At 68.4% G+C, this 57,528-nt stretch carries 46 protein-coding genes, 7 pseudogenes and 1 riboswitch (1 of these 54 running past the window's edge); of the genes and pseudogenes, 32 read left to right on the top strand and 21 right to left on the bottom strand.

The genetic code is table 11. The features are described from left to right. Together GR130_RS30605 and GR130_RS30600 are read left to right on the top strand one after the other, a co-directional pair. Positions 1-77: the final stretch of an RNA polymerase sigma factor gene (locus tag GR130_RS30605; RefSeq protein WP_268977944.1), read on the top strand. It extends 1,474 nt beyond the left edge of the window; 77 of the gene's 1,551 nt are visible here — the last part of the coding sequence; its start codon lies beyond the left edge, outside the window; the stop codon is at positions 75-77. Between the two features lie 139 nt (positions 78-216). Continuing rightward, entirely contained in the window at positions 217-1,026 is an 810-nt protein-coding gene (locus GR130_RS30600) for a serine protease (RefSeq protein ID WP_159507695.1), read from the top strand. Positions 1,027-1,149: 123 nt separating this feature from the next. On the opposite strand, the gene GR130_RS30595 is transcribed toward GR130_RS30600, so the two are convergent. Beyond that, positions 1,150-1,380 (bottom strand): DUF7455 domain-containing protein, encoded by a 231-nt coding sequence (locus tag GR130_RS30595; RefSeq protein ID WP_003981845.1) that lies wholly within the window; start codon positions 1,378-1,380, stop codon positions 1,150-1,152. Between the two features lie 446 nt (positions 1,381-1,826). On the opposite strand from GR130_RS30595, the gene GR130_RS30590 reads away from it, so the two are divergent. From GR130_RS30590 to GR130_RS30575, 4 genes are all read left to right on the top strand, one after another. Further along, positions 1,827-3,947 (top strand): DNA gyrase/topoisomerase IV subunit B, encoded by a 2,121-nt coding sequence (locus GR130_RS30590; RefSeq protein WP_159507694.1) that lies wholly within the window; start codon positions 1,827-1,829, stop codon positions 3,945-3,947. Positions 3,948-4,105: 158 nt separating this feature from the next. Continuing rightward, positions 4,106-4,594, top strand: a complete 489-nt coding sequence (locus GR130_RS30585) for a DUF1453 family protein (RefSeq protein ID WP_159507693.1) — start codon at positions 4,106-4,108, stop codon at positions 4,592-4,594. A 31-nt stretch (positions 4,595-4,625) separates the two neighbouring features. After that, a complete protein-coding gene (locus GR130_RS30580; protein WP_159507692.1) occupies positions 4,626-5,792 on the top strand; it encodes a sensor histidine kinase in 1,167 nt (388 codons plus the stop codon). Further along, positions 5,789-6,475, top strand: a complete 687-nt coding sequence (locus GR130_RS30575) for a response regulator transcription factor (RefSeq protein WP_159507691.1) — start codon at positions 5,789-5,791, stop codon at positions 6,473-6,475. The genes GR130_RS30580 and GR130_RS30575 overlap by 4 nt, the downstream gene beginning before the upstream one ends. An 819-nt stretch (positions 6,476-7,294) precedes the next feature. On the opposite strand, the gene GR130_RS30570 is transcribed toward GR130_RS30575, so the two are convergent. Beyond that, a complete protein-coding gene (locus GR130_RS30570) occupies positions 7,295-8,305 on the bottom strand; it encodes a sucrase ferredoxin (protein ID WP_159507690.1) in 1,011 nt (336 codons plus the stop codon). Positions 8,306-8,992: 687 nt separating this feature from the next. On the opposite strand from GR130_RS30570, the gene GR130_RS30565 reads away from it, so the two are divergent. Beyond that, on the top strand, positions 8,993-10,129 hold the full coding sequence (locus GR130_RS30565) for a CobW family GTP-binding protein (protein ID WP_159507689.1): 1,137 nt from the start codon (positions 8,993-8,995) through the stop codon (positions 10,127-10,129). A gap of 401 nt (positions 10,130-10,530) precedes the next feature. Here the strand turns inward: GR130_RS30565 and GR130_RS30560 are convergent, their stop codons facing one another. After that, positions 10,531-12,978, bottom strand: coding sequence for a DNA gyrase/topoisomerase IV subunit A (locus tag GR130_RS30560; RefSeq protein ID WP_159507688.1), 2,448 nt, complete (start codon positions 12,976-12,978; stop codon positions 10,531-10,533). 291 nt (positions 12,979-13,269) lie between these two features. Between GR130_RS30560 and GR130_RS30555 the strand changes: the two genes are divergently transcribed. From GR130_RS30555 to GR130_RS30540, 4 genes are all read left to right on the top strand, one after another. Next, positions 13,270-14,610 (top strand): M16 family metallopeptidase, encoded by a 1,341-nt coding sequence (locus GR130_RS30555; protein WP_159510323.1) that lies wholly within the window; start codon positions 13,270-13,272, stop codon positions 14,608-14,610. Positions 14,611-14,648: 38 nt separating this feature from the next. Further along, positions 14,649-16,031 (top strand): M16 family metallopeptidase, encoded by a 1,383-nt coding sequence (locus GR130_RS30550; RefSeq protein ID WP_159510322.1) that lies wholly within the window; start codon positions 14,649-14,651, stop codon positions 16,029-16,031. A gap of 357 nt (positions 16,032-16,388) precedes the next feature. Continuing rightward, a riboswitch (cyclic di-AMP (ydaO/yuaA leader) is annotated at positions 16,389-16,545 on the top strand. A 12-nt stretch (positions 16,546-16,557) separates the two neighbouring features. After that, the gene (locus GR130_RS30545; protein ID WP_159507687.1) at positions 16,558-17,337 is read left to right on the top strand and encodes a M23 family metallopeptidase; all 780 of its coding nucleotides are present in this window, start codon (positions 16,558-16,560) and stop codon (positions 17,335-17,337) included. Between the two features lie 276 nt (positions 17,338-17,613). After that, positions 17,614-18,303: a GntR family transcriptional regulator gene (locus GR130_RS30540; protein WP_159507686.1), complete on the top strand. Its 690-nt coding sequence runs from the start codon at positions 17,614-17,616 to the stop codon at positions 18,301-18,303. A 413-nt stretch (positions 18,304-18,716) separates the two neighbouring features. On the opposite strand, the gene GR130_RS30535 is transcribed toward GR130_RS30540, so the two are convergent. After that, positions 18,717-18,998, bottom strand: a complete 282-nt coding sequence (locus GR130_RS30535; protein ID WP_159507685.1) for an HPr family phosphocarrier protein — start codon at positions 18,996-18,998, stop codon at positions 18,717-18,719. Positions 18,999-19,196: 198 nt separating this feature from the next. On the opposite strand from GR130_RS30535, the gene GR130_RS30530 reads away from it, so the two are divergent. From GR130_RS30530 to GR130_RS30515, 4 genes are all read left to right on the top strand, one after another. Further along, a complete protein-coding gene (locus GR130_RS30530; RefSeq protein WP_159507684.1) occupies positions 19,197-22,199 on the top strand; it encodes a bifunctional acetate--CoA ligase family protein/GNAT family N-acetyltransferase in 3,003 nt (1,000 codons plus the stop codon). A gap of 38 nt (positions 22,200-22,237) precedes the next feature. After that, on the top strand, positions 22,238-22,831 hold the full coding sequence (locus tag GR130_RS30525; protein WP_016571516.1) for a DUF5998 family protein: 594 nt from the start codon (positions 22,238-22,240) through the stop codon (positions 22,829-22,831). Next, positions 22,831-24,021: an alkaline phosphatase family protein gene (locus tag GR130_RS30520; protein ID WP_159507683.1), complete on the top strand. Its 1,191-nt coding sequence runs from the start codon at positions 22,831-22,833 to the stop codon at positions 24,019-24,021. The genes GR130_RS30525 and GR130_RS30520 overlap by 1 nt, the downstream gene beginning before the upstream one ends. Positions 24,022-24,289: 268 nt before the next feature. Continuing rightward, on the top strand, positions 24,290-24,940 hold the full coding sequence (locus tag GR130_RS30515) for a thymidine kinase (RefSeq protein WP_159507682.1): 651 nt from the start codon (positions 24,290-24,292) through the stop codon (positions 24,938-24,940). Here GR130_RS30515 and GR130_RS30510 read toward each other — a convergent pair. Together GR130_RS30510 and GR130_RS30505 are read right to left on the bottom strand one after the other, a co-directional pair. Further along, positions 24,927-25,601: a transposase gene (locus GR130_RS30510; RefSeq protein WP_159507681.1), complete on the bottom strand. Its 675-nt coding sequence runs from the start codon at positions 25,599-25,601 to the stop codon at positions 24,927-24,929. The genes GR130_RS30515 and GR130_RS30510 overlap by 14 nt on opposite strands. Positions 25,602-25,710: 109 nt before the next feature. Beyond that, complete coding sequence (locus GR130_RS30505; protein WP_159507680.1) at positions 25,711-26,991, bottom strand: YncE family protein; 1,281 nt, start codon at positions 26,989-26,991, stop codon at positions 25,711-25,713. Positions 26,992-27,112: 121 nt separating this feature from the next. Here GR130_RS30505 and GR130_RS30500 point away from each other — a divergent pair. Continuing rightward, positions 27,113-27,253 (top strand): annotated as a pseudogene (locus GR130_RS30500) (IS5/IS1182 family transposase); the annotation flags it as partial. A 62-nt stretch (positions 27,254-27,315) separates the two neighbouring features. Next, a complete protein-coding gene (locus GR130_RS30495; protein WP_159507679.1) occupies positions 27,316-27,696 on the top strand; it encodes a transposase in 381 nt (126 codons plus the stop codon). Between the two features lie 50 nt (positions 27,697-27,746). Here GR130_RS30495 and GR130_RS41685 read toward each other — a convergent pair whose 3' ends face one another. Continuing rightward, a complete protein-coding gene (locus tag GR130_RS41685; RefSeq protein WP_328707573.1) occupies positions 27,747-28,499 on the bottom strand; it encodes a MarR family winged helix-turn-helix transcriptional regulator in 753 nt (250 codons plus the stop codon). 29 nt (positions 28,500-28,528) lie between these two features. Here GR130_RS41685 and GR130_RS30485 point away from each other — a divergent pair, with 29 nt between their 5' ends. After that, positions 28,529-29,989, top strand: coding sequence for an MFS transporter (locus tag GR130_RS30485; protein ID WP_236573682.1), 1,461 nt, complete (start codon positions 28,529-28,531; stop codon positions 29,987-29,989). A 146-nt stretch (positions 29,990-30,135) separates the two neighbouring features. Here the strand turns inward: GR130_RS30485 and GR130_RS30480 are convergent. Next, positions 30,136-30,962 (bottom strand): IS5 family transposase gene (locus GR130_RS30480; protein ID WP_443043697.1). Its coding sequence is split into 2 segments (ribosomal slippage): positions 30,136-30,624 and positions 30,627-30,962, totalling 825 coding nucleotides; the frame shifts between segments, so codons are not numbered across the junction. Positions 30,963-31,351: 389 nt separating this feature from the next. Continuing rightward, positions 31,352-31,705: a hypothetical protein gene (locus GR130_RS30475; protein WP_159507678.1), complete on the bottom strand. Its 354-nt coding sequence runs from the start codon at positions 31,703-31,705 to the stop codon at positions 31,352-31,354. Positions 31,706-32,244: 539 nt separating this feature from the next. Here GR130_RS30475 and GR130_RS30470 point away from each other — a divergent pair. Then, a complete protein-coding gene (locus tag GR130_RS30470; protein ID WP_159507677.1) occupies positions 32,245-32,556 on the top strand; it encodes a hypothetical protein in 312 nt (103 codons plus the stop codon). Between the two features lie 125 nt (positions 32,557-32,681). Here GR130_RS30470 and GR130_RS30465 read toward each other — a convergent pair whose 3' ends face one another. Next, the gene (locus tag GR130_RS30465; RefSeq protein ID WP_159507676.1) at positions 32,682-33,053 is read right to left on the bottom strand and encodes a cupin domain-containing protein; all 372 of its coding nucleotides are present in this window, start codon (positions 33,051-33,053) and stop codon (positions 32,682-32,684) included. Positions 33,054-33,160: 107 nt separating this feature from the next. Here GR130_RS30465 and GR130_RS30460 point away from each other — a divergent pair, with 107 nt between their 5' ends. Next, entirely contained in the window at positions 33,161-34,018 is an 858-nt protein-coding gene (locus tag GR130_RS30460; RefSeq protein ID WP_159507675.1) for a helix-turn-helix domain-containing protein, read from the top strand. Between the two features lie 96 nt (positions 34,019-34,114). Continuing rightward, a pseudogene (locus tag GR130_RS41070) lies at positions 34,115-34,282 on the top strand (aminoglycoside phosphotransferase); the annotation flags it as partial. A 74-nt stretch (positions 34,283-34,356) separates the two neighbouring features. On the opposite strand, the gene GR130_RS30455 reads toward GR130_RS41070, so the two are convergent. Further along, on the bottom strand, positions 34,357-34,923 hold the full coding sequence (locus GR130_RS30455) for a hypothetical protein (protein ID WP_159507674.1): 567 nt from the start codon (positions 34,921-34,923) through the stop codon (positions 34,357-34,359). Positions 34,924-35,173: 250 nt separating this feature from the next. On the opposite strand from GR130_RS30455, the gene GR130_RS30450 reads away from it, so the two are divergent. Beyond that, positions 35,174-36,400 carry a PP2C family protein-serine/threonine phosphatase gene (locus GR130_RS30450; RefSeq protein WP_159507673.1) on the top strand — a complete coding sequence of 409 codons (1,227 nt, stop codon included), beginning with the start codon at positions 35,174-35,176 and terminating at the stop codon, positions 36,398-36,400. Positions 36,401-36,836: 436 nt separating this feature from the next. Here GR130_RS30450 and GR130_RS30445 read toward each other — a convergent pair whose 3' ends face one another. Continuing rightward, on the bottom strand, positions 36,837-37,682 hold the full coding sequence (locus GR130_RS30445) for an IS5 family transposase (protein ID WP_159507672.1): 846 nt from the start codon (positions 37,680-37,682) through the stop codon (positions 36,837-36,839). A gap of 464 nt (positions 37,683-38,146) precedes the next feature. On the opposite strand from GR130_RS30445, the pseudogene GR130_RS30440 reads away from it, so the two are divergent. Continuing rightward, positions 38,147-39,015, top strand: a pseudogene (locus GR130_RS30440) (IS5 family transposase). A 100-nt stretch (positions 39,016-39,115) separates the two neighbouring features. Here the strand turns inward: GR130_RS30440 and GR130_RS30435 are convergent. Further along, positions 39,116-39,718 (bottom strand): peptidoglycan-binding protein, encoded by a 603-nt coding sequence (locus GR130_RS30435; protein ID WP_159507671.1) that lies wholly within the window; start codon positions 39,716-39,718, stop codon positions 39,116-39,118. A 431-nt stretch (positions 39,719-40,149) separates the two neighbouring features. On the opposite strand from GR130_RS30435, the pseudogene GR130_RS30430 reads away from it, so the two are divergent. Together GR130_RS30430 and GR130_RS30425 are read left to right on the top strand one after the other, a co-directional pair. Further along, positions 40,150-41,100, top strand: a pseudogene (locus GR130_RS30430) (IS481 family transposase); the annotation flags it as partial. Between the two features lie 1,012 nt (positions 41,101-42,112). Further along, positions 42,113-42,895 carry a peptidoglycan-binding protein gene (locus GR130_RS30425; RefSeq protein ID WP_236573678.1) on the top strand — a complete coding sequence of 261 codons (783 nt, stop codon included), beginning with the start codon at positions 42,113-42,115 and terminating at the stop codon, positions 42,893-42,895. A 661-nt stretch (positions 42,896-43,556) separates the two neighbouring features. Here GR130_RS30425 and GR130_RS42120 read toward each other — a convergent pair. Next, a pseudogene (locus GR130_RS42120) lies at positions 43,557-43,766 on the bottom strand (transposase); the annotation flags it as partial. A 97-nt stretch (positions 43,767-43,863) separates the two neighbouring features. Further along, on the bottom strand, positions 43,864-45,213 hold the full coding sequence (locus GR130_RS30415; RefSeq protein WP_159507669.1) for an alkaline phosphatase family protein: 1,350 nt from the start codon (positions 45,211-45,213) through the stop codon (positions 43,864-43,866). A gap of 211 nt (positions 45,214-45,424) precedes the next feature. Here GR130_RS30415 and GR130_RS30410 point away from each other — a divergent pair, with 211 nt between their 5' ends. Both GR130_RS30410 and GR130_RS30405 read left to right on the top strand, forming a co-directional pair. Next, positions 45,425-46,477: a M4 family metallopeptidase gene (locus GR130_RS30410; protein WP_159507668.1), complete on the top strand. Its 1,053-nt coding sequence runs from the start codon at positions 45,425-45,427 to the stop codon at positions 46,475-46,477. Between the two features lie 25 nt (positions 46,478-46,502). Further along, the gene (locus GR130_RS30405; RefSeq protein WP_159507667.1) at positions 46,503-46,769 is read left to right on the top strand and encodes a protealysin inhibitor emfourin; all 267 of its coding nucleotides are present in this window, start codon (positions 46,503-46,505) and stop codon (positions 46,767-46,769) included. On the opposite strand, the pseudogene GR130_RS42115 reads toward GR130_RS30405, so the two are convergent. The 3 genes and pseudogenes from GR130_RS42115 to GR130_RS30395 all read right to left on the bottom strand — a co-directional run. After that, a pseudogene (locus GR130_RS42115) lies at positions 46,675-46,919 on the bottom strand (hypothetical protein); the annotation flags it as partial. The gene GR130_RS30405 and the pseudogene GR130_RS42115 overlap by 95 nt on opposite strands. A 103-nt stretch (positions 46,920-47,022) precedes the next feature. After that, positions 47,023-47,367: pseudogene (locus GR130_RS41065) on the bottom strand (thiamine pyrophosphate-dependent enzyme); the annotation flags it as partial. Positions 47,368-47,452: 85 nt separating this feature from the next. Then, positions 47,453-48,076 (bottom strand): helix-turn-helix domain-containing protein, encoded by a 624-nt coding sequence (locus GR130_RS30395; RefSeq protein WP_236573677.1) that lies wholly within the window; start codon positions 48,074-48,076, stop codon positions 47,453-47,455. A gap of 1 nt (position 48,077) precedes the next feature. Here GR130_RS30395 and GR130_RS30390 point away from each other — a divergent pair, with 1 nt between their 5' ends. Both GR130_RS30390 and GR130_RS30385 read left to right on the top strand, forming a co-directional pair. Then, positions 48,078-48,977 carry an ornithine cyclodeaminase family protein gene (locus tag GR130_RS30390; protein ID WP_159507665.1) on the top strand — a complete coding sequence of 300 codons (900 nt, stop codon included), beginning with the start codon at positions 48,078-48,080 and terminating at the stop codon, positions 48,975-48,977. Between the two features lie 56 nt (positions 48,978-49,033). Beyond that, complete coding sequence (locus GR130_RS30385; protein WP_159507664.1) at positions 49,034-50,152, top strand: aminotransferase class I/II-fold pyridoxal phosphate-dependent enzyme; 1,119 nt, start codon at positions 49,034-49,036, stop codon at positions 50,150-50,152. 154 nt (positions 50,153-50,306) lie between these two features. Here GR130_RS30385 and GR130_RS30380 read toward each other — a convergent pair whose 3' ends face one another. The 3 genes from GR130_RS30380 to GR130_RS30370 all read right to left on the bottom strand — a co-directional run bounded on the left by GR130_RS30380 (position 50,307) and on the right by GR130_RS30370 (position 53,381). Beyond that, positions 50,307-50,963: a response regulator gene (locus GR130_RS30380; RefSeq protein WP_159507663.1), complete on the bottom strand. Its 657-nt coding sequence runs from the start codon at positions 50,961-50,963 to the stop codon at positions 50,307-50,309. Further along, positions 50,960-52,174 carry a sensor histidine kinase gene (locus tag GR130_RS30375; protein ID WP_443043695.1) on the bottom strand — a complete coding sequence of 405 codons (1,215 nt, stop codon included), beginning with the start codon at positions 52,172-52,174 and terminating at the stop codon, positions 50,960-50,962. Before GR130_RS30375 ends, GR130_RS30380 begins: the two co-directional genes overlap by 4 nt. A 226-nt stretch (positions 52,175-52,400) precedes the next feature. Beyond that, entirely contained in the window at positions 52,401-53,381 is a 981-nt protein-coding gene (locus tag GR130_RS30370; RefSeq protein WP_159507661.1) for a hypothetical protein, read from the bottom strand. A 281-nt stretch (positions 53,382-53,662) separates the two neighbouring features. On the opposite strand from GR130_RS30370, the gene GR130_RS30365 reads away from it, so the two are divergent. The 3 genes from GR130_RS30365 to GR130_RS30355 all read left to right on the top strand — a co-directional run bounded on the left by GR130_RS30365 (position 53,663) and on the right by GR130_RS30355 (position 57,108). Beyond that, a complete protein-coding gene (locus GR130_RS30365) occupies positions 53,663-54,094 on the top strand; it encodes a hypothetical protein (protein WP_236573675.1) in 432 nt (143 codons plus the stop codon). A gap of 53 nt (positions 54,095-54,147) precedes the next feature. Continuing rightward, a complete protein-coding gene (locus GR130_RS30360) occupies positions 54,148-56,190 on the top strand; it encodes a beta-N-acetylhexosaminidase family protein (RefSeq protein WP_236573673.1) in 2,043 nt (680 codons plus the stop codon). Between the two features lie 249 nt (positions 56,191-56,439). Continuing rightward, the gene (locus GR130_RS30355; RefSeq protein ID WP_159507660.1) at positions 56,440-57,108 is read left to right on the top strand and encodes a thymidine kinase; all 669 of its coding nucleotides are present in this window, start codon (positions 56,440-56,442) and stop codon (positions 57,106-57,108) included. Positions 57,109-57,528: the final 420 nt, after the last annotated feature.

Genomic DNA, 57,528 nt, shown 5'->3' with positions numbered 1-57,528 from the left:
GTCAGATCGAGTCCAAGACGATGTCGAAGCTGCGTCACCCGTCGCGTTCCCAGGTGTTGCGCGACTACCTCGACTAACCGAACCGGCCCCGTTCGCGCCGCGAGCCCGGCCCTCCCACCTCGGTGGACGGGCCGGGCTCGCGGCCGTCCGGGTGCGGGGCGCGGCCGTTTGGGTCACTCTGGGTGGGCGACCACTGTCCCAGAGTCAGGAGTCCGTATGCGTCCCTCCGTACCCGCCGCCTTCGGAGCCCTCGCGCTGATACTCGCCGTGCCGACCTCGGCCGCTGCGGACGGGGTGGTGATAGGCGGCAAGCCCGTACGGCCTTCCAGCAGCCCGTGGGCGGTGGCCCTGGCGTCACATAAGCGGTTCGGGACCCAGCGCTCCGGGCAGTTCTGTGGCGGCGTGCTGGTCGGGCACGCGACGGTGGTGACGGCCGCGCACTGTCTGGGCAAGGAGGTACTGGGACTCCCCTGGAAAGAGGTGCGCGATCTACGAGTCGTTGTCGGACGCGACAACCTCACTGACGGCGGTGGTCAGGAGGTCCAGGTCGCCAATGTGTGGGTCAATCCGCGCTACAACAGCTGGACCAACGAGGGCGACATGGCGGTCCTGACGCTGCAGGAGCGGGTCCGGAACCGCCCGATTCGAATAGCCGGCGAGGACGACGGCGCCTACCGGCCGGGCAGCGCGGCGACGGTCTACGGATGGGGCGATACGACCGGAGAGGGCAGCTATGCGTCGCAGCTGCGGTCGGCCCGCGTGAACGTGCTGCGTGACTCGGTCTGTGCGAAGGCCTACCCGGGGAGCGCGGACGGGACGTACAAGGCCGCGTCGATGATGTGCGCGGGGGCGCCGAAGGGCGGGCGGGACGCCTGCCAGGGGGACAGCGGGGGGCCGCTGGTGGTGCACGGGCGCCTGGTGGGGCTGGTGTCGTGGGGGACCGGCTGCGGGCAGGCGGGCAGCCCCGGTGTCTACACGCGCGCTTCCGCGCTCCTCCCGGCGGTGCGTGAGCACGGGGCGGGTTGAGCGCCGCCGAGGATCATCAGAGATACCGCGGCCCACGAGTGCGGGCGGCCTCCCCGGTGATGCCGGGAAAACCGCCCGCCGCACGGCCCTGGGCCGCTACTCGCTCGTCGTGGATGCGATGTGTCAGCGTTCCTCGTCGGACGCGGACGCCGGAGAAGCGGTCAGCCGCTCCGTCTCGTCCTGTATTTCCGCGGCGATCTTCTTGAGTTCTGGCTCGAACTTGCGACCGTGGTGGGCGCAGAAGAGCAGTTCTCCGCCGGACATCAGGACGACGCGCAGGTATGCCTGGGCGCCGCAGCGGTCGCAGCGGTCAGCGGCCGTCAGCGGGCTCGCGGGTGTCAGAACAGTAGTCACGTCGCCTCTTCTCTAGCTCGACGAGCTGTCGTACCAGGGTCAACATCCAACCAGGCCGAAAACGTTCCCGCTCGTGCCTTTTCCTCGAAAAAATATTTCCGAGGTGGCCGGGTGCTGCCGGGTGGCGGCGAATGAGCCGTATTGCGTGGTGGTCTGATTCACGTTGGTTACTGGAGGTCTGCCCTCCCGGCTGGCTTGCCGGTTGTTGATGAGGACGTGCCCGGAGCCTAAATGGTTCATGCCTCGAAGGGAACGTGATGTGCACGTCACTCGGACGTCACCCCATCGAGCGATCGAACGCGTGAGCGAAATTCTACTACCATGGTCATGCTCACGGGTGGCGTCACATCGGCTCTACTGGGCCTCGGTACCCTCTCACCGGCGACACCGCCACAACCGAGTCCGCGGAATGCGGACTGTCAGAAATTCAGCGAGGAGCGAACCGCGTGACCGCCGAGATGTCCGTGCCGTCCACCGCAGTGCTGACCGGGGCAGACCGGGACGGTTCCAACTACACCGCGCGGCATCTGCTCGTCCTTGAGGGCCTGGAAGCCGTCCGCAAGCGCCCCGGTATGTACATCGGTTCCACGGACAGCCGTGGCCTGATGCACTGCCTCTGGGAGATCATCGACAACTCCGTTGACGAGGCGCTGGGCGGCTACTGCGACCACATCGAGGTGGTCCTCCACGACGACGGGTCGGTGGAGGTCCAGGACAACGGCCGCGGCATCCCTGTGGACGTCGAGCCCAAGACGGGGCTCAGCGGCGTCGAGGTCGTGATGACCAAGCTGCACGCCGGCGGAAAGTTCGGCGGCGGCTCGTACGCCGCCTCCGGCGGCCTGCACGGCGTCGGCGCCTCGGTCGTCAACGCGCTCTCCGCGCGGCTGGACGTCGAGGTGGACCGCAGCAGCAAGACGCACTCCATCAGCTTCCGGCGCGGCGTCCCCGGCATCTTCACGGAATCCGGGCCGGACGCCCCGTTCGACCCCGGCAACGGTCTCATCAAGGGCAAGCGGGTCCCCAAGACGAAGACCGGCACCCGGGTGCGCTACTGGGCCGACCGGCAGATCTTCCTCAAGGACGCCAAGCTCTCCCTGGAGACGCTTTACGCCCGCGCCCGGCAGACCGCTTTCCTCGTACCGGGGTTGACCATCGTCGTCCGTGACGAGCGCGGTATCGACGGCGCCGGCAAGTCGGAGGAGACGTTCCGCTACGACGGCGGCATCAGCGAGTTCTGCGAGTACCTGGCGCAGGACAAGGCCGTGTGCGACGTCCTGCGGCTGACCGGCCAGGGCACCTTCAAGGAGACGGTGCCGGTCCTTGACGAGCGCGGTCACATGACACCTACCGAAGTCACCCGCGAACTGGGCGTCGACATCGCCCTCCGGTGGGGGACCGGCTACGACTCGACGATCAAGTCCTTCGTCAACATCATCGCCACCCCCAAGGGCGGCACCCATGTCTCGGGCTTCGAGCGCGCGGTGACCAAGACCGTCAATGAGGTGCTGCGGTCCGCCAAGCTGCTGCGCGTCGCCGAGGACGACGTCGTCAAGGACGACGCGATGGAGGGCCTCACCGCGGTCGTCACGGTGCGGCTCGCGGAGCCGCAGTTCGAAGGGCAGACCAAGGAGGTGCTGGGTACCTCCGCCGCGTCCCGGATCGTCGCCCAGGTGGTCAGCAGGGAACTCAAGGCGTTCCTGACGTCCACGAAGCGTGATGCCAAGCAGCAGGCGCGTTCCGTACTGGACAAGGTCGTCGCCGCGGCCCGTACGCGCATCGCCGCCCGCCAGCACAAGGAGGCCCAGCGGCGGAAGACGGCGCTGGAGTCCTCCTCCCTGCCGGCCAAGCTGGCGGACTGTCGCAGCGACGACGTCGACCGCAGCGAACTGTTCATCGTCGAGGGCGACTCGGCGCTGGGTACGGCGAAGCTGGCACGGAATTCGGAGTTCCAGGCGCTGCTGCCGATCCGCGGCAAGATCCTGAACGTCCAGAAGTCGTCGGTCTCGGACATGCTCAAGAACGCCGAGTGCGGCGCCATCATCCAGGTCATAGGGGCCGGATCCGGCCGCACCTTCGACATCGACACCGCCCGCTACGGCAAGGTCATCTTCCTCGCCGACGCCGATGTCGACGGTGCCCATATCCGCTGCCTGCTGCTGACGCTCTTCCAGCGCTACATGCGGCCGATGGTCGAGCAGGGCCGGGTCTTCTCCGCCGTCCCGCCGCTGCACCGCGTCGAGCTCATCACCCCCAAGAAGGGCCAGGAGAAGTACATCTACACCTACTCGGACAACGAACTCCGTCAGACGCTGCTGGAGCTCCAGCGCAAGAAGGTCCGCTACAAGGACAGCATTCAGCGCTACAAGGGGCTGGGTGAGATGGACGCCGACCAACTCGCCGAGACCACCATGGATCCGCGGTACCGCACCCTGCGCCGGATCAACATCAGTGATCTCGAAGCGGCGGAGAAGGCATTCGACCTCCTCATGGGCAACGAAGTCGCTCCTCGCAAGGAGTTCATCACCAACTCCGCGTCCACTCTGGACCGTTCGCGCATCGACACCTGAGCCGACCGCGGCTCCGCACGGGCGCCTCTCCACCCACGGGTGGACGGGCGCCCGCCGCCTTTTCCACCCGCGCCCCACCCTGGCTCCGATCCGGGCGGTGGGGTGCTCTCCGTAGCGTCGGGAACGTCGAAATTCCCCGTCCACGGAGGCTTCAGGACATGAGCGGCTGGCTCAACATCGTTGTGATGATCGCGGTTGTCGTCATCGTGTTCGCCCGGCAGTTCACGGCGCAGCGCATCACCTCGGAAGGCAAGAAGTGGTGGCTGATGCCCGTCATCCTGTGCGTCATGGCGCTGCGGCAACCCGGCCTCCTGGACCCCGCGCACCATGCAGCGTCCGCCGTCCTGCTGGCGGTGACCCTTCTGCTCGGGGTGGCCAGCGGTGCGGCATGGGCCTGGACCACGCGTATCTGGACCGACGCGGACGGTGCGGTCTGGACCAAGGGGACCTGGGCGGCGGCCGGTGTGTGGCTGTGCGGTATGGCACTGCGCTTCGGCCTCATGGGCATCGCTGCGGTCCTGGGCGTCCACCAGGGGAGCCAGGCCACACTGCTGTCCGTAGCAGCCATGCTGCTCGCCCGTGCCGGCGTCACCACCTGGCGCGCCCAGGCCGTGCAGCAGACGTACCGTGTCCCTGTCGCGGGCTGACACTCCGCGCCGCGCACCGAAAGGACCGTACGTGCCGCCGAAGCCCTGGACCAGTTGGCCCCTGCGGGAGGCGCTCTCCCGTGAGGGCCTCAGCGAGGCGCGGTTGTGGATCGGCCGCTCCGTGCGCGTCCTGGTGGTGGCGGGCCTGCTGTGGACCACCCTGGTAGGAGGGACCTTCAGCGGCTGGGGCCTGGTTGCGGCGTGTGCCGCCATCGCCATGACCTTCGTCATGTTCTGGTACTTCCTCCGAATGACGCGCGTGCGTCGGCTGTGGCCCTCTATCGGGCTGTTCGCAGTGCTGGAGGCCGCGGCATTCGGCTTCTACCTGGCCGATGCCCGGATGCCGGCGATCGTCCTGTGGTGCGCCTGCGCCATCACGGCCATGGAGCGCCTGCCGCTGAGCGTCGCCGTGCCGTGCTCATCCGTCGCACTGGGTGCGTTCGCGGTGGTCAACGCGGGCGACTGGCTGACGACTGCTGTGACCACAGGAGGGTTGGGTCTCGCCGGCTACGTCGTGCGGCTGGACGCCGAGGCCCGCGGCAATGCCCAGCGTCTGCTGGCGCAGGAACGGGCGGCCCGTAAGGCCGAGGCCGAAACAGCGGCGCTTGCCGAACGGGGGCGGATCGCGCGTGAGATCCATGACGTCCTCGCCCACAGCCTCAGCGCCCAGCTGGTGCACCTGGAGGCGGCTCGGCTGATGATCCAGCGCAGCACCGACCTGGAATCGGACCGCGAGCAACTCCTGGAGCGGGTGGTGGCATGCCGAGGGATGGCGCGAGAAGGGCTGGACGGCACCCGTGAGGCTCTTTCCGCGCTGCGCGGCGAGATGGTCTCGGTCGAAGACTTCCTGAGCCGTCTGACGGCCGCTGAGGGCGCGCAGTTGGACGTCTTGGGCGAACAGCGCACGCTACCGGCGGAGGCGGGGCTCGCGGTCCGCAGGGTCGCGCAGGAAGCGCTCACGAACGTGCGCAAGCACGCACCAGGTGCCAGGGTGACTGTGCAACTGGAGTACGCCGAGAGCCACGTAGGACTGGTGGTGCGCAATTCGGGAGGGCGCGGTAAGCCCGGTGAGCTCGCGAGGAGCGGTTCCGGGTACGGTCTTCTCGGGATGGGGGAGCGCGCTGAACTCCTCGGTGGAACGCTGGAGTCCGGCCCCGATGAGGAGGGTTTCGTGGTGCGGTTGTGGGTGCCCGCATGACGGCACGCACGGTGGCGCGCGTCGTCGTGGCCGATGACCAGACAGTGGTACGCGAGGGAATCGTGATGCTGCTGGGGCTGTTGCCCGGTGTTGAGGTCGTCGGATCGGCCGCGGACGGTGAGGAGGCCGTCCGTATGGTCGCCGAACTCGCCCCCGACGTCGTGCTGATGGACTTGCGGATGCCGCGTTGCGACGGTGTCGAGGCGACCCGCAGGATCCGTATGGACCATCCCGGCACCCAGGTCGTGGTGCTCACCACGTACGCCGACGACGACTCGCTCTTCCCCGCCTTGCAGGCCGGCGCCCGTGGCTACCTCACCAAGGACGCCGACGGCGATGAGATCGTCCGCGCCATCGAAGACGTGCTGTCGGGCGAGGCCGGCCTGTCACCGAAGATCCAGCGCCGCCTCCTGGAGCGCTTCGCCGAGCCCGTGCGCAGTCTGCCGGCGCCGCCGGACGAGTCCCCGGACGGACTGACTGCCAGGGAGGTGGAGGTGCTACGGCTCGTGGCCGAGGGACAATCAAACCCAGAGATCGCGCGCACGTTGCATGTCTCCACTGCGACGGTGAAGACGCATATCAACAACCTCTTCGCAAAGGCGGGTCTACGGGACCGCGCCCAAGCGATCCACTATGCGTACCGGCATGGTCTCGCGGAGCCGCCAGGGTCGGCTGCAACCTGATGACGCGGCGAGGGCCCCTGATCGAAGAGTCTCGGGCCATTCCTTTCGTTCTGCCCATGTGAACGATCCGCTGTTACCCGGATGGCCAACGGGACAGTGGATCTGGAGAGTTGGGTGTGTGGAGAGGCTCTCGATCAACGAATCAGCTGAGTTGCCACACCACTAATCCGGGGCGGGTAGCGCGGTCGGCTATCGCGGACTCGCTTTCCCGTACCGGATGGCGGCAGTGGGATGCGGGGCAGGCTACGGCGGCCTTTCGGCGCGCGTGTGGTGGGTACCGGCCGCCGACCGGGGCGTACGCGTACGACGGGCAGTTGCGGAGCGTCGGTAGGAATTCAGGCGTGGTGTGGAGTTATCCACAGGTTCGGCGGTTGCGGATTGTGTGCGCGTAGCCTCGCAAAGTGAAGTTCGGGGCTGGACGGCCCGCCTCATTCCGGCTGGCGGGTGTGGCTGAGCGGCGCTCCGGCAGGGTGCGGCGAACTCGGTGACGAGTGCGCGAGTGCCACGCGGCAGGTGGCTGGGTCAGGTGTCTGAGGCCCGAGAAGCTGGGGAAGCGCGCGGTGAGGCGCGCGGAGGGGAGTCGGTATGTGGGTGACGGGGGGTGGCGCCGGTGCCTGGCGCGCGGCAGCGGGGGACGGTAGGCGTCGGACTGCTGTACTGCCTGCTGTGAGACCGATGCTCGGCTGGAGGCTTGCCGCGACGTTGGGTCTGGCGGCAGGCGCAGTGCTGGCTCGGGCTGTGGCAGGCGAAAAGCAGCCAGATAGGAAACAGCGCTGCAGGTGCACGAGCGAACTCGGGGAGCAGAGGACGCGTCCGGCTTCAGGAGAGCGGTGGGCCGGGCGAGAAGGGGCGTCCAGGGGTACAGGCGTCCGGGGTGGCGGTGATGGACGTGACCGCCATCCGCGTCGGTGGGCCGAGAGGCGCACCACAGCTGGCGGGCGCCGGAGCACCGTCGGTCCGCTGATCGACGACAACGTGCCAGGTGCGGCCGTCGGAATGCGTGACGGTGACAATCCAGGAGGGGGAAGCCACCGGAACCGCCCCGTCACCCGACGCCGACCCATCGCGCCACCGCGCTTCGGGCCGCACCGCGTCGGTCCGTACGACGTCGAGTGCGTCCGCCCGCTGCTCCCGGATCAGCTCGCGGACCGCAAGGTCAGCGGCCTGAGCCGGCCGGTCCCACGTCGAGCGGCCGCGGCAGTGGTCGAGCCCGACTCGGCCGTGACGCGCCGCTTCCACGACGTCCTTGACCAACTGAGCCGAGGCTCGTCCGTAGGCGTAGCCGTAGGGCAGGACGAAAAGCGTGGGGCTGAAGCGATGTCCGCCGATGTGGGTGACTTCCCAGGTCGCAGAACTACTGGCGGCGAGCTCGGTGGCCAACGGGCGGCCGAGGATGGCGCAGCAGCGATCCCTCTTGCCGTTCGTGCATACAAGAACCACAGGATCTCCGGTGTACGGCTCCCAGAGGCCACCATGCTCGCCCGCGCCCAAGGAGGCGAAGTCCAGCCCAAGAGCCGTCCGCGGGTCGGAGACGGTGGTGGTGCGGATCCAGGAACGGCCCGGAGCGGTGTGTGCGAGGAACAGCCGACGCCGGGGGACACCGTGGCAGTCGGCGTGCCGTCCCGGCCGGCGGATCAGGGCGACGCGTACGCCTGTCCCCTCTGCCGCGGCGTCCAGGGCCCGGCCGACGTGCGGGTCGAGGTGGCTGTCCGTCAGCGCCTTGGCTCCCCACGGTCCGGTCTGCTCGATGAGCAGCCAGGTGAGGGCTGTGGCTGCCGTCCCGGCGACGGGTTCGGCCGATTCACGGGAAGCGGTAGCGCAGGTGCTCACAAAGGTGAGCCTAACTCGGAGTGTCTGACCTCGGATCCTGGGAGGGTGAGGGAGGAGGCCACCACGAGTGGCGGCGGTTGGTCATGCTTGCGGTACGGCGGTGTCGGGCAGGGAAGTCGCGCGCTGCGGCGACGTTCCGGGACGTCACGGCGACGAAGGCCGGCTCCGACGAGGTCACGGACGGGTCGTCGGAACGTGTGACTGAGCGCTGCGCGGGCCGTCAGACCGGGCACAGCGCCGTGGTAAGTCCGGTGAGTGTTTCCCGGAACCGTACGAGCAATGTGGGTGTGCGGCCCGGCGTGAGGGCGTTGGGGCGACGTTCTGGTGAGCGCTGCGTGTGTACGCGGCGTGGAGCTGCGTGGCCCGAGTGGTGAGCTTTGCCGCAGCGTAGCGCGAGACGTTCCGCAGCCGCCGCATGAGACGGCACACGGCTCAGCGTCTCGGATCTGGGTCCGGTGTGGGATTGCCGTGGCATGGCATGGCGACTTCATTTGCCGATACCGGGGAGGGCCCGCCTGGCGACGGCGGCATGCGAATGCCTGCGGTGGTACGGGGCCCGCTGAGGTCATAGGCGCTGCTCGTTGGCAGACGCGGCTCGGGGGCTGTCCCGTAGGCAGTCCGTTACGATCGACAGCTCGTTCGCCGCCGGTTCGGGCGGCACGCCACCCGCACTATGGAGGCACCCCCTTGGCCACGCAGCAGATCCCGGTCGTCGTGCTCGCGGGGTTTCTGGGGTCGGGTAAGACGACGCTCCTCAACCACCTGCTCCGCGCCGGCGACGGCACCCGTATCGGTGCGATCGTCAATGACTTCGGCAGCATCGAGATCGATGCGATGACCGTCGCAGGGCAGGTGGATTCGATGGTGTCGCTCGGCAACGGCTGTCTGTGCTGTGCCGTCGACACCAGCGAGCTGGACACCTATCTGGAGCGGCTGGCCCGCCCTGCCGCCCGTATCGACGTGATCGTCATCGAAGCCAGTGGCCTGGCCGAGCCGCAGGAACTCATCCGGATGATCCTGGCCAGTGACAACGACCGGATCGTTTATGGCGGACTGATCGAGGTCGTCGACGCCGCCGAGTTCGCGGAGACCCGGGTCCGGCATCCCGAACTGGACCGACACGTGGGCATCGCGGATCTCGTGGTGCTCAACAAGGCCGACCGGATCGGGGATGCGGCGCGTCAGGAGCTCCTGGACACGCTGGCGGATCTTGCTCCCGGACGTCCAGTGCTCTGCACGGCGTACGGGCGGATCGATCCGGAGCTGTTCTTCGACAGGGGAGCAGGGGAGGACCGTGACGCAGTCGTACGGCAGCTGACCTTCGAGGATGTGTTGCGCGAAGCCGCCGCTAATGGGGAGCCGGGGTACGGAACCGAGGACGGCGTCGAGTACGGGCCACACGAGGGGCATGAGCACGGCCATCAGGGCTGTCACAACGACTGCCATGAGCATGTGGGGCATCTTCATGCCGCGTACCAGAGCGTGGAGTTCACCTCGGACGAGCCGATGCATCCGCGGCGACTGATGGATTTCCTCGACAGTCGCCCTGCCGGCCTGTACCGCATCAAAGGCTTCGTGTACTTCGATGTCCCGGAGAACCGTCAGAAGTTCACGCTGCACGCGGTCGGTGACTTCCTGCGCTTCTATCCCTCGCCGTGGCCGAAGGGCGAGGAGCCGTGCACCCAACTGGTGATGATCGGGAGTGGCATCGATGCTCACGCGTTGCGCAAGGAACTGGAGAACTGCCGGCAGGCCGCCCCTTCGGATGCTGACGTGAACAGCATGTGGGGCGTGTTGCGGTTCGTGGCTTCGCAGGAGGAGTGAGCGCCGAGGCAAGCCCCTTGACGCGATGAGCGGCCCACGGGGAGGGGTTCCTTCCTGTGTCGTGGATTGACGTCGTGGGAGGGGGCGGGGCGAACGCCGGCAACAGCCATCACGAATCAACGGTGGCCACCGCTGCAATGGCGACCAGCTGCCCCAACCCCAGCCACCTCACGGCTCGGCACCCGCTTACGCTGCGCCGGCGCACCCGCCGCCGAGCCGTCGGCGACCGGCTCCTCCCCAGGGGCTGCCCCGGAACATGCACGAGTGACTTCCCCAGCACGGGCAAAGGTGACTCCCTCGGCACACGCAAGGGTGACTTCCCCGGAGCGCAACTGACGCCGCCGAGCCCGTTCTTCACGGGTCCGGCGGCGTCAGTCGTCAGAGCTTGCGGGAACGCGCGGTTACACCGGTCCGGCCAGTGCCGCCACCGGCTTCGCCAGCGGCATTCCGGAGCCGTCCCTGCGGGAGTCCGGCTCCGGCAGGGGGACCGGGGCGCCCTTCGCGTCCGCGGCCCGCACCGGAGCGGTGCCGGCCCAGGCCATCGTCAGGCAGTCCTCGCCCTTCAGGAACCGCTGGCAGCGCACACCGCCGGTCGCCCGGCCCTTGCGCGGATACTGGTCGAACGGCGTGAGCTTGGCCGTCGCCACCGAGTCGTCCAGGGTGCCGTGCGACCCGGCGACCGTGAACACCATGGCATCGGCGGCCGGATCGACCGCCGAGAAGGCGATCACCCGCGCGCCCTCGCCCAGCTTGATGCCCGCCATACCGCCCGCCGGACGGCCCTGCGGCCGTACCTGCGACGCCGGATAGCGCAGCAGCTGCGCCTCGTTGGTGATGAAGACCAGGTCCTCCTCACCCGTGCGCAGCTCGGCCGCGCCCACGATGCGGTCGCCCTCCTTGAGGGCGATGACCTCCAACTCGTCCTTGTTGGACGGGTAGTCGGGCACCACGCGCTTCACAACGCCCTGTTCGGTGCCGAGTGCGAGGCCCGGCGAGGACTCGTCCAGCGTCGTGAGGCAGATCAGGTCCTCGCCCTCCTGGAGGGTCAGGAACTCCGAGACCTGCGCGCCACCGGAGAGGTTGGGGGCCGCCGCGGTCTCCGGGAGCTGTGGCAGATCGACCACGGAGAGCCTCAGCAGCCGCCCGAGCGATGTCACCGCGCCGACCTCGCCACGAGTGGTGGCCGGCACCGCCGAGAAGATCACATCGTGCTTGACGCGCTTGGCATCGGCGTCGAACGGCGTCTCGCTCGTGGCGGTGCGCGCCAGCAGACCGGTGGAGGACAGCAGCACCCGGCAGGGGGCGTCGGCCACCTCCAGCGGGACCGCCGTGACGGGCGCACCCGCCGACTCCAGCAGGACGGTCCGGCGCGGCGTGGCGAACTTCTTGGCGACCGTGGCCAGCTCGTTGGAGACCAGCTTCCGGAGTTCCGCGTCCGACTCCAGGATCCGGGTCAGCTCCTCGATCTCGGACCGCAGCCGGTCGCGCTCCGATTCCAGCTCGATCCGGTCGAACTTGGTCAGCCGGCGCAGCGGGGTGTCGAGGATGTACTGGGTCTGGATGTCGCTCAGCGAGAAGCGCTCCATCAGGCGCTCCTTGGCCTGCGCGCTGTTCTCACTGGAGCGGATCAGGCGGATGACCTCGTCGATGTCGACCAGGGCGGTCAGCAGGCCTTCGACCAGGTGGAGCCGGTCGCGCCGCTTGGTGCGGCGGAACTCGCTGCGCCGGCGCACCACGTCGAAGCGGTGGTCGACATAGACCTCCAGGAGCTCCTTGAGGCCCAGCGTCAGCGGCTGGCCGTCCACCAGGGCGACGTTGTTGATGCCGAAGGACTCTTCCATCGGCGTGAGCTTGTAGAGCTGCTCCAGGACGGCCTCGGGGTTGAAGCCGTTCTTGACCTCGATCACCAGGCGCAGGCCGTGTTCGCGGTCTGTGAGGTCCTTGACGTCCGCGATGCCCTGGAGCTTCTTCGACCCGACCAGGTCCTTGATCTTGGAGATGACCTTCTCCGGGCCCACCGTGAAGGGGAGTTCGGTGACGACCAGGCCCTTCCGGCGGGCGGTCACGTTCTCCACCGTGGCCGTCGCCCGGATCTTGAACGTGCCGCGACCCTTCTCGTACGCGTCCCGTACCCCGCCCAGGCCGACGATCCGGCCGCCCGTCGGCAGGTCCGGACCCGGCACGAAGCGCATCAGGGTGTCCAGATCGGCGTTCGGGTGCTTGATCAGATGGCGGGCGGCGGCGATCACCTCGCCCAGGTTGTGCGGCGGCATGTTCGTCGCCATGCCGACCGCGATACCGGACGTCCCGTTGACGAGGAGGTTCGGATACGCGGCGGGGAGGGCGACCGGCTCCTGTTCCTGGCCGTCGTAGTTCGGCGCGAAGTCGACGGTGTCCTCGTCGATGGACTCCGTCATCAGGGACGTCGCCGACGCCATCCGGCACTCCGTGTACCGCATCGCGGCGGGCGGGTCGTCATTGCCCAGCGAGCCGAAGTTGCCGTGCCCGTCCACCAGGGGCAGCCGCATCGAGAACGGCTGCGCCATGCGCACCAGGGCGTCGTAGATCGACGCGTCGCCGTGCGGGTGGAGCTTACCCATCACCTCGCCGACCACCCGGGCGCACTTCACGTAGCCGCGGTCGGGGCGCAGGCCCATCTCGTTCATCTGGTAGAGGATGCGGCGGTGTACGGGCTTGAGCCCGTCGCGGGCGTCCGGCAGGGCGCGGGAGTAGATGACCGAATACGCGTACTCAAGGAAGGAACCCTGCATCTCGTCGACGACGTCGATGTCGAGGATCCTCTCCTCGAAGTCGTCCGGCGGCGGGGTCTTCGTGCTGCGGCGGGCCATCGCGGCTGCGGCTCCTTCTGCTGCGTCTACTGCCGATGTTGGATCAACGCTCTGGATCAACGCTGTGGTCGACCGGCCGGGGATCGGCCGGTGAGTCTGCCTGAGTCTGACGCGGACCATTGTGGACCGCCCCACTGACAACGCCGACCGCGACTCCCCCCTTCCCCCTCCGCGGGGGCTCGGCACGGCGCACGTTCGGGGCCTTCCTCACGGGAACTTCGCCAGATGCCGACGCGGTTGCATACAGTGACAGAACTTCCTCGCAAGCGGATCGAAGGGACGTACATGCCCATGGGTCACACGGCCACAGAACAAGCCGGCTCCGGCGGCCTGACAGCGACCGAGCACCGGCTGGCCAACGGCCTGCGCGTGGTGCTCTCCGAAGACCACCTGACGCCGGTGGCGGCGGTCTGCCTGTGGTACGACGTCGGCTCGCGCCATGAGGTCAAGGGCCGTACCGGCCTGGCTCACCTCTTCGAGCACCTGATGTTCCAGGGTTCCGCACAGGTCAAGGGCAACGGCCACTTCGAGCTCGTCCAGGGCGCCGGCGGCTCGCTCAACGGGACCACGAGCTTCGAGCGGACCAACTACTTCGAGACCATGCCCGCCCACGAGCTGGAGCTCGCCCTCTGGCTGGAGGCGGACCGCATGGGCTCGCTGCTCACGGCCCTCGACGAGGAGTCCCTGGAGAACCAGCGCGACGTCGTCAAGAACGAGCGCCGCCAGCGCTACGACAACGTTCCTTACGGCACGGCGTTCGAGAAGCTGACGGCCATGGCGTACCCGGAGGGTCACCCGTACCACCACACCCCCATCGGGTCGATGGCCGATCTCGACGCGGCCTCTCTGGAGGACGCGCGGGCCTTCTTCCGCACGTACTACGCGCCCAACAACGCCGTCCTCTCGATCGTCGGCGACATCGACTCCGAGCAGACGCTGGCCTGGGTCGAGAAGTACTTCGGTTCGATCCCGTCGCACGACGGCAAGCAGCCGCCGCGCGACGGCAGCCTGCCCGAGACCATCGGCAGCCAGCTGCGCACCGTCGTCGAGGAGGACGTCCCCTCCCGCGCCCTGATGGCGGCCTACCGCCTTCCGCACGACGGCACCCGTGAGGCGGACGCCGCCGACCTCGCGCTCACCGTCCTGGGCGGCGGCGAGTCCTCCCGCCTGTACAACCGCCTGGTGCGCCGCGACCGCAGCGCCGTCGCCGCGGGCTTCGGCCTGCTGCGGCTGTCGGGCGCGCCCTCGCTGGGCTGGCTGGACGTGAAGACGTCCGGCGGTGTGGAGGTCGCCGCCATCGAGGCCGCGGTCGACGAGGAGCTGGCCCGCTTCGCCGACGAGGGGCCGACCCCGGAAGAAATGGAGCGGGCCCAGGCCCAGCTGGAGCGCGAATGGCTGGACCGCCTCGCGACGGTCAGTGGCCGTGCGGACGAACTGTGCCGCTTCGCCGTCCTGTTCGGCGATCCGCAGCTCGCGCTGACCGCCGTGCAGCGCGTCCTGGAGATCTCCCCGCTGGAGGTGCAGGCGGTCGCCAAGGCCCGGCTGCGCCCCGACAACCGCGCCGTGCTCGTCTACGAGCCCACCGAGCAGACCGACGCCGCCGATACCGAGGAAGAGGAGGCGGCGCAGTGAACGACGCCACCACCCGCGACGACGCCCCTGTGAGCACCATGGACTTCCACCCGCAGCCCCAGGGGGGCGCGCCCAAGCCGTGGGCGTTCCCGGCCCCCGAGCGCAGCCAACTGCCCAACGGCCTCACCCTCCTGACCAGCCACCGCCCCGGCCAGCAGGTCGTCGCCGTCGAGATCAACCTCGTCGCCCCCCTGGACGCCGAGCCCGAGGGCCTGGACGGCGTCGCCACGATCATGGCGCGCGCCCTGTCGGAGGGCACCGACAAGCACACCGCCGAGGAGTTCGCGGCCGAGCTGGAGCGCTGCGGCGCCACTTTGGACGCGCACGCCGACCACCCCGGCGTTCGGGTCTCCCTGGAGGTTCCGGCCTCCCGGCTGCCGCGTGCGCTCGCCCTGCTCGCCGACGCGCTGCGCGCCCCCGCCTTCCCGGACAGCGAGATCGAGCGGCTCGTCCGCAACCGCCTCGACGAGATCCCGCACGAGCTCGCCAACCCGGCGCGGCGCGCCGCGATGGCGCTGTCCAAGGAGCTGTTCCCGGCCACCGCCCGGATGTCCCGGCCCCGCCAGGGCACCGAGGAGACCGTGGCGCGCGTCGACGCCGGGGCCGTCCGAGCCTTCTACGACGCGCATGTGCGGCCCGCCACGAGCACCGCCGTCATCGTCGGCGACTTCACCGGCGTCGACCTGGACGCGGCCCTCGCCGACACCCTGGGCGCCTGGACCGGATCCACCGCCGAGCCGCTGAAGCCCGCGCCGATCGTCGCCGACGACAGCGGCCGGGTGGTGATCGTGGACCGACCCGGCGCCGTTCAGACGCAGCTGCTCATCGGCCGGACCGGACCCGACCGGCACGACCGGGTGTGGCCCGCGCAGGTGCTCGGCACGTACTGCCTGGGCGGCACGCTCACCTCCCGACTGGACCGTGTGCTGCGGGAGGAGAAGGGCTACACCTACGGGGTGCGCGCCTTCGGGCAGGTGCTGCGGTCCTCCGCACCCTCGTCCCCCGAGGGCGCCACGGGTGCCTCGCTGCTGGCCATCAGCGGCTCGGTGGACACCGCCTCCACGGGACCGGCCCTTGAGGACCTGTGGACGGTGCTGCGCACCCTCGCGGCAGAGGGGCTGACCGACGCCGAACGCGATGTCGCGGTGCAGAACCTCGTCGGCGTCGCGCCGCTGAAGTACGAGACCGCGGCGGCCGTCGCCGGCACGCTCGCCGACCAGGTGGAGCAGCACCTCCCGGACGACTTCCAGGCGCAGTTGTACGTCCGCCTCGCGGAGACCGGCACGGTCGAGGCGACCGCGGCGGCCGTCAGCGCGTTCCCGGTGGACCGCCTGGTGACGGTTCTGGTGGGCGACGCGGAGCAGATCGTGGAGCCCGTCAAGGCGCTGGGGATCGGCGAGGTGACGGTCGTCGGCGGCTAGCGTCCGCGGCATGACTGCCCGTCGTGCGACGGCTGGTCACGTGGCGTCAGAGCGGCTCCCGTGGTGGTCACCCGCCACGGGAGCCGTCGCATGTCCGCCGCCGGCCGCAGCGAGCCCGCAGCCCGTTTCCACGTGTCACTGTGCTCTTGCCGGACGGGTACGCCGCGTGTCGCGTCCGTACCGCCGGCCCGCTTCCGCGTTGCGGGTCCGTGCCGCCGATGTCCCGTCCCGCGCTGCTGGTTGCCCTTCCGAGGTGTGGCGTCTCGCACAAACAGCCGATTCTGTTTGCCGATTGAAAGTTGTCCCGTTTAGCGTCGGTCCGGCTGTTCGTCACAAGACCGCCACAACAGTGGCACCGGACAGCCATCGCCGAGTCCCCGTACGGCGCGAGCCAGGGGAGCCGGGGACCCACATGTCCCTTGGGGTGAATCGGGCCTCTCTCCGGAGGAGCCCGTAGGAGACCTTCCTGCTCCGAACCCGTCAGCTAACCCGGTAGGCGAGAGGGAAGGAAAGGACCAGCCAGTACATGGCGTTCACCCGTGCCACCGGGAAGCACCGCCGTGCGAGCCGCACCGCTCGTACGACCCGCAACATCGCCGGCATAGCCACCTTCGCGGTCTCCGGTGTCGTCGCCTCCATGGCGTCGCCCGCGCTGGCCGCCACCGGCGAGGCGGCGCACCACGACACCGGACTCCAGCAGGCCGTCGTCGTGGGTGACGAGCTCGCCGGCCGGATCGAGGCCCAGGCCGACGCGCAGCAGGCGGCAGCCGAGGCCGCCGCCGCGAAGGCGAAGGCCGAGGCCGAGGCCAAGCGGCGCGCCGAGGAGGCCAAGAAGAGGGCCGAGGCGGAGCGGGCGGCCAAGGAGCGCGCCGCCCGCGAGGCCGAGCGCAAGCGCCTCAACACCTTCGTCGCCCCCGTGGACGGCTCCTACGTCTCCACCCCGTACAAGGCGTCGAGCGGCTTGTGGTCCTCGGGCAGTCACACCGGTATCGACTTCCACGCCGCCTACGGGACGTCCGTCCACGCCGTGGGCTCGGGCACCGTCGTGGAGGCCGGCTGGGGCGGTGCGTACGGCAACAACATCGTGATCAAGATGAACGACGGTACGTACACCCAATACGGTCACCTGTCGTCCATCGGCGTCTCCGTCGGCCAGACCGTCACCCCCGGCCAGCAGATCGCCCTCTCCGGCAACACCGGCAACACCACCGGTCCGCACCTCCACTTCGAGGCCCGCACCGGCCCCGAGTACGGCTCGGATATCGACCCCGTCGCCTACCTCCGCTCGCACGGCGTCAACGTCTGACCTTCCCGCCGCATCGCGCGTCCCCCAGGAGCTCCGGCCCGCCCCCCATACGGGCCGGGGCTCCGCGGTATCCGCCGCATCCGGTCGTATTCGCCCTCGCCGTCTCCGCAGGGCCGGGTGTCCGGCCGGTCCACCGGCCACTGGACCTCCGCCGCATCGGCCAAAAAATATCGATAAATTCACGGCATCCGCAGGAAACCTCGTCCTGGTCGAATAGAGTCAGGGAAAGGCGCCGATCGGCGGCGTTTCGAGGGGAATACGGCGGAGGCACGGACGATGCGAGGCCACATTTCCGCGCATGCGGTGTGCACAGCGATTCGCGACGATATCGTCTCCGGCGTGCTCGCGCCGGGAAGCCGGTTGATCGAGGACATTCTCGCCGCGCGTTACGGAGTCTCCAGAGTCCCGGTGCGTGAAGCGCTGCGCACCCTCCAGTCCGAGGGCTTCGTCACCACCCGCCACCACGCGGGCGCCTGCGTCGCCGAACCCACCGAGCAGGAGGCAGCCGACCTCCTGGACATCCGCGCCCTCCTGGAGCCGATGGGCGCCGCCCGCGCGGCCGTCCGCCGCAGCCCCGCCCACCTCAAGGTGCTCCGCGGCCTGGTGCGGCTCGGCCGGGAGCGCGCCCGGCACGGTCACCCCGCGGATCTGCGCCAACTGGACGGCTGGTTCCATGAAACGCTCGCCCAGGCGGCCGGCAGCTCCAGCCTCACGGCGCTGCTCACCCAACTGCGGCGCAAGATCGAGTGGATGTACGTCGTGGAGCCGACGGCCCGGGTCGCCGACGCCTGGGACGAACACGGCGCCGTACTGGACGCGGTGGCGCGGAGCGACGCCGAACGGGCCCGTGCCCTGATGGCGGCCCACATCGAGCGCTCCCTTCCGGTGCACCGGCTGCGGCGCCCCGCCGCGGCGGCCGTGAGCGATTCGAAACGGCCCGTCAACACGGCGCGTGTGCGGAATTAACACGCGGGCCGTATACAAAGAGGTACGGAAAGGCTCTTGCGCGGGCCGCGATGACTCCTGTGCGGGCCGGAATGCGTTTCTGTATTTCCGCGGGGCGTGTCGGGGGATGGGTAGGCGCGTCCGGTATTCCGTCGTTTTTCGCCCGAGATGGTCGCTGATTCTCGCGGGATGTCATTTCCCGTGAGCTGAATTTCCGCGTCGTTCGGTCCGGATATCCGCTTCCCGTATTCGCCGGCGGTTCCGTGATGCGCCAGAGGTCCCGTCATGCCGGCCCTGTGTGCCGAGTGCCGGACCGAGGACAGCGAAACGGCCCCGTCGCGCGACCGTTTCCGGTCGTCGCGGCGGGGCCGCATCGGTGGAAGTCCCGGCGGGCCGGCGGGTGAGAGCGGGTCCGCGGAAGTCTTCGAGTGGCTTCAGACGGTCTCGGGGAGCTCTTCCAGGCCCTCCGTGACCAGCTTGGCCAGGCGGTCGAGCGCGGCCTCGGCGCCCTCGGCGTCAGAGGCGAGCACGATCTCCTCGCCACCCTGGGCGCCCAGGCCGAGCACGGCGAGCATGGAGGCCGCGTTGACGGGGTTGCCATCGGCCTTGGCGATCGTCATGGGGACACCGGACGCGGTGGCCGCACGGACGAAGATCGACGCGGGGCGGGCGTGCAGGCCCTCGGCCCAACCGACATTGACGCGGCGCTCAGCCATGGTGTTGCCCTTCAAGTCGTGACTGTTGTCTAGACCAGTCTCTCACGCTGTGGGGGGTGCTCCCACAGCCCTTCGTCCTGACCTCCAGGTCCGGCTTCCCGGCCGTTTCTCCCGGCCGTTCGACCCGCCGGAGACGTCCCTGCGACCGAGCGTACGCACGCCGAGCCGGCTGTCAGTGCCCGGCCGTACGCTGTCGGCATGCAGACGCCGCCTGATCATGCGTACCCGACCCACTGGGAAGCCGATGTGGTGCTGCGCGACGGCGGGACGGCGCGCATCCGCCCCATCACGCCCGACGACGCCGAGCGGCTGGTCTCCTTCTACGAGCAGGTCTCGGACGAGTCGAAGTACTACCGCTTCTTCGCGCCCTATCCGCGTCTGTCCGACCGCGACGTCCACCGTTTCACCCACCACGACTACGTGGACCGCGTCGGCCTGGCCGCCACCGTGGGCGGCGAGTTCATCGCCACCGTCCGCTACGACCGGATCGACGACCGGGGCCTGCCCGCCAAGAGCCCCGACGACGACCAGGCCGAGGTCGCCTTCCTGGTCCAGGACGCCCACCAGGGCCGCGGTGTCGCCTCCGCCCTCCTGGAGCACATCGCGGCGGTCGCCAGGGAGCGCGGCATCCGCCGGTTCGCCGCCGAGGTGCTGCCCGCCAACTCCAAGATGATCAAGGTGTTCACGGACGCCGGCTACACCCAGAAGCGCACCTTCGAGGACGGCGTGGTCCGCCTGGAGTTCGACCTCGAACCGACCGAGCAGTCCATGGCCGTGATGCGCGGCCGGGAGCAGCGCGCCGAAGCACGCTCCGTCCAGCGGCTGCTCGCCCCCGGTTCGGTCGCCGTCCTCGGCACCGGCCGCGCCCCCGGCGGCGTCGGCCGCACCGCGCTGCGCCACGTCCTCGACTCCGGCTTCACCGGCCGCCTGTACGCCGTCAACCACGCCTTCCCCGAAGACCTGCGGCTCCTGGAGCCCGAGGGAGTCCCCGCCGCCCGTACGCTGCGCGAGATCACCGAGCCGGTCGACCTGGCCGTCATCGCCGTCCCCGCGGCCGGCGTCCCCGACGTGGTCCGCGACTGCGGCGAACACGGCGTCCAGGGGCTGCTGATCCTGTCCTCCGGTTACGCCGAGGCCGGCCCCGAGGGCCGTGAGAGGCAGCGCGCGCTGCTCCGTCAGGCCCGCTCCTACGGCATGCGCCTCATCGGGCCCAACGCCTTCGGCCTGATCAACACCGCCCCCGATGCCCGGCTGAACGCCTCCCTCGCTCCCCGGATGCCCGGCGCCGGCCGGATCGGCCTGTTCACCCAGTCCGGCGCCATCGGCATCGCCCTCCTCAGCGGACTGCACGCGCGCGGCCCCGGTGACGGCGGTATCGCGGGCATCTCCGCCTTCGTCTCGGCCGGCAACCGCGCCGACGTCTCCGGCAACGACCTCCTCCAGTACTGGTACGACGACCCGGACACCGACGTCGCGATCCTCTACCTGGAGTCCATCGGCAACCCCCGCAAGTTCGCCCGGCTCGCCCGCCGCACCGCCGCCGTCAAACCGGTCGTGGTCGCCAAGGGCGCCCGGCACACCGGCACCGCCCCCCTGGGCCACGCCGTCCCCACCGTCCGCATCCCCGACAGCACCGTCGCCGCCCTGATGCGCCAGGCCGGCGTGATCCGCGTCGACACGGTCACCGAACTCATCGACGCGGGGCTGCTGCTCGCCTCCCAGCCGCTGCCCTCGGGCCCGCGCATCGCCATCCTGGGCAACGCCGAGTCGCTGGCGCTGCTGGCGTACGACGCCTGCCTCACCGAGGGGCTGCGCCCGCAGCGCCCCCGTGTGCTCGCCTCCGACGCGACCCCCGAGGACTTCCGTGCCGCGCTCGCCGAGGTGCTGGCCGGCGACGGCTGCGACGCCGTCGTCGTCACCGCCATCCCGTGGGTGGGGGAGGAGGCCGCCGGCTCCCCGGGCGGCAGCGGCGAGGGCGCCTCACTGGCAGCCGCCCTGCGCGCCGCGGTCACCGCCGACCCGGGCAAGCCGGTCACGGTCGTCCACCTCGCGATGGACGACCTCGCCGAGGCCCTCGCGGCACCGCCCGGCCCGCAGGAGCCGGCGGCCCCGGCCCCTGACGGCGGGCCGTCTCGCCCGGAGACGCCCGAGAGGTCCCCGGCGCAGCCGCCCGCCCCGCCCCTCCCGCCCCACCCCCCGATGCCGCCGCACCCCCCGGCCTCCTCGTACGCCCCCGGTCCGCCCGGCCCGCCGCCCGTCCCGGGTGTCCGGCAGACCGCCCCCGATGCCGAGGCGCCCGCCGCGCCCCGCCCCCGCCCCGCCCTGATCCCCGCCTATCCCGCCGCCGAGCGCGCCGTCCGCTCGCTCGCCGAGGCCGTCCGGTATGCGGCCTGGCGCCGGGCGGCGGCCGAGCCGGGCCGGGTGCCCGATTACGACGACATCCAGGAGGCCGCGGCCGGTGCCGACGTCGAGCGGCTGCTGGACCAGCTCACCCAGGGCGTCGCCCCCGGCCGCTCCGTACGGCTGCCGTCCGCCGACGCCGAGGCCCTGCTCGCCCGCTACGGCATCCACGCCCGCCCCGCCCTCCCGGCCCCCGACCCGGACACCGCCGTCCGCGCCGCCGCCCGGCTCGGCTATCCCGTCGCCCTCAAGACCATCGCCCCCCATCTGCGGCACCGCGCCGACCTCGGCGGCGTCCGCCTCGACATCGCCGGCGAGCCCGAACTCCGCCGTACGTACGCCGAATTGACCGATTTCCTCGGTTCCCCCCAGGAGCTGCAACCGGTCGTCCAGGCGATGGTGCCGCGCGGTGTCGACACGGTCGTCCGCGCCGCCATCGACCCCGCAGCCGGCGCCGTGCTCTCCTTCGGGCTGGCCGGTGCCCCCTCCCAGCTGCTCGGCGACATAGCCCACCGATTGATTCCGGCCACCGACCGCGAGGTCAGCGAGCAGATCCGGTCGATCCGCAGCGCCCCGCTGCTGTTCGGCTGGCGCGGGTCCCAGCCCGTCGACACCGCCGCCCTGGAGGAGCTGCTGCTGCGGGTCTCCCGGCTGGTCGACGACCACCCCGAGGTGGTCGGCGTCGACCTCGAACCGGTCGTGGTCGCCCCGCACGGCCTCGCGGTCCTCGGAGCCGCCGTCCGGATCGCCAGGCCGCCCGCCACCACCGACCTCGGCCCCCGCCGACTGCCCGTCTACTGAGGCTCTCGCGGCCCGGTACGCCCCGTAAGATGGACCCCATGGCTAAGACCGGTACGACGACCCAGGGGCTGCGCGCGGCGATCGAGCGCAGTGGCTATTACCCGACGCTCGTGGCCGAGGCGGTGCAGGCCGCGGTGGGCGGCGAGCCGGTCGTGTCGTACCTGGTCCACCAGGAGACGACGTTCGACGCCAACGAGGTCCGCCGCCATGTCACGGTCCTGGTCCTGACCGGCACCCGCTTCATCGTCAGCCACACCGACGAGCAGGCCGCCGACGCCACCTCCCCGTCCCCGTACGCCACGACCTCCACCGAGTCCGTCAAGCTCGGCCGGATCTCGTCCGTGGTGCTCAGCCGGGTCGTCGCCAACCCCGAGTCGTACACCCCCGGCCAGCTGCCCCGCGAGGTCGTGCTGACCATCGGCTGGGGCGCGGTCGCGCGCCTCGACCTGGAGCCCGCCAGCTGCGGCGACCCCAACTGCGACGCGGACCACGGCTACACGGGCTCGTCCACCGCCGACGACCTCTCGCTGCGGGTCAGCGAAGCCGGCGACGGCCCGGACTCGGTACGCGAGACCCTCGCCTTCGCCCAGGCGCTCTCCGAGGCCACCGCGGCCACCACCAGCACTCGCTGATGGCGCACACCGCTCCCGCCTGGCCGGAGCCGGAACCGCTCGACCCGCTCAGCGCCCCGGTACCCCCGTACGGCACCGGCTCGCTCTCCGATCTGCTGCCGACCATCGTTGCCGGACAGGGCGTCCGCGACCTCGTCACCACGATGGAGCTGGCCCCTTCCGACCGGGCCTGCGTCTTCCTGATCGACGGCCTCGGCTGGGAGCTGCTGCGCGCCCACCCGGACGAGGCACCGTTCCTCAGCTCCCTTCTGGGCACCTCGTTCAACGGCAGCGGCCGCCCGTTCACCTCCGGCTTCCCCGCCACCACCGCCACCTCCCTCGCCTCGGTCGGCACCGGCCTGCCACCGGGCGCCCACGGCCTGCCCGGATACACCTGCGAGGATCCGGCCACCGGCGCGCTGATGAACCAGCTGCGCTGGCGCCCGTGGACCGATCCGCACGCCTGGCAGCCGTATCCGACGATCTTCCAGCTCGCCGACGCCGCGGGCATCCACACCTGCCAGGTCTCCGCACCGGACTTCGAGCACACCCCGCTCACCAAGGTCGCGCTCAGCGGCGGCACGTTCCACGGCCGGCTCTCCGGAGAGGAGCGGATGGACCTCGCCGCCGAGCAATTGGCCGCCGGCGACCGCTCGCTGGTCTACACGTACTACTCCGAGGTGGACGGCAAGGGCCACCGCTACGGCGTCGACTCCGACGCATGGCGCGGCCAGCTGATGTACGTCGACCGGCTCGCCCAGCGGCTGGCCGAGCAACTCCCGCCGCGCAGCGCCCTCTACATCACCGCCGACCACGGCATGATCGACGTGCCGTTCGACCCCGACTCCCGGATCGACTTCGACGAGGACTGGGAACTGCGCGCCGGCGTCCGCCTGTTGGGCGGCGAGGGGCGGGCCCGGCATGTGTACGCCCACCGGGGTGCCGCCGCCGATGTCCTCGCCGTCTGGCGCGAGGTGGTCGGCGACCAGATGTGGGTGGCGAGCCGCGAAGAGGCCATCGCCGCGGGCTGGTTCGGTCCGCGTGTCGACGACCGGGTGCGCGGCCGGATCGGCGACGTGGTCGCCGCCGCCCACGCCGACATGGCCGTCATCGCGACCGAACGGGAGCCCAACGAGTCGAAGATGGTCGGCCTGCACGGCTCGATGACCGCCGTGGAGCAGCTGGTGCCGCTCTTGGAAGTCCGCACCTGACCCGCGAGGCCCCGCCCGACCCGGTCCGCGCGGACCGGGTCCGCACGCCGTCCCGCCCCTTCCGTACGAGCCCGAAAGGCCCGCCACCCCCCATGCCCGAGCTGGTGTTCTTCTCCAGAACGATGGACTGCGGAAAGTCGACCAACTTTCTTGGGTATTCGCCATCGGCTGGTCTTGGTGTGGGTGGTGTTGTGTCGGTTGATGGCGGGGTTGTTCGTGTCGATGGTGCTCCGTCTGTTGGTTTGGTTGGAAAGGTTCCTGTGGCCTGATGTCCGAATTGGTGTTCTTCTCTGGAACAATGGACTGCGGGAAGTCAACTTTGGCGCTACAAATCGAACATAATCGAACGTCGCGTGGTCTGCAGGGGTTGATCTTCACGCGTGATGACCGTGCGGGTGAGGGCAAGCTGTCGTCGCGTCTGGGGCTGGTGACCGATGCGGTGGAGGCCGGGCCGGGGTTGGATCTGTATGGATATGTGGTGGAGCAGTTGTCTCGGGGTGGGCGGGTCGACTACGTGATCGTGGACGAGGCCCAGTTCCTGCTGTCCGGGCAGATCGACCAACTGGCCCGGATCGTGGACGACTTGGAGCTGGACGTCTTCGCGTTCGGTATCACCACTGACTTCCGGACGAGGCTGTTTCCTGGCTCCCAGCGTCTGATCGAGCTTGCGGATCGCTTGGAGACTTTGCAGGTCGAGGCGATGTGCTGGTGTGGTGCTCGGGCTACGCACAATGCGCGCACCGTGGGTGGGGAGATGGTCGTCGAGGGGGAGCAGGTTGTCGTGGGCGATGTGGCTCAGTCGGCGGCGGAGGTTGGGTACGAGGTGCTGTGTCGACGTCATCACCGCAGGCGGATGACGAGCGCTGCGGCGCGGGGAGCGGCGCTGTCGTCGGACGTGCTGCCGGTCACCGCCACTTGACCTCTGGCCGGCGAGAAGTGCGTCGCGTTGTTTGTCGGCCGTGCTGGCCATGGGGGAGCGAGCGTTGGGGAGCGGAGGGTGGCCTTGGCCGCAGGTTCGAGTCCTCGGCCCGGCTGCGCTTCTCGGTGCAGCGCCGTAGCTTGCCGAAGCCGTTCATCCACGCGTGGCTCCGCTCCACCACCCACCTCTTGCCGGCCTCGACGGGGGCGGGGACGCCCTTGCGGGCGATCTCGCCGGTGAAGCCCAACTCCTCGAGCGAGCAACGGGTCTTGTCGCTGTCGTAGCCGCGGTCCAGGTTCACGTTGACTTGATCGGGAAGCCCGCCGACCTGCTCGTCGGCGGCCTTGAGGGTGGGCACGAGCAGCGGGGAGTCGTGGCGGTTGGCCCCAGCCGAGACGATGCCCAGCGGGACGCCGGTGCCCTCGGTGGCCACCGAGCGCTTCAGGCCCTGCTTGCCCCGGTCCACCGGCGAGCGCCCGGCGGCCTCGCCGCCGCAGGGGGCCTTGGTGATGCAGCCGTCAACGGACAGTTCGTCGAGCTCCAGGCCGATCATGCGGTCGTATGCCTGGCAGCCGAGCGGGTGCGAGTCGACGTGCTTGGGCAGCAGCGCCGCGAACTGGTCCCACAGCGGTTCGAGCACGCATGATGGCAGGACAGGCACGAGCCCTCCGGTGATCACTGAGCGTAGAGAACTCCATGATCGACTGGGCTCGTGCCTGCTCGGTCTCCGGCGCCCGATAGGCCACCCAGCGCGCCTGCTGCCGACGCCCCTATGGCAGCGTGGTGGTGTCGATCGCTTGGATCTGGTTTGAGTCGTGGTCCGAGACGAGCAGGGTCTTTGCGTCGGGGCTGAGAGCGAACTCCCGGGGGAAGGCGCCGGTTTGGATGCGTCCGAGGTTGGCTGGTTTGCCGGTGAGGGCGGCCCGGGTGTCGACCACGGTCAGTCCGGTGGTGGCGCCTGGGGTGTGGAATCGGTTGGTGTCGGCGGTGATGATGCGGCTGCCGCCTCGTACGAAGGTCAGGCCGACGGGGGCGGTGCCGACCTGGACGGAGGTCAGCAGGGCGTGCTGGGGGTCGGTGGTGAGTTTTGCGGCGTCGAAGGCGAGCAGGGCGTTGCTCTTGCGGGCTGTGACCCATACCGTCTTCCCGTCCGGTGAGGGGGCTACCCGTACGGGGTTGCATCCGGCCAGGACGCTGCCACGCAGGGCCTTTTGCGGAGTCGCTTCCAAGGTGGCGAGGTCGATGACGCTGAGCTCGCCGTGCTTGCCGCCTGCTGTCGGTTTCTGGCTTGGGGCGACCTCACTGGTCGCGTACAGCCAGCGTCCGTTGGGGGAGATGGCGGTGCCGACCACGGCTTGGCCCAGGGTCAGGCTGCCGATGAGGGAGCTTTGGCCGAATCCACCGCGAAGTGCCTTGCGCAGGTCGAAGACCTCGATGTCGCCGCGGTGGCCGGTGCTGGCGTCTCCGTATTCCTGGCTGACGAAGGCGTAGTGGTCATCGGGTGAGACGGTCACCTCGATCGCGCTGGTCCCGGCCGTGCCGGTGAGCGTTCCCAGCACGGCTCCCGGTGTTCCTGCCGCAGCCTTGGCCGCGTCCACCACGATCGCTCCGCTGCCCGCGGCGATGAGCAGTTCGCGTCCGTCATGGGTGAGGGCGACGCCGGTGGCGCCTTCCTTCCCCACGCTGGCGGCCGGAAGCGGAATCTTGCGTAGGAGCCGGGGCTGGGTGCTGTCTGTGGACAGCACCCCGAGTTCCGTCTTCAACGCGGCGAAGGCGATGTGGCCCGTCCGGGCGTAGACCAGTCCGAAGGGCCGGGGCGGGACGGTCAGACTCGCGGTGTGGACACCGCCCAGCTGCGACTGCGCAGGTGCGGCCGAGGACTGACACGAGGGCTCGGATGCGGACGCGGCCGGCGGGAGGGCTGCTGCGGAGAGCGCCGACGAGCTGGTACGGCTACTAGGGGCACTGCCCTTCCCCGCGCATGCCGACGCGGACAGTCCCACGGTCAGCGCCAGTGCCAGCGACCACAGCCGTTTTCCTGAGAAGTCCATCACGCTTCCCCTTTCTCACCTTGGAAACTATGGCGATGATGGCGGAAAATCTTGTGGATTCTCTGTGGAAAGCAGAGGCCGCCACCCGTTGCGAAGGCCCTGCGCCCCGCGACAAGCTACGCGCTGCGCCGAGAAGCGCAGCCGGGCCGTGGGCTTCTACCTCTACCTGTCCGCTGCGATCGTCACACTGCGTATGCTCATCCGCCGTGCGACCCCGCGCTACCGCTGGGACGGCCGCCCAACCACCAAGCGCCTGAAATGACGCCTACTGCCGGGCGCTCTTAGAGCTCGTAACACGAGCTTGTTGAGCTGTCCTGGTCGGGTGTGACTGGTAGGTCGATTCGGTCCGTCAACGACGTCACCCAGACCCTCGCCCTCGTCGACGGCATCCCGCCCGTGGCCGGACGGCCCGGCCGCCCGCGCCGCCGCCCCGACTCACTTCTCGGCGACAAGTGTTACGACTCCAACCCCAACCGGCGAGAGCTGTGTAAGCGTCGGATCCTGCCGGTCATCTCCCGCAAGGGCGCCCTGAACATCAAGGGCCTGGGCAAACTCCGCTACGTCGTGGAGCAGACCTTCGCCCTCCTCCACCAGTTCAAACGTCTCGCCGTCCGCTGGGAACGCCGCACCGAACTCCACGATGCCTTTGCCTCATTGGCCTGCGACCTCATCTGCTGGAGGCGATTGAAGAAGCATCGATCGTGATCGTTACGAGCTCAAACGGAGGATCCGTCCGGCATCGGCGGCCGAAGGAGTCAGTCCGGGGGCGTGTCGATGAGCAGGCGAATGCCGTCGATCAGTGCCTGCGCCTGCCCATCGGGCCAGTCCGCGATCAGGCCCGCAAGGTGCCGGGTCAGCGCGTTGCGGAGCTTAGTGACCGTGGCGCGACCCTTGGGCGTCAATGTGAGCAAGGTGGCCCGGCCGTCGCAGGGGTCGGGGCTGCGCTCGAGCAGGCCCGCGCTTTCGAGCCGGTCGGCATAGCGACTTGCGCCGGATCGGTCGATGCCGACCTCGTCGGCAAGCCGCGCCGCCGATTGCGGTCCGAGTCGAGCCAGCCCACTGAGTACCGGGTAGGTCTGACGATCGACATCCGTCGGTGCCGAGTCGAGGACCGCGTCGTAGAGCGTGTTGCGGTTGCGCCGCAGCAGCAGCTGTCCCAGTGCCCGCTCCAGGTCACGTGCCAATCCCCTATTCGCCATCCAACAATAATACGTGCGAAACGCACGGAATGGGCGTACGTTGTTGCGTGCAAGTCGCACGCACTTTTCCTGGGAGGTCTCATGGTCATAGGTCACGTGCTGACCCGGCGGATCATCGGTCAGCCGGACGATGCTGCGGTCGGCATCGCGCGCTCCTTCCAGCCGTCCTGCGTTCAGGTCACCGATGGCGTCGTCGGCGACTCCTCGGAGTTCGTCGCGCACATCACGCAGGTTCTCCACGGTGCGTTGCTCGGCCTTGGAGACACGGAGCTTGCGGCACTGATCGGCGCGGGCGAGGTTGTTGAGCAACTGATCGGCACGCGGCAGACCGAGGGGGCATGGTGATGACCGAGAGGCCTCGCAGCGCGCTGATCGGGCCGGTGCTGGTGCTGGCCACGCTGGTCTCCAGCATCATCAGTTCGTTCGGTGCTCCGCTCATCCCCACCGTTGCTCGCGATTTTCATGAGTCGCTGAGTACGGCGCAGCGGTCGCTGACGGTGGCGCTGCTGGTCGGCGCGGCGAGTTCCCCGGTCCTGGGCCGGCTCGGCGACGGCCCGCGACGGCGAGTGACGTTGCTCGGCGGCTTGGCCGTGGTCACGGCGGGCGGTGTCGTGGCTGCGCTGGCCGGCGGCTTGGGGATGCTGCTCGTCGGCCGCGGACTGCAGGGCGTCGGGCTCGGGCTGGCGCCGCTGGCGATGGCCACCGCTCGGGAAGAACTGCCGCAGGCCAAGGTCGCGCCGATGATTGCGCTGTTGTCGGTATCGGCGGGGGCCGGCCTCGGCGCCGGTTACCCGATCAGCGGGGTGATCGCCGAGGCGTGGGGATTGGCGGGTGCGTACTGGTTCGGCGCGATCGTGTCCGGCCTCGCGTTGATCTGTGTCGCTGCAGTCATACCGTCGAGCGCGGGGCGTAGCGCCCCCAACCGGTTCGACTGGGCCGGTGCCGTGCTGCTCGCGCTGGCGATGGTCGCCGCACTGGTGTCAGTGGCAGAGGGGACACAGTGGGGTTGGGGTTCGCCGGCGATCATCGGCCTGTTGGCCGTCGGCGTAGTGCTCTTCGCGGCGTGGGTCGTGCAGCAGCTGCGCGCCGGGAACCCGCTGGTTCAGCTGCGTCTGCTGCGCCATCCATCCGTGTTTTCCGCCGATGCCTGCGCCATGGTGCTCGGCGTCGCGATGTACATGGTGCTTTCGGGGGTGACGGAGTTTGTGCAATCCCCACGCTCGGGCGGATTCGGGTTCTCCGCATCGGCCGTCATGGCCGGCCTCGTCCTCATCCCCCTGTCCTTCTTCATGCTGATCAGCTCCCGCACCCTGCCGGCCTTGGTGACACGCATAGGGATCCGGGCGGTGCTGACGATGGGCTGCCTCGTAGCCGCGCTGGGCTGCGGATTCTTCGCGGTCTTCCATGGCGCCCTGTGGCAAGCCTTCGTGATGACGGGCGTCCTGGGAGTGGGACTGGGCACCACCTTCGCCGCGATTCCCGGTTTGATCGTGCAGTCGATCCCCGCCCGGGAGACAGGTAGCGCCATGGGCTGCTACCAAGTGGTCCGCTTCACCGGCTTTTCCCTGGGCAGCGCGCTCACCGCCACCATCCTGGCCGCTCATGTCAGCGGCAACGGTCAGCCAACGGTGGGTGGTTACACCATGGTGCTGTGGTTCTCCGCCGGCTTCTGTGTCCTCGCCGCCGCCCTTGCCTGGTTCCTGCCCGCCCGATCCACCCGGCTCACGCCCGCGGAGCGCCTGCCCGCCGACGAGGTCCGGCTAGTGGAACAGACCGACGGCGACGACCTCTCGTCGTAGGCAACCTCCAGGCATGACGACCCGCGCCAGGTCGTCGTCCACGATCCACGGCCGGGTACTCACACTCCACGAACGGCCGAATCGACCTACCATTCACGCCCGACCAGGACAACTCGACAAGATCGTGTTACGAGCTCTTAGAGGTCCTAACGCAACGTATTTTGCAGGCGTCGCCAGCAGATCAGCGAGCAGGCGAGTTTGAGGAACGCCTCGTGGATGTCGTCTCGGGTTTCCCAGCGGATGCGCAGGCGGCCGAACCAGTGCAGGAGCGCGATGGTCTGTTCCACGACCCATCGCTTGGTGCCCAGTCCGGAGCCGTGGTCAGTGCCGCGCCGGGCGATGACCGGCTTGATGCCCTTCGCCCAGACCTGGCGGCGGTAGCAGTCGTGGTCGTAGCCGCGGTCGGCGTAGACCTCCTTCGGTCGCTTGCGGGGCCGGCCGCGTTTCCCGCGGATGGAGGGGATCGCTTCCAGCAGGGGCATCAGCTGGGTGACGTCGCTGCGGTTCCCGCCGGTCAGGGTGACAGCCAGCGGGATGCCGGCGGCGTCGCAGATCACGTGGTGTTTGGAGCCCGGCCGGCCCCGGTCGACCGGGCTCCGCCCGGTTTTGGGCCGCCCTTGAGCGCCCGGACGTGGGAGCTGTCGATCACCGCCCGCGACATGTCCAGACGGTCGGTGGCTCGCAGCTCGTCCAGCAGCATCTCGTGCAGCCGCTGCCACACCCCTGCGTTGTTCCAGTCCCGCAGCCGCCGCCGGCAGGTCATCCCCGAGCCGAACCCGAGCTCACCGGGAAGCCATTCCCACTGGATGCCGGTGTAGAGGACGAACAGGATGCCGCACAGCACCTTGCGGTCCTCCAGAGCCTTCTTCCGCCCCGGCCGCCGCTGACCATCGGGTGACGATGGCAGCAACGGCTCGATTCTCGACGACAACTCATCGTCAACCAGCCAGGGTTGAGGGTTCCGCTTGCCCATACCCCAGCAACCGACACACCCGTCCGGAGGACACGGCTACCAGCGTTGCGTTAGGAGCTCTTAGCCCTGCCCGATGATGCCGACCGAATTCGGCCCACTGCGCCAGTGCACCCTGGCTTTGGCAGAGCACCCCGCGGTTGGCCTCCCGGCCACACCCAGAGAACTCACACTCCCTGCGCTTGCTCATGGCAGCGCATGCTAGGGGGCGGCACTGACAATGCACCGACTCGATTTAGAAGATCAACACCGTATGTCTGGACGAGCTGCCGCAGTCCCGGCGACCGGCGAGACGAAGGCCGTGTGCTGGGTCTCTGTCTGCATCGTGCCCAAGGCCCTCGCCCACGGAGAGCAAGGCTGGCAGATCGCTAGCCCCGCTGAGAGTGACGCCGTCAGCTCGCCCGATAGCGGGCGAACACTGCATCGCGCTCCCGCTCCCAGGTCCAGTCCGGATCCCTACGCTGAAACTCGGTAACGGCCAGCTCGAAGAACTGGTCGGACGGCTTCTGGCTCGCCCCATTGACCACCAGCGCCGAGAGTAACGGCTCGGACCCGGTGCTGTCCTGGCGGCAGACGTCCGCCAGCAGGAGCGACATCATCCGGCCGTGGTAGTGCACCCGGTGCTCCGGTGCCACGGCCTCGCTCAGTGCCTTGTAGGAGTCGGTCCGGCCCTCTCGGGCCCACTCCCTCAGAACCCCCACCATGGCTTCTAACGCGGCGATGTAGTCCTCATCCCTGTGCTTCATGCCAGCCCCCTGCACGTCAACTGGCCACTACGGTACGCGCGCGGGTGAGCATTGGAGAGCGCGTTGGTGAATCACACCGAACCGACTTAACCTTGATCCACCGACTGGCGCCTTGTGGATAGCGTTTCGGGGAAACGAGGAAGTGCCTTGTTACCTGTGATGGTGGGAGTTCTTGAGGCTTTCACCAGGCGCGATCAGCAAGGCACTTCCGAGATGCAAGTTCCCCATACGCCAGCGGCGGTCTCCGCTGCGTTCGATGATCCGAATCTGATCGCCCATGCCGGGCTGGTCCCGGTGATGCGGCTGGCCGAGCAGTGTGGTCTGGCCCGGCTGGTCACGCAGAAGGTCAAGCTGACCGCTACGAAGAACGACGCGGGTGCGGCGGCGGACGCCAAGGTCACCAGCATCGTGCATGGCCGCAGGCGCGGACAGCATCGACGACCTCGACGTCCTGCGACACGGAGCCATGCCGGCCGTGTTCGGAGGCATCCGTGCTACCTCCACACTGGGCACGTTCCTGCGCGAGTTCACCCACGGCCATGCCCTTCAACTCCATGCCGTGCACCGCAGGTTCCTCGGCGAACTGGCCGCTCGCGCCCCGCTGCAGCCCGGCTCCGATCCGCACCCTGCACCCCCTGCTCGCCACCATCTGCACTCCCGCCTCCCTGCTGGTAAGCGCCACCGTGCGGATGCGCCGCGGCAAGGCAGCCGACTCCCGCGGCGCCCCGAAACTCGTCAGCGAGACCCTGGCCACCGCCGTCGAGGCCGGCTGCACCGGCATACGCATCCTGCGAGCGGACTCGCAGTTCTACAACGCCGGTGTCATCGCCGCCTGCCGCCGGGGGAAGTGAGGCGATCCCCGCCACCCCGCCGTGCTCGCCGCCCAACGTCGCGAGCGCGCCCGCATCCGCAGTGAGAAGGGCATCCGCTTGGGCGGACGCCCCCAAGGCCGCGGTCTGACGCCACGCCCTCTATCTCAGCTGAGGATCTCGGCCGCCTTGGTCATCGGCCCCCCTGTGTCGCCGGTGTTGAGCGTTCCCGTCGGTTCGAAGAGCAGGATCGCGGTCTCTTCGACAGCCACGGTGCGGTGTTCGACGCCGCGGGGAACCACGAACAACTCGCCAGGTTCCAATACAACATCGGCGTCCCTGAGCTGGATGGTGAGCCGTCCGCTGATGACCAGGATCAGTTCATCGGTGTCCTCGTGGGTGTGCCAGACGAATTCCCCCTTCAATTTGGCCAGCTTGACCTCGTAGTCGTTGAGCACAGCCACTTTCTTCTGCGACCACAGCTCGCTGAACTGCGACAACTTGTCAGCGAGGTTGACGGGAACAGCAGACTTGGACATCCAGCATCCTTCCTCAAGGCCGGTCAACCGTGAGCGACTCCTCAGCCCCTCCAGCCGGCGTCACGAGCCTGGCGCACTCGGTCTCGCCGGTCTTGTACGTTCCTGGCATGACCGGAGACCGACCCCACACGACCATCAGCGCCTGGAAACCGTCAGTACCGGGGATCGCCGAGGTCTTCCATGCACATTTCACCGACCACGCCTACCCGACCCACACCCACGACACGTGGGACCTGATGATCCTCGACGACGGCTCGGTCGACTTCGCACTCGATCGCCGCCGCCACGGGGTGACGGGCACCACCGGCGTCCTCCTGCTGCCTCCCGGTGTCCCTCACGACGGTCGGACCGTCACGGCGTCAGGCTTCCGCAAACGCGTCCTCTACCTCGACGACTCCGTACTCCCACAGCGTTTGGCCGGCCGTGCCGTGGACGCTCCGGTCGTCAACGACGGGCTGCTGCGCCACCGGATCCACCAACTGCACGCTGCACTCGCCCAAGCCGGGGACGGGTTCGAAGCCGAGTCCCGCCTCTCGTTCATCCGCGAACGGCTCCGCTTCCACCTCGACGCGCTCCAGCCCCGCACACCGGGGCGTGAGGCAAGCCGGCTCGCCGCCGCGCTGCGGGAACTGCTGGACGAGCGGATACACTCCGGCATATCCCTGCGTGAAGCCGCCGCCACTCTGCATGCCCACCCCACCCACCTGATCCGCTGCTTCAAGCAGACATACGGCCTGCCGCCACACACCTACCTCACCGGCAAGCGCATCGACCAGGCACGTCGACTGCTGCTCGGCGGCCACCGGCCTGCCGAGGTTGCCGCAACCGTGGGGTTCCACGACCAGGCCCACCTGAACCGACACTTCACACGCCACGTGGGCACGACACCCGCGCGTTACAAGCGCACTCGCACCGGTTCAGCCGCACTTCTTCCTGACACTGCGGCGGATGCGCACATCCCGTAGCCTCTGTCGCCCCCGCCGCGACCATCAAACGGCAACCTGGCGATCACGAGCGGAGCGAGATGATGGTCGACAGCACAAAGGACAGGAGCTCCGTCCATGGACAACATCGAGATCGATGCGACCTTGGTCCGATCCCTCCTGCATGAACAGCATCCAGACCTTGCTGGACTGGCCCTCCGCCCCGTAGCTGGCGGCTGGGACAACCAACTGTGGCGACTTGGTGACGAGTTGGCCGTGCGCATACCGCGCACGCCACGCGCGCCGGTGTCAGCTTCCGGAGTCGGCTGCGCGGATGGCCGGAGTCTGCTGCACTCACTCGCGAAGCTGACACAAGTCCCTCATCGTTGGCCGCCGTACCGGGCGAGGGCTTCGGTGAGTGCTGTGCGCTGCTGTTCGGTCATGGGCCCGAGGACGCAGATGGGGAGCAGCCCGTCCTCACGGTTCGCGAGTGAGCCGAGCCACGGGTAGGGCCATCCCGCCGGGCGCAAAGCGGTCGCTCCGTCGTCGTACCGGGTCCAGATGTGGACACCGCTGTACACATACTCGGCCGAGCACGTGAGCTCCTCAAAGCTGCCGTACGTGGGTTGGATCTCCTCGATGGTGACGCGCTGGATCCGGTCCCAGGTGAACTCGCGCCGTCCCGTGGCGCTAGTGGTCTGTATGTACTGCGGTCCTACGTGCAGCGCCCAGCCAGCTGGGTTTTCGCGCAGACGCTCACCGTGCAGACGGCCGATCGCCGGAGCCGCCAAGCCAGCGGCCAGGATCGCGGCCAACATCCCTACCAGGAGAAGGACAGCCCCTGGGGTCATCCCCTCCTCACCGGGCAAGTTCTCCAACCGGCGCCCCGCTGCCAGGGAGAGAGTTACGACTGCCACCAGCGCCGAGACTGCTGCCAGGATCGCCATCGCCTTCCAGCTATCGGATCTCGCTGACGACGTGGGGGGTGGATGCTCGCCGGGCAGTCATCCCCGCTGGTCAGCGAGCTCTAGCGGGTCCTGGGAGCTGTCGCGTGTGGCGGCTTTCATCACTCCGCGCGGACAGCGCGGGCCGACATGCCGCGCATGGCGTAATGAGCGCTCCGGTGGCCTTCCCAGGTCACGTTGTGCGGATGCGGTGACCAGCATGGGTGGTGGCAAGGAAGTGGCGAGGCGGGGCATGGGCGAGGAAAGCGTGGACCGGTCGGAGGGTTTCGGCGAGCGGCTGCTCGGCCTGCTGCTGGATCGGGCGCGGCTGATGCCGCCGCAGCTGATCGCCCCGCTGGTCGCGGAGGAGGTGGCCAGGATCGGCGGCCGTGACGTCTCCATCCTGCTCCAGGACTACGCGCAGGAATTGCTGGTGCCGCTTTCGGGCAGGAAGCTGCACGTCGGCCAGCCCGAGCCGATGGTCGGCTCCCCCGCCGGCCGGGCCTTCCTGAGAGCGGATGCCGTCGAGGTGCCGCAGGCCCACGGCGGCGTGCGGATGTACCTGCCGCTGCTGGACGGCAGTGACCAGGTGGGGGTGATGGCCCTGACCCTGGACGCCGTCGGCGACGACGACCGGCGCCTGCTGCGCAGGCTCGCCGGCCTGGTCGCCGACATGCTGGTAACCAAGAACGCCTACACCGACCTGTTCTTCCTGGCCCGGCGCCGGGAGCCGATGAGCGTGTCGGCGGAGATCCAGTGGAGCCTGCTGCCGCCGTTGACGATGACAGTGCCGCAGGTCTCGGTGGCCGGCATCCTGGAGCCCGCCTACCGCGTCGCCGGTGACAGCTTCGACTACGCCCTCAACGACAACATCCTGCACATGGCCGTGATCGACGCGATGGGCCACGGCCTGGACGCCGCCGTGATGGCGACCGTGGCCATCGGCGCCTACCGACATGCCCGGCGCGTGTTCGTCAGCCTGGCCGAGAAGTACGCGTTCATGGACGACGCCATCTCCCGGCAGTTCGGTCCCGACCACTTCGTCACCGCCCAGCTGATGCACGTCAACATCGCCACCGGTGAGCTGGAGCTGGTCAACGCGGGCCACCCCGCGCCGCTGCTGATCCGCGACGGCCGGGTCGTGCAGCAACTGGAGAGCGCAACAACGCTGCCCGTCGGCTTCGGCGGCGAGGAGCCCCGGATCCGAGAGCACCTGCTCCAGCCGGGCGACCGGGTGCTGTGCTACACCGACGGCATCATCGAGGAACACGTCACCGGCGGCGAGCCGTTCGGTGAGGAACGCCTCACCCGCTGCGTCAACCACCTGGGAGAAGAGCCGTCACAGGGGGTGCGGGCGGATCTGCGCCGGCTCTCCCACACGCTGAAGACGGAACGGGGCGGGCACACCAGCGACGACGCCACTCTCTTCATGATCGAGTGGCACGGCGGCGCCGCCGACCACCTCGTGGTTCTCGACTGAGAACCACGACGTCAACCGAATCCGCACCGGCCAGCGCCACCCACGCGCACGACGGCCAGTCCCTCCAGCGACATTTCCACGCCGTCTGATTGCTATGTACTGCCCAAGACCGTCGACAAACGTTGCTCGCTCTCGCCTACGAAACCAAACCGGTTCGTGGGTTAGTTCACGTCCGCGGTAACAAGCCTCAACGCAGCCCGACATCAAGCCCTTGACCCGGCATCCCCGGGGCCGCTGTCTCGTAAGACTCGGGGGAGGGCCGGGGGCCGGGGACGGTAGCCGCGGGGCCCAGCTCCAGGCGGGTGTTCCTGTCCAGCTAGAACCGGCCGTAGGGGTTCACGTGCGACCAGAACAGCGAGGACAGGGCCCGCCGGTCGGCGTCGGTGAGCTGCTCGGACCACTTCTCAGAGGACGTCCCGTTCAGGTGCGCGTTAGTTCATGGGTTGTGCCAGGTTGTCGTCGTTTCGCCGGTTGCTCGTTTGGCGAGTTTGGAGAGCATGGCGAGGCGGATCATGCTCTCGGAGTGTTGGGGTTTGGTTTCGTAGTCTCGGGCCAGGCGGCGGTGCATCATGAGCCAGCCGAAGCTTCGCTCCACCACCCAGCGCCGCGGTAGCACTGAGAAGCCTTTGACCTGTGTGTTTCGCGGCACGACCTCGACGTCGATGCCGAGGGCGGCGCCGTGTTCGATGGCCTGGGTCTTGTATCCGGTGTCGGCCCACGCCTTGGTGATGGTGGGGTGGTTGGCGGCGACTTGGGTGAGGAGTTGATTGCCTGCCTGGTTGTCGGAGACACTGGCCGCGGTGACCATGACCAGCAGTAACAGGCCAAGGGTGTCTGTGACGATGCTGCGTTTGCGGCCCACGATTTTCTTGCCGGCGTCGGTGCCTTGGGTGCTGGTGGGCACGCTGGGAGCGGTTTTCACGCTCTGGGCATCGATGAGGCAGGCAGTTGGCTCGGCAGTGCGTCCTTCCCGCTCTCGGGCGATCCGATGCAGGCGGACGCCGAGCTTCTCGATAGTCCCGTCGGCGGTCCAGGCACTGAAGTAGGAGAAGACCGTGGTGTGCGGCGGAAGGTCATGCGGTAGGTAACGCCAGGGAATCCCGGTCCGGTTGACGTAGAGGATCGCATTGAGGACTTCCCGCAGGTCAGTGACCTTGCCGCCGAGGTTGAGCGAGGTCTTCTGCCGCTCCGTGCGCCAGGCGGTCAGCGTCGACTCCATCAGGGCCCAGCGGGCGTCGGACAGGTCGCTCGGATAGGACTTGCGGGGTGGCTTTGTCGTCATAACATCACTGATACGGCAGGGAGTTGCGGTGAGGTATCACTCGTCGGAGTGACCTGAGGCGGGCATTCTTCGTGAGTTCGAACCGGACAGGATCTGCCGGGCGAATCATGATGAAAAGCGAGCCTGACGGCGACATCGTCCCGACGCATTCGGCATGAGCAGCCTCAATCGGACGATTTCAGGCGGGCGATAAAACGGTCAAACCTGCACGTCAACAGCATGAACGTCCTCTTAGAGGTCGTTTTCATCCGTGATGCGCTGGTATGTTCTGGGTTTGCGCGTGCGGGATTGCCGTGCCGGCGAGACTGTCGGTGCGGTTGAGTTCTGAGGGGCAGGTGGGGTGACGGCTGGGGTGGAAGGCGGCTTGTGCCTGTCTCATTCCAAAGTGCCCCAGCGCGGAACCGTGCCCCCACACGGCCGCCGCACGCCTGGGCGCACGTGTTCTCCAGCGGTACATCCAGGACATGTCTGAGCGTCGTCCCTATCCGAGCGATCTATCCGATGCCCGTTGGGAGTTGGTCGAGCCGGTACTGTCTGCCTGGCGGGCCGCGCGACGTCGGCATGCCTTGGATATCGGTCGCCCACCTGAGCATGACCTGCGCGACATCATGGACGCGATCTTGTACGTGGATCGCACCGGCGTGCAGTGGCGTTACCTGCCGCACGATTTCCCTCCGTGGAACACCGTCTACGGCTACTTCGCCAGGTGGGAGAAGGGCGGCGTGTTCTCCCAGCTCACCGGGCTATTACGGGGGTTGGCTCGCCAGCAGGCAGGCAAAGGTGCCGCACCCTCGGCTTGTGTCATCGACGCGCAGAGCGTGAAAACCTCCACCGGTGTCCCCGCGGCCAGTCAGGGCGTTGACGCGGGGAAGAAGATCGTGGGCCGCAAGCGCAGTATCGTCACCGATACCCTCGGCTTGCTCCTGGCGGTTGTTGTCGCGGCCGCGAGTGTGCAGGACTCAGTGGCCGGCACATACCTGGTCGACGCCGTGGCCGCCGCCCATCCCACCATTCGGAAAGTCTGGGTGGACGGCGGCTACCGCCAGCATCTCGTCGAACATGCAGCCCGCCTGGGAATCGACGTGGAAATCGTTCAGCGTGCCCCCGGAGCCAGGGGCTTCATCCCCATCCCGAAACGATGGGCTGTCGAACGCACCTATGGATGGCTGATGTTCCACCGCCGCCTGGCACGCGACTACGAAGCCCTCCCGCACGCTCCGAAGCCGTGATCCACCTGGCCATGACCGACCTCATGGCCCGCCGCCTTACCGGCGAAGCCGCCGTCTCCTGGCGTGACCCCATAAACCAGCATGAACCACAGATTCCAGGATGAAACAACGGGAGAAAACGACCTCTTACCGTGGGCCTGGTACACGCCTCCTGCGAGCGGAGTCGTACAAGGACGCCCGCACCGGCTCTGCCGGCAGGGGCCTTCAGACGCTGGGGACGTGCAGCAAGTCCCAACTGGACTTGCCGGGGACACCGTCGGACTCGTTGTCTGAGGAGTGGAGCTTCCGCTGCCAGGCGGCGTAGGACTTCACATCGCCCGAGCCCCACACGTCGGTGTCACGGCTGGACTCGTACCGATTGCATCCTTCGGCGACAAGCCGATCGTGCATCGCGGTGATGACCGGCGATTTCTTTCCGGTGTGGAAGAACGAAGCACCAGGGAAGGGCTCGAACTTTCCGGTGCCGCCATCCATGAACTTGCGGTAGGCCCCGTTCGTGAACGTGGACCATTGGCTCCAGCCGTGTGCGTCCTTGATGGCCTTTGCTGTCTTGGCGTTGTAGACCGGGTCCTTGAGCTTTCCGGCAATCCTGAGCGAGTCCGGCGGGGAGAACTGCTCTGGGTGCCTGAGGGAGCGTATCTGGAAGAGGCCAAAGGACGGCCCCCACTTGTTGTCGGCCAGACCCTCGTCCCCGACAATGGCCGGGTCGCCGCGGGACTCTGCCATGGCGACGGCCGCCGCGATGTTGATGTCGCTGCCGGTGAACCCCACCTGTGTGGCGAGGGCTCGCAGCTCGGTCAGGTTCATTGTCATTCCCTACGCCTTCTGGCTTTCCGATCAGGAGCCATGTCGCCATGGTCCATTACGGTTTCGGATCGAGGGTCGGGTGCAGTCCGGAATCCCCGGCCCGGGTGGATATCTTGCCGGAATGTGATACCTGCACTTGCGGATAAGGGCTGAAATCCCGGCTATGAGCGCCCCTAGTTGACGCCTATACAGATAGCGGATCAGATTCCTCTTCACCGCGCCTCCGTGGAGAGCGAGGCGGATTTGCGAGGCGGAAAGATCAGTTACTTCGACCGTATGGCCGGGTCAGCAACGGGGCAAACGGAGCGCTAGGTGTTCTGTCCGGGGAGGTTGTGGACGGTGAGGCAGGTCTCGGCTGAGGGATCTTGAACAGGTGAGGGCCTTCCGGGTTCGGTGTGGATTGCGACGTCTACACCGACCGAAAGGCCCTCGTGCCCCACCGTAATGCACCCCTGACCGAGACTGGACGGCTGCGTCTGGCCCGCTGCGTCGTCGACGAGGGCTGGACCCTGCGGCGGGCCGCCGAACGCTTCCAGGTCTCGCCCACCACCGCCCAGCGCTGGGCCGACCGCTACCGGCTGCTGGGTGAGGCGGGGATGGCAGACCGTTCAAGCCGCCCGCACCACAGCCCGCGCCGCACCCCGACACGCACGGAACGGCGCATCATCAAGGTCCGCCTCCTGCGCCGGTGGGGCCCGGCCCGCATCGCCCACCTGCTGCGACTGGTCCCCTCGACCGTGCACCGCGTGCTGACCCGGTTCGGCCTGGCCCGCCTGACCCACCTGGACCGGGCCACAGGCCGGCCGATACGCCGCTACGAACGCGACCGCCCCGGCGAGTTGGTCCACGTGGACATCAAGAAGCTCGGCAACATCCCCGACGGCGGCGGCCACAGGACACTCGGCCGGCAAGCAGGCCGCAAGACCCGCTCAAAAGTCGGCTACAGCTACATCCACACCGCCGTCGACGACCACTCCCGCCTGGCCTACAGCGAGATCCACACCGACGAGAAAAAGGAGACCGCCACCGCCTTCTGGACCCGGGCCCAAACGTTCTTCACCACCTGCGGCATCACCGTCGAACGGGTCCTGACCGACAACGGCGCCTGCTACAAGTCCCACACCTGGCGCGATGCCCTCGCAGCAGCCGGGATCACCCACAAGCGAACCCGGCCCTACCGGCCACAGACCAACGGCAAAGTCGAACGCTTCAACCGCACCCTGCTTGACGAATGGGCCTACGCGAAGCCCTACCGCTCAGAGACCGAACGCCGCGAAGCGTTCCCCCAATGGCTGCACACCTACAATCACCACCGCGGACACACCGCGCTCAAGGGCAAACCACCCGCCAGCCGCGTCCCCAACTTCACAGGGCAATACAGCTGGGCCCTGTTGTGGGCCGGCCTACGAACCGGCGGGCGAAGATCCAGGAAGAGCACCGCGTCCGCCGCTTCTCCCGCCTCTGCGAATCGGTCGCGAGGGGAGCTTCGCCCGCTCGTTGTGGTCGGCTTCGGTCTCGCCAGAGAAGATGACGGCGGGGTCGTCGTTCGGAGTGTGCCGGTTTCGGCGCTGGTGGGCCGGTGTTCTTTGTCGTTGTCCTGGCGGGCGTAGTCGCGGAGGATCCGTTCCGCGTGGCCGCCGTCGAACAGCTAGCGGGCATCAGCCCGGCCAGCCGGCATCAGCGCCAGTCGCTGCAACACGGTCTGCCGACCGGCACTTCGCCAGCCATGGCGGAATGTGAGCCCGCTGATCTGCTCAACGAACGCTGTCCGCGGACACGTGTCCGCTGTCCTCTTGGCCCTCTCAGCAGAATCATGCTTGCGTTTCGTTGATCCTCCAGGGCTCTGCACAGAAAGAGATCGGGCGGCTTTCAGCCGCCGCCCGCATTGCTTGACTTCCCCGAGCGTGCAGATGCACCCTGATAAAGACGCTACGTACATGCTATGCGCCAGCAAAGTCGCGAACATCGCACACGCGTCTGCGGTGAGATGCGCAAGGCCCCTGGGGATCTCAGTTACTTGCGCCTTCACCGACCCGACTTTGGTGACGTCCTATGCACTCGCGTATCGGTAAGGCAAAGGTGCCCAACACGGCGCACCTTCCGTCCGTGATTGCACCCCAGCCTCTGAGCCCAGAAGGAACACACTCGTCCCTTCACGAGACCCGCGACGGTCAGCCTGATCGACCGTCGGTCGATCGTCGATGAGCCCCTCGGACCGCAGGCTCGGCGGCAAGTCGACTCGATTCGTGGTTCGGTGCCGACGCGTTCTCGCCAGCTCAGCCCACGGATTTCGTGCCGCTATGCGACGGCGTCGACCCACAACTCGCAAGGGAGTGAGGAATGCACCTCGTCACTCGTGCCGAGTGGGGGGCCAAGCCGCCCCGCTCGCCCCTCGTGCAGATCGCGTCCACCCGGGGCGTGAAGGTCCACTATGAGGGTGCTGCTGTCCCGGCCGATCTCGCCAAGCCGGAGAACCACCCCAAGTGTGCCGGCCGGGTGCGGACCATCCAGGCTGATCATCTGGCGAACCGCAAGGAGAACTACTCCGACATCGCCTACAGCTTCGTGGTCTGTCCGCACGGCTTTGTCTTCGAGGGGCGTGGCCTGCACAAACTACAAGCTGCGAATGGCAATCACCAGCTCAACCTGAACCACTACTCGGTGTGCGGCATGGTGGGCAACTCCGGCCTCACCCAGCCGACCAATGCTCATCTGGACGGTATCCGTGACGCCATCGAACTCCTGCAAGAGCAGGGCGGTGCCGGAGCGGAGATCAAAGGCCACCGTGATGGCTTCCCCACCCTATGCCCCGGCGACCCGCTCGAAGCGTGGGTGAAGAAGGGCGCTCCACGACCCGGTGCCCCCTCCGCGCCCCCGCCTACCGGTATCAGGGTCAGCCTCTCCCATGTCGTCGCTGCCGCACACACCGACCCGGGCGCCGCCCAGGGGCACACCACGTTCCCGGCGGACGTCAAACCCGTGGAGGCGGCCCTGGTCGAAGAGGGGCTGCTGGAGCCGGCGTTCGGCGATGACGGGTCTTTCGGGTCCCGTATCATCGCCGCCTACGCGGCTTTCCAGCGCAGCCAGGGGCTCACCGGAGCCAACGCCGACGGCATTCCTGGCGAGTCCACCCTCACTGCGCTCGGCAGCCGGCACGGGTTCAATGTCGCCGCCTGAGCCGAAATCTGGATCCACCGGCCGTGTGTGGGTGCGGACGGAATCTACTGTCCGCGGCCGGTGGTCCGGTGGTGCGGCGAGGTGAGTGAACGCAATCCGTACCCGAGTGACTTGTCGGATGAGCAGTGGTCGCCGCGCTTCAGCAAGCACGGCGAGATGCGCGGCATTCCGGGGGCTCGCTTTACCGTGGAGTGCGGCGAACTCCTGATTCGTTGCATCGGCATGCCGGGTTCCATTACTGCGATCCCCCGGGGCCGAGGACGCGGTCCGGGGCTTCGACGGAGCCCGATTGCTCGTCGGCTACGACAAGTTCTTCGACTTGAAACAGCCCCGCACGACTTGAAACAGCCCCGCACCGGGGAACTTGACTTCGCTGAGACGGCTTGGCGGCGGGAACGTCGTGGCACCCCCTGCTGCCTCCCCCGCCACCCGGAGGTGCTTGAAGCCCGGCCGGCCCCGGTCGACCGGGCTCCGTCCGGTTTGTCGACCGGGCTTCGTCCGGTTTTGGGCCGCCCTTGAGCGCCCGGACGTGGGAGCTGTCGATCACCGCCCGCGACATGTCCAGACGGTCGGTGGCCCGCAGCTCGTCCAGCAGCATCTCGTGCAGCCGCTGCCACACCCCTGCGTTGTTCCAGTCCCGCAGCCGCCGCCGGCAGGTCATCCCCGAGCCGAACCCGAGCTCACCGGGAAGCCATTCCCACTGGATGCCGGTGTAGAGGACGAACAGGATGCCGCACAGCACCTTGCGGTCCTCCAGAGCCTTCTTCCGCCCCGGCCGCCGCCGACCATCAGGTGACGATGGCAGCAACGGCTCGATTCTCGACCACAACTCATCGTCAACCAGCCAGGGTTGAGGGTTCCGCTTGCCCATACCCAAGCAACCGACACACCCGTCCGGAGGACACGGCTACCAGTGTTGCGTTAGGAGCTCTTAGACGAACACGTCGCGACGCGGAGGCGGACGGCTCTCAGGTGCCTGGGAGGAGGTTCTCGGCGACGAGGCTGTTGTAGACCTCTTCGAGGTGGGAGGTCACGGCCCGGGCGGGGTTTTCGCCCTTGGGGACGGGGACGATGACACCGTCCAGAGGATTGTCATCGCGAGGTTTGTCCAGGGTGAGGACCCCTCCGATACCGGGGGCGGCGGCGTCCCGGGCGGTGAGCGAAGGCACCCCCCACCGCTGCTCGATCGTCTTGAGCACTGAGGTGTGGTCCAGCGGCACGCTGCCGTCGGGGACGCGGAAGACGGTTCCGCCCTCGATGAGGGGGGAGACCAGCACCGTGGGTACCCGCACGCCGAACCGTGTGAAGTCGAAACCGGCCTCTCCGGCCTGTTGATCGGGCGTTGCCGCACCGGCGGGCGGCGGAACGTGGTCGTAGCAGCCGCCGTGTTCGTCGTAGGTGATGACCAGCAGGGTCTTGGCCCAGTCCGGCCCGGTGCGCAGCGCGTTGTACACGTCGAGGATGAGCTGCTCGCCCGATGCGACGTCGTCGTTGGGGTGTTGGCTGTTTCCGTCGTGCTTCCAGGCGGGCTCCAGGAAGGTGAACGCGGGCAGGGAGCCGTCGGCGGCGGCGTTCTTGAAGTCGATGAAGTGGCCGAAGTGCTGCGCACCGGCCTGCTGGGTATCGGGGAAGTTGGCCTTGGTCAACGGCAGGAGGTTGTAGCCGTAGATCACCCAGTCGATGTTCTTGTCGCTGAGTCGGCCGAAGATGCTGGGCGTGTCGAACATGAGCTTCGTGTTCTTCACCTGGGCCATGCATGCCGTGTCGCTCACCAGGCCCAGGCTGGTCCCGGCAAGGGCGAAGCCCCGGTTGGGCATGGTCTGGGTCGGCACCGAGCAGTACCAGTGGTCGCACACCGCGTAGCCCTTGGCCAGGCCGGACAGCACGGGCAGCGCTTCCGGGGGGAAGCAGCCCATGATGTCGCTCGCGGTGACGTCCGGGGAGTTGCCTTTCCTGGTCGGGAACATCTCCGCGAAGTCGGTGACGAAGCCTTCGTTGGTCGCGGCGGGGGCGGGGGTGTCCACCTGTTGCGTACCGAACAGCTGGTTGTTGACTCGGTGGTATTCCTCCCCGGGGATGGAGCCGGGCATGGAATACGCGCCGGGTTCGGTGTGGTCGATCCGGAAGACGGTGACTTTGCTGCCGTTCCCGTCCGGGTTGGACTCCGTGCCGGTCAGGCCTTCGAAGGGCTGACCGGACGGGGAGCGGTTGCCTTGGTCGGTGTAGAGGAACCCGAGCATGTTGTCGAGGGAGCGGTTTTCCTGCATGAGGACCACGAGGTGGTCTATCTGGCTCAGAAGCGTGGTGTCCGATGACATCTGGCACCTCCCGCAGATTGCGCGGACTGGAGGAGTGAGGCCCCGCTGGCTACAGCGGCTGCCCCCACTACCACCGTAGGACCAACCCCCCACACCCTGCTCGGCGTCGGGCACATCCTCTCGGCCATGGCACGTGCCTCCTGTGCGCCATGCTGGCGAATCGTGCCCGCAGGCCGGGAGGGCCGCCCCGTGTCGGGGGACGGTGGGTGCCATGGAGAATCACGCCTACGTCTGCTCGATCGTTCCGCCGCACATCATCGACGCTCTGGCGGAGTCCGACGATCCTGAAGTGCGCGAGATCGGCTTGCGCACCAGGGAACTTGACCACCAGCAGCGTCAGCAACGGCTGCAGGCAGCCCCGGGCGCGGCACCCGCCGCGCCGCCGTCCGCCGCTGACCAGCCCGACCGCACCATTTTCGACGCCGGCCAGGGCACGGACCTGCCGGGCGGCCGAACCAGGGGCGAGCAGGACCCGCCGGCCACAGACCAGGCGGTCAACGAGGCGTTCGACAGCCTGGGAACTACTTTCACGTTCTACTACGAAGTCTTCCAGCGCCGCTCCATCGACGGCGCCGGACTGCCGCTCGACGCCACCGTCCACTACAGCCATAACTTCAACAACGCCCTCTGGAACGGCCGGCAGATGGTCTTCGGCGACGGGGACGGGCGGCACTTCCACAACTTCACCGGATGCCTGGACGTCATCGCGCACGAGCTCACACACGGAGTCACCCAGTATTCCGGGGGTCTGGACTACCAGGGCCAGCCCGGCGCCCTCAATGAGTCGATCTCCGACGTCTTCGGGTCCCTGGCCAAGCAGTACACCCTGCGGCAGACCGCTGAGGATGCCGACTGGCTGATCGGAGAGGGGGTCCTCGTCCCCGGCATCAACGGTGTGGCACTGCGCTCCATGAAGGCCCCCGGCACCGCCTACGACGACCCGCGGATGGGCAAGGACCCGCAACCCGCGGTGATGGCCGACTATGTGAACACCGTGCGTGACGCCGGTGGGGTGCACATCAACTCGGGCATCCCCAACCACGCTTTCTACCTGGTGGCCGAGGCGCTGGGCGGCTGTGCGTGGGAGAAGGCCGGACGGATCTGGTACCAGACCCTCACCTCAGGCACCCTGCCTTCCGACGCCGACTTCCAGACGTTCGCTCAGGCCACCACGGAAGCCGCCCACAGCCTCTACGGGGCGGGAGCCGAGGAGGACGCGGTACGCAAGGCGTGGGGGCAGGTCGGTGTCAACAGCAACGGCTGATCCCAGACTCCCGCGAAGGAACTCCATGCACATCCGCGTGACCCGGAGCGGTGGCTTCGCAGGCATCACACTCCACGCCGAACTGGAGACCGGAGACCGTCCCGACGCCGCCGAACTTGAACACCTCGCAACGGAGGCGGTGGCCGCCGGCCACCCCGAGCCGCCGCCCGTCGTCCCCGACGGCTTCGAGTACGAGATCACCGTGGATGACCACACCGCGCACTGCGCGGACCCTCACCTGACCGACGCCCAACGCCAACTCTTTGAGCGGCTGCTCCACGAAGGTGCCTGACCGGGTCCGGGTGCTCGGCCAGCGCGGCGTCGGGCGCGGCCTGCTCGCGCTCCAGACCGGAGAACGCTGCATCTCGGCGACCGCTCCGTGGAAGTCCGCGTCCTTCTCGCCGTACAGCTTCGGCAGCGGGTCACCGTCGCTGATCCAGTTGGGGCTGAGGGGAGCGGGGCACCGGAAGTGGACATGCTGGTGAACGTCATCGCTTCTCCGGAGGGTGGGAGAGGGGTCGGGCAGGGCAAGGTGCCGCGGGTTGTCAGGTGAACTGCAGGTGGGTGGCGGCGAACATGCGCAGCTGGCAGGGCAGTCTGATGACGTGCGGGCCGCCCGAGGCCAATGCGGCCGCCAGGTCGTCGGGGCGCTCGGAACTGGTCACCGTGGCGGGGACTCCGTAGGAAGCGGCCAGTGCTGCGAAGTCCGGGCGGGTCAGCTCGGTGGCCGTGGCTTGGCCGGAGGAGCTGTTCATGTACTCGCGGAGGATGCCGCATCCGCCATCGTCGACGATCAGCCAGGTGACCGGCAGGTCGTGCTGGCGCAGGGTGGCCGGTTCGGCGAGGGAGTACATTGCGCCGCCGTCCCCGCTGACCGCGAGTACGGGCCGCCCGCGGCCGGGGCATTGACCAGCCTCCTGCTGCGGCGCCGCACCGCGGCCGGGAAAGCTGAGCCCAGCCGGAGAGCGGGTTGGGTCAGGGTGTGCGGGGAGCGCCGAGTTCGACGACCCGGATGAAGCTGACCGGTCCGCCGTCGTCGGGGGCTTTGTAGGCGTAGGGGCGGTCGCTGGCCAGGCGGGCGGAGGCGCCTGCATCGAGGGGGACTGTGCGGTCCTCGGTTTCCAGCAGCAGCGTTCCGGTGCTGACGAGGATGAGTTCCTCGGAACCCGGGGGGTCGGGCTGGGCCAGATAACGGTCACCGGACGCCAGGGTCCACTCCCACAGTTCCGCGCCGCCGCGGCGGGCGCTGGTGACGTGCAGCACGGCGCGACTGCCTGCGGGGCTGCTCCAGACCTCGACCGCCGTGGAGACGTGGCACGGCTCGGTGGTGGGCTGGGCGATCAGGGTGGCGAAGTCGACGCCCAGAGCGCGGGCGATCTTGTCGACGGTGACCAGGCTCGGATTGGCCGTTCCCTGCTCGATCTGGGTGAGCATCCGCCGGCTGAGGCCCGCCTTGTCGGCCAGCGTCTGGACGGTCAGGCGCGCGCCCTGGCGGCGACTGCGCACCTCACGGCCGAGGCGCTCGATGAACGGCTCGGTCGGGCCACTCTGCGACGGTGTTGACACAGCACTCCCCTGCATGTGCACTATATTGCTCATTATGAGCAACATGATACCCATGGTGGAGCGCCTGCCCCACCTACCGCCCAGTGATGTCCTGCACGCCCTGCGCACCGCGTTCACCAAGCTTGCCGAAGGTTCCGCGGTACAGCCGCCCCAGACTCTCATGCTGCTGCCCGGCGGCGGCGACGTCATCGCCTACCAGGCGGCACTCGACGACACCTACGGCCTCAAGATCTCCCCGTACCTCCCTCGGACCGGCCGGAGCGCGGTCGTCACCGCCTGGACGCTGGTCATGAGTACCCGCACCGGTCGCCCGTTGCTGCTGTGCGACGCCCACGCGCTGACCGTGGAACGCACCGCCGCCACCAGCGCGCTCGCCGTCGACCACCTGGCCCGGCCCGAAGCTGCCACGCTCGCCGTGATCGGCTCCGGCCCCCAGGCACACGCGCACTTGCGCTATGCCCGCGCCGTCCGCGCGTTCGCCTCGGTGCGCATGTACGCGCCCACGCTGACCGAGGCCAAGGCCCCGGACGGTGTGACGGTGGCCCACAGCGCGGAAGAGGCCGCGGCCGGCGCGGATGTCGTGCTGCTCTGCACCTCGGCGGCGCAGCCCGTCATCGACGCAGCAGCCCTCCCGCCGGGCACCGTCGTGACATCGATCAGCACCAACGCGCCCCGCGCCCACGAGATCCCGCCCGCGGCACTGCCCGCCATGGAGGTCTACGGCGACTACCGGCCAACCGTCACCACAGCGGCCGGGGAAATGGTCCTCGCCGCGGAAGCGGATCTGTGGTCCGCCGAACAACTCCGCGGTGATCTGCCCGAACTCCTCACCGGCGGCTGCCTGCCCCCTTCCGGTGCGCGACCGGTCCTCTTCCGGTCGATCGGCCTGGGCATCGAGGACCTCGCCGTCGCCCGCCTGCTCGAGTGCCCCTGACCCCTGCACCCCACCCCCTCCACCCCGTCCGCACACCGATCCCTGAGGAGGCCACCATGTCCTTCACCCCGTTCGAGCTCGAAGCATGGCAGTCCCGCTACGAGCACAGCGTCGCCCACAATCTCGCCGACAGCGGCTGCCACCCGGTCGCCCTGGGCGAACTGCTCACCGATGACCCCGACGCGATCCGGCGTCTCCTCGCCATCGACCTGAACTACCCGCCGGTGGGCGGAACCGACACCCTGCGCACCCTGATCGCCGACTGGCACACCGCCGCGGCCGACAACGTTCTGGTCACGGTGGGCGCCGCCGAGGCGAATGCCATCACGGTCGCCGCCCTCGTCGGCCCGGGCGATCACGTGGTCGTCATGGAGCCCGGCTACCGCCAGGTCCGTGGCTGCGCGCTGAACGCCGGCGCCGACGTCGACACCTTCCCCCTCGACCCCGACCGCCAGTGGCGCCCCGACCTCGATGCCCTTGACCGCCTGGTCCGGCCGGACACCAGGCTCATCGCCGTCACCAACCCCAACAACCCCGTCGGCACCATCCTCACCGAGCCCGAAATCGACGCGATCATCGCGGCCGCCGACCGGGTCGGCGCCTGGATCCTCGCCGACGAGGTCTACCGCGGCACCGAACGCCTCACCGACCGGACCACCCCAACCTTCTGGGGCCGCTACGACAAGACCGTCTGCGTCGGCAGCCTGTCCAAGGCCTTCGGTCTGCCCGGCCTGCGCCTGGGCTGGCTGGTCGCGCCGCCCGCAGTCGTGGACGTCACCTGGCGGCGCCACGAATACGCCACGATCTCCGCCAGCACGCTTTCCATGCACCTCGCCGAGACGGCCCTGACACCGGCCACCCGTGACCGCCTGCTGACCCGCAACCGCACCCTGGTCCGCAACGGCTACGCCCGCCTCCAGCAGTGGGTCGACCACCACAACGGACTGCTGTCCATCATCCCGCCCCATGCCACGGCACTGGCCTTCGTCCGGTACCACCTCCCCCGCCCCAGTCTGGAAGTCGCCGACGCGCTGCGCGTGCACGGCAACGTCCTGGTCGGCGCCGGAACACAATTCGGCGTCGAGCACCACCTGCGCATCACCCATGGCCTCGAAGCCGGCTACCTCGACGCCGCCCTCACCAGCATCAGTCGCGTACTTACCGAACTCGCCTGACATACCCGGCAGATGGGTGGGCGCGACAACGCTTGCGCGCCCCTCCGGACTGCTCCATCTCCGGATGGTCACTCCTTGCCGGGGCCAGCCGCACTCCGCCAGGGAAGCCCACCATGTGCCCATACGGGAACGCCGCACCCGTCCGACGACCACGTCAGGGCCGGCGGAACCCCGCGTCATAGACCACGAGCGCGGCCTGGACTCGGTTGGCGCAGCCGAGCTTGTTCAGTGACCGGCTCACATGCGTTTTCACGGTTGCTTCTGTCATGGACAACTGTTCCGCGATTTCCGCATTGGGCATGCCCTCCGCGACGAGGTACAGCACCTGGCGCTCGCGTTCGGTGAGGGCGGACAGGCGCCCCCGTGCTGCGTCGGCGAGCGTCGAATTCCGTTGGGAGAAGTGCGCAATCAGCCGCCGGGTCACCGTGGGGGCGAGCATGGCGTCGCCTTTGTGGACAACCTTGACCGCCTGGACGAGGTCCCGCGGTGGCGTGTCCTTGAGCAGGAATCCCATGGCTCCCGCTTGGAGCGCGGCGTGGACGTACTCGTCCAGATCGAACGTGGTGAGCACGATGACTTTGGGCGCGTCCGGCAGAGTGTGGATCTTCCGCGTCGCGGTCAGACCGTCCATTCCCGGCATGCGGATGTCCATCAGTACGACATCGGGGCGGCAGGTACCGGCCAGGTGAACGGCCTCCGCGCCGTCGCAAGCCGCTCCGACCACGGTGATCCCCGGATCCATACTCACGAGGTTTCCCAGCCCGCAGCGGAACAATTCTTCATCGTCGACGACGAGAATGCGGATGGTCATGCCGCTCCCTTCACCGCGGGAATCCAAGCACGGACCTGGAAACCGCCCCCGGGGCTCTCTACGGCGAGAAAGGTTCCCCCAAGGACGCTGACCCGCACACGAAGTCCGTTCAGGCCGTGCCCGCCGCTGGGCAGGTCCCGCAGCGGCCGCTTTGACGGAGCATCGTTCTCCACGGTGACGCGTACCCAGCCGGGGAGGTAGTGCAGATGCACGACGGTGGTGACGTTGCCGGCGTGCTTGTGCACGTTGGTCAGAGCCTCTTGTACCAGACGGTAGGCGGTGCGCTCCGCGGTGCCGTCAAGCCGATGCCGCTCGCCCGAGATCCGCAACACGACCGGTACTCCGGTATCCCGGGACTGCTGAAGCAGGTCGGTCAGGTCCCCCAGGGAGGGTTGCGGAGCCAGTGGTGCGGGATGGTCCTCCGTGCCGTCGCGCCGCAGCACGCCCAGTACCTGCCGTAGTTCGCCCAGAGCCTGCCGTCCGATCTGGCCGATCATCTGGCCTGCCTGGGCCGCCCGTTCGTTCTGGTCGGGGTCGATCTCCAGGGCGCCCGCGTGCACGACCATGAGGCTGACCCGATGGGCGACGACGTCGTGCATTTCCTGGGCGATCCGGTTGCGCTCCTCGCTACGCGCCTGCTCGGCCAGCAGACGCCGCTCCAGTTCCAGCCGCTCGGCCCGCTCCTTGAGGTTCTCCAGCACCGCACGGCGAGCCGTGACGTACCGGCCGAGCAATACCGGGACGACCACCAGGCCGAGATCCAGGTAGGTTTCCGGCTCCCACAGCGTGAGACCGCCATAGGAGTACACGAACCAGATCCTGCCGCCGGCCGCGGCCAGGAGGGCGCCAGCGCAGACCGCCCCCACGGCTCTGCGCGAGCGCCCGTGCCTGGCCGCGGAGTACAGGGCGATCGGCAACGCGGCACGGGGCGTGAAAGACGGAAGAGGCGCGAGAACCAGCGTCGCGACGGCCACGGCAACCGGCCAGCGGCGCCGCACGACCAAGGTCAGGCCCACAAGAATTGCCAGCAGCCGTACGGAAAGGCCCGAGTTCCCCCAGGAGATGTCCGCGACGTACCGCACGTTCACCAACGTGACCACGATCGTGATCGTGGCGTCCAGTAGCAGCTCTCTCCAGGACTCCCACCACAACAAACGGCAGGTAGGGAGGAGCCGCTGACCTCGCAAGGCGCTGCACCGGTGGAGCGGCACGGGGCCGGAACGCTGGGAATGCTGGGGATGACGGAAACGTCGCACCGGGTAGACCCTAGGACCCGGCGTCTGGCAAGCAAATACACCCACAAGACGATTCGACGTTGACTTTGGTCGTAGTTCGTCGCAGTGCCCGTCATCCTTTCGGTAGCGGATCCCCAGGTGCTGCTGTGTTCCTCACGCGGTGACGGTGATCACGGCGCCAGGACGGTGTTCATCGTGTTCCTCACGCAGTGACTTTCCGTTGGGCCCACGTCACCGGGCTGGGAGTGGTGGGGGATTGAATCAGGACCCGTGCAGGGATGGCGACAAGCTTCTGTTTCGGCGCATCATCCGCCCCGTTCATGAGGGTGATCTTGTAGACGATGTAGCCGATGTACCAGCCTCCGTTGACGCGTTCGTCGATCCAGCCGAAGTGGCCGCCGGGGACGGTGGTTTCGACCGTCTCATCGCGCATGGTCGTGAAACCACGCGTCGTAGTCGTCGACTGGCTGTACTCGAAACTGCCCTCGACACCGAAATCCCCCGTATCCGCCTTATTGATCCTGGCGTTGACCTTCCCGCCCACGGCCCAGCCCGTGGTGTTGCTCTCCACCTTGCTGACCGTGGCCTCCTGCTTCAAGGTGAGCTTCGATTCTCCCGCGACGTGCGGCGTCTGACTGATGCTCGGGTAGGAGCTTTCCAGTACGCCGACAAAGCCGCATGCCGGCTTGACCTCTACTCCGGGCGCCGGAGGTATCCCCTGGTCACGGCATTCCTCCTTGGTGGTCTTCCCATTGTCGAACGGGCCGCGCGGGATCCACGGTTCGATGTCGTCCTGGCTGCTTGTGCGGATGTCCGGGCTGTCCTTGACAGCGACGTCAGGCTTAAGATTGAAGGCGCTGCCGAGTTTGGCTCTTACGTCCTCAAGTGCTTTCTGGTGCGGATACTTGCTCTCCACCTCGGCGAGCTGGATCATTTTGGTGTCCAGCCCACTGACCGGGTAGCCCATGACGGCTTCTGAGCTATTGAGGGGAGCCGTTCGCGCAAGCATGGCGTCGACCTGTGCATCGCTGTCGTACCACACGCCCTCGCCCGCGAAAGCCGGGGAATGAGTGCCGCTCAGCGAGGCCACGGTGAGGCCGGCGGCCGCCGCGAGGGCCGTGGCGACCAGCCGGGTCCGCCTGCGGCCAGAAATCCCTGTGATGGGTTCGACGGGTGTCCTCATGACTCTCTCCTCATCCGGAGTCATATGTCTGCCTGGTTCAGGCACGGCAGCAAGAAGTATGAGCGCCGCTATCGCCGGATCGCATCCATCGAAAGAAAGCCGTGCGCCGAATCGAAAGTTGCAGAGAATTCCCGGTGACCACCGACTGCTCATCCACGGGAACCGCATCAGGCGCCTCCTACGTCTTGCGGGTCGGCATGAGATTGCCTTGAAGCTGAACGTGCAGCGTGCGAATGGCACGTTCACCGAAGAGAACAGCCAAAGGAAAGAGCCAGAGCCGCATGAACGAACGACTCGCTCCACAACCGTCGACACCCCACGACAGGCGAGCGGCAACCACCCCAGGAACGAACGCCACCAGCGCAGAGCGCGGCCTCACCGGCATAGCGGTGCTTCTCGTGGTCTTCGGTGGATACATCCTGCCGGTGGCGGGCTGGTTGATCGGCGCTGTCATATGGCTGGCCACCCCGGGATGGAGCGCCCGCGTCAAAACGGCCGGGCTGCTGGTCTGGCCGCTGTCCACACTGGGCCTGGTGGCCACCAGCGCCGCCACCTACTGGCTCATCCTGCCCTTGGGCGACCCGGTTTCCTCCATCGCCACTTCCCTCTTCCTCCTGGTGCCCAGCAGCTGGTTCCTGCTGCTGTTGACGGCCGCCTGGATGCTGCTCGGCGCCAGGCGCACATCGCGCGATGTAGCGGGAGACGCGCAGTGACGTGGGCGCGGCGTGCGGGAACGCGGTCCACGCTCGTCACGGTCGTCCTGGCCATGGCCGCCCCCCTGTTCACGGGATGCGTATCGCCTCTGCACAGCGGTCCCTCCCGGCCTGCCGTCCCTCCACCGCCGACCGTCACGTCCACCGAACAGACCGGCCCCGCACTGCCTCGGGTTTCGCCGACGCCCCGCCAGATCCGCCGCACCGGCCCCGACCTGCTTGTCCCCGCCACCGTGGACGTCCTGCGCAGCGCGGGCGCAGACGACTTCGCCGTACAACGCGTCAAACAGGCACTGCGCTCGGCAGGCGCCACCGAGGTGCATGTGTCCGGCCCCAAGGCGATCGCCTCCACCGACGCAGATCTCTCCACCCGCGAGAAGGCGCACCCCACTGACGTACGCGCCCCCGGGCTCAAGAAGGCGCCCCCCACCGGCGGACGCCCGCCCCTCACCATCGTCATCGGCCGGACGGACAGCGAGCCGGTGGCCGGCCTACTCAAGCGCAGCAACGCCTTTAGCCAAGGCACCCTCCCCGCAGAGGGCTACCAGATCACCACCGGCTCGCTGCGAGGCCGCCCGGGCGTGTTGCTGGCCGGCAAGGACACCGACGGCGTCTACTACGCGGCCCAGACGTTCGCCCAGCTCACCCGCCGTTCCTCGATCGCCGGAGCGTCGGTCGTCGACTATCCGTCCATGCCGCAACGAGGCGTGGTCGAGGGCTTCTACGGCAGACCATGGACCCACCAGACACGCCTGGACCAGCTGGCCTTCTACGGGCGGATGAAGCTCAACACCTACCTCTACGCACCCAAGGACGACCCGTACGAGCGGGACCGATGGCGCGACCGCTACCCAGCAGGGCAGGCGAGCCGGCTGACCGACCTGACCAAAGCCGCCCGCGCCCACCACGTGCGCTTCACCTACGTCCTCTCCCCGGGCAAGTCCATCTGCTACAACTCGCCCGACGACCGGCAGGCCGTCACCGACAAGCTTCAGTCCCTCCACGACCTGGGCATACGCGACTTCGCCATCGCCTTCGACGACATCCACCCACTGCCGGTGTGGAGCTGCGCGGCGGACCTGTCCCGCTGGGGAACCGTCACCGAACAGTCCCTGGCCGCCGCCCAGGCCGAACTGCTCAACCGCGTACAGCGGGGATTCATCGACCGCCATCGCGACATGCGGCCACTGCGGATGGTCCCCACCCAGTACAGCGACCTGACCGACACCCTCTACAAGAGAACACTGCGCCACCAGCTGGACGAGCACATCGGCACGATGTGGACCGGCACCGACGTCCTGCCCACCAGCATCACCGCGGACCAGGCCCGCGATGCGGCGGCAGTATGGGGCCACGACGTACTGCTGTGGGATAACTACCCCGTCAACGACTCCGACCAGACCACCGGACGCCTGCTCCTGGCCCCCTACGCCAAGCGCGCCCGCAAGCTGGACGAACACCTCACCGGCGTGGTGCTCAACCCGATGAACCAGGCATCGGCCAGCAAGGTCGCCGAATTCACCGGCGCCGATTACGCATGGAACACCCGGGACTACGACCCGACGGCCAGCGCCCGCGCGGCCGCCGCCGACCTCGCCGACGGAGACGCCGCGACCGCCCAGGCACTGCAACTCTTCTTCGACACCCAGCACATGGCCCCCAGCTGGAAGGGAGCCCCCTGGCAACCACAGGCCCCTGCCCTGGCCGCCCGGCTGGAACGTTTCGACACCCAGTGGGCAAGAGGCCAGAAGCGTCAGGCCGTGGACCAACTGCGTTCGTACGCCCGCCTGATGGCCGCGGCGCCCGAGCGGATCAGAACCCACGCCAAAGACCGGGACCTGGCCACCGAAGCCAAGCCCTGGCTGGACGCCCTCACGTTGTGGAGCCAGGCCCTCATCGCCACCTGCGACGCACTCCAGGCACGCCTCGACGGGAATGCGGAGCGGGCCGGTGAGCTGCTGACCCGTTCCCGGGCCAAGGCGGACCAGGCATCAAAGCTGCGTACCATCGCGGGTGCTACCCGGCCCCAGGGCACCGTCAAAGTCGCCGACGGCGTACTCGACACCTTCCTGAAACGAGCCCCTGCACTCCGCTGACCCCTCCCAGAGAAGGCCCCGGGCGTGGCGGCGTCATCGGATGCACCGCGGGCGGCAACTATGCCGACGAGCCTCTTCTCCCGCACCGGGCTGTCGTCGGTCACCACCCAGACGCTCTCGCCCAGAGTGAAGCCACCCCTGTCGAGTGTCCCGCGCCGCCACCACGAGCCGGGCGGAGGTGCCGAGTTCGGCCGGGATGACCCGCAGGCTGTTCTTGCGCCGGGCGCATCAGCACCCTGGGGAGCGTGATTGAGTTGTCGGTTTCTACGGAGAGCCGCAGAGAGCCCCAGACATGGTGGATACCCGAGTAAGAAGACTTTGGCGCTACAAATCGAACATAATCGAACGTCGCGTGGTCTGCAGGGGTTGATCTTCACGCGTGATGACCGTGCGGGTGAGGGCAAGCTGTCGTCGCGTCTGGGGCTGGTGACCGACGCGGTGGAGGCCGGGCCGGGGTTGGATCTGTACGGATATGTGGTGGGGCAGTTGTCTCGGGGTGGGCGGGTCGACTACGTGATCGTGGACGAGGCCCAGTTCCTGCTGTCCGGGCAGATCGACCAACTGGCCCGGATCGTGGACGACTTGGAGCTGGATGTCTTCGCGTTCGGTATCACCACCGACTTCCGGACGAGGCTGTTTCCTGGCTCCCAGCGTCTGATCGAGCTTGCGGATCGCTTGGAGACTTTGCAGGTCGAGGCGATGTGCTGGTGTGGTGCTCGGGCTACGCACAATGCGCGCACCGTGGGTGGGGAGATGGTCGTCGAGGGGGAGCAGGTTGTTGTGGGCGATGTGGCTCAGTCGGCGGCGGAGGTTGGGTACGAGGTGCTGTGTCGACGTCATCACCGCAGGCGGATGACGAGCGCTGCGGCGCGGGGAGCGGCGCTGTCGTCGGACGTGCTGCCGGTCACCGCCACTTGACCTCTGGCCGGCGAGAAGTGCGTCGCGTTGTTTGTCGGCCGTGCTGGCCATGGGGGAGCGGTCGTTGGGGAGTGGGCGGTTCTGGGCCGTGGGCTCGGGAGGGTGGCTTTGGCCGCAGGTTCGAGTCCTCGGCAGGAGCCGCAAGCGAGGGCCGCGGTGAGCGCACCGCAAGCCGTGGTTCGGCGTAGTTCCCCGGTCGGTTGAGTGCACGGACCAACCCTCGGCGCCTGGACTTGTGGCATTCCGGTGACAGGCACCAGGCGTCGACATCTCCGGTATGGGAGGTGTGGTGCCATGGGCTGGGAAGGCTCCGGTCCTATGAGGAACGGCTCTCGTGGCGTTTGGTGCTCTCATCTACCTGCTGCAGCTTGGGGCCGACGAGATCGTCGAGGCGCCGTTGGCCGCTGTGGCTGTGGCTGT

The sequence above is a fragment of the Streptomyces sp. GS7 genome, from assembly GCF_009834125.1.
Lineage (GTDB): Bacteria > Actinomycetota > Actinomycetes > Streptomycetales > Streptomycetaceae > Streptomyces.
This window is presented reverse-complemented; position numbering and strand designations above follow the sequence as displayed.

Coding starts and splice junctions, on each gene's coding strand:
- GR130_RS30600 (WP_159507695.1), top strand. CDS start 217: ATGCGTCCCTCCGTACCCGCCGCCTTCGGAGCCCTCGCGCTGATACTC.
- GR130_RS30585 (WP_159507693.1), top strand. CDS start 4,106: ATGAGCGGCTGGCTCAACATCGTTGTGATGATCGCGGTTGTCGTCATC.
- GR130_RS30575 (WP_159507691.1), top strand. CDS start 5,789: ATGACGGCACGCACGGTGGCGCGCGTCGTCGTGGCCGATGACCAGACA.
- GR130_RS30560 (WP_159507688.1), bottom strand. CDS start 12,978: ATGGCCCGCCGCAGCACGAAGACCCCGCCGCCGGACGACTTCGAGGAG.
- GR130_RS30555 (WP_159510323.1), top strand. CDS start 13,270: ATGGGTCACACGGCCACAGAACAAGCCGGCTCCGGCGGCCTGACAGCG.
- GR130_RS30550 (WP_159510322.1), top strand. CDS start 14,649: ATGGACTTCCACCCGCAGCCCCAGGGGGGCGCGCCCAAGCCGTGGGCG.
- GR130_RS30545 (WP_159507687.1), top strand. CDS start 16,558: ATGGCGTTCACCCGTGCCACCGGGAAGCACCGCCGTGCGAGCCGCACC.
- GR130_RS30540 (WP_159507686.1), top strand. CDS start 17,614: ATGCGAGGCCACATTTCCGCGCATGCGGTGTGCACAGCGATTCGCGAC.
- GR130_RS30535 (WP_159507685.1), bottom strand. CDS start 18,998: ATGGCTGAGCGCCGCGTCAATGTCGGTTGGGCCGAGGGCCTGCACGCC.
- GR130_RS30530 (WP_159507684.1), top strand. CDS start 19,197: ATGCAGACGCCGCCTGATCATGCGTACCCGACCCACTGGGAAGCCGAT.
- GR130_RS30525 (WP_016571516.1), top strand. CDS start 22,238: ATGGCTAAGACCGGTACGACGACCCAGGGGCTGCGCGCGGCGATCGAG.
- GR130_RS30520 (WP_159507683.1), top strand. CDS start 22,831: ATGGCGCACACCGCTCCCGCCTGGCCGGAGCCGGAACCGCTCGACCCG.
- GR130_RS30515 (WP_159507682.1), top strand. CDS start 24,290: ATGTCCGAATTGGTGTTCTTCTCTGGAACAATGGACTGCGGGAAGTCA.
- GR130_RS30505 (WP_159507680.1), bottom strand. CDS start 26,991: ATGGACTTCTCAGGAAAACGGCTGTGGTCGCTGGCACTGGCGCTGACC.
- GR130_RS30485 (WP_236573682.1), top strand. CDS start 28,529: ATGGTGATGACCGAGAGGCCTCGCAGCGCGCTGATCGGGCCGGTGCTG.
- GR130_RS30475 (WP_159507678.1), bottom strand. CDS start 31,705: ATGAAGCACAGGGATGAGGACTACATCGCCGCGTTAGAAGCCATGGTG.
- GR130_RS30470 (WP_159507677.1), top strand. CDS start 32,245: ATGCCCTTCAACTCCATGCCGTGCACCGCAGGTTCCTCGGCGAACTGG.
- GR130_RS30465 (WP_159507676.1), bottom strand. CDS start 33,053: ATGTCCAAGTCTGCTGTTCCCGTCAACCTCGCTGACAAGTTGTCGCAG.
- GR130_RS30460 (WP_159507675.1), top strand. CDS start 33,161: ATGACCGGAGACCGACCCCACACGACCATCAGCGCCTGGAAACCGTCA.
- GR130_RS30455 (WP_159507674.1), bottom strand. CDS start 34,923: ATGGCGATCCTGGCAGCAGTCTCGGCGCTGGTGGCAGTCGTAACTCTC.
- GR130_RS30450 (WP_159507673.1), top strand. CDS start 35,174: ATGGGCGAGGAAAGCGTGGACCGGTCGGAGGGTTTCGGCGAGCGGCTG.
- GR130_RS30445 (WP_159507672.1), bottom strand. CDS start 37,682: ATGACGACAAAGCCACCCCGCAAGTCCTATCCGAGCGACCTGTCCGAC.
- GR130_RS30435 (WP_159507671.1), bottom strand. CDS start 39,718: ATGAACCTGACCGAGCTGCGAGCCCTCGCCACACAGGTGGGGTTCACC.
- GR130_RS30415 (WP_159507669.1), bottom strand. CDS start 45,213: ATGTCATCGGACACCACGCTTCTGAGCCAGATAGACCACCTCGTGGTC.
- GR130_RS30410 (WP_159507668.1), top strand. CDS start 45,425: ATGGAGAATCACGCCTACGTCTGCTCGATCGTTCCGCCGCACATCATC.
- GR130_RS30405 (WP_159507667.1), top strand. CDS start 46,503: ATGCACATCCGCGTGACCCGGAGCGGTGGCTTCGCAGGCATCACACTC.
- GR130_RS30395 (WP_236573677.1), bottom strand. CDS start 48,076: ATGAGCAATATAGTGCACATGCAGGGGAGTGCTGTGTCAACACCGTCG.
- GR130_RS30390 (WP_159507665.1), top strand. CDS start 48,078: ATGAGCAACATGATACCCATGGTGGAGCGCCTGCCCCACCTACCGCCC.
- GR130_RS30385 (WP_159507664.1), top strand. CDS start 49,034: ATGTCCTTCACCCCGTTCGAGCTCGAAGCATGGCAGTCCCGCTACGAG.
- GR130_RS30380 (WP_159507663.1), bottom strand. CDS start 50,963: ATGACCATCCGCATTCTCGTCGTCGACGATGAAGAATTGTTCCGCTGC.
- GR130_RS30370 (WP_159507661.1), bottom strand. CDS start 53,381: ATGAGGACACCCGTCGAACCCATCACAGGGATTTCTGGCCGCAGGCGG.
- GR130_RS30365 (WP_236573675.1), top strand. CDS start 53,663: ATGAACGAACGACTCGCTCCACAACCGTCGACACCCCACGACAGGCGA.
- GR130_RS30360 (WP_236573673.1), top strand. CDS start 54,148: ATGGCCGCCCCCCTGTTCACGGGATGCGTATCGCCTCTGCACAGCGGT.